Source organism: Chryseobacterium sp. 27AL, assembly GCF_057815395.1.
On record NZ_JBYRIW010000004.1, the window covers coordinates 1 to 54,879 of the forward strand.

Consider the following 54,879-nt stretch of genomic DNA (forward strand, 5'->3'; position numbering starts at 1 on the left):
CTGCCGAATCCTTCAATGCTAAAATCAAAAACTTCAGATTACAACTGCGAGGGGTAAAAGATAAATCGTTTTTTCTGTTCAGATTATCCAAACTTTTTGCATAGTCCCCAACTTTTGAAACTGATCCGAAATAGTATCCACTTGTTTTGATTTTTCCAAATATTGTGATACGAATAATGAAATTAAAGTATTGCAACTGTCTTTTTAAATTTCCAAAACCATTATAAAAACAAAAACCTCACAAATTAACTTTGCAAGGTTTTAAATATTGTTATCCTAGGATTAGTAGCCCGTAGGGGAATCGAACCCCTCTTACCAGAATGAAAATCTGAGGTCCTAACCGATAGACGAACGGGCCAGCTATCTTCCACTGTTTCCAGTGTGTTAGTTTTTTTGTTTTTATAAGTTTCAACTCTTATTAATAATCATCAGGTTAGATCATGATTATTTTGTAGCCCGTAGGGGAATCGAACCCCTCTTACCAGAATGAAAATCTGAGGTCCTAACCGATAGACGAACGGGCCAACTATACTTATTAAGCTAGTTTATTAACGTGCTTAGTTAATTTGCTTTTTAAGTTAGCAGCTTTATTTTTGTGGATAATATTTTTCTTAGCTAATTTATCCAACAAAGAGATAACTTTTGGCAATTGTTCTGCAGCAGCAGCTTTATCCTCTTCGTTTCTTAACACCTTCATTGCTGTTCTAGCAGTCTTGTGGTAGTATCTGTTACGAAGTCTTCTTACTTCGTTTTGTCTAATTCTTTTTAATGCTGATTTATGATTTGCCATATCGTTCAAATGTGAGTGCAAAAGTATAAACTTTTTTTTTATCTACCAAATTTATCTTTAAAATTTTTCAATTTTCTTCTGATAAATATTTCCGTAGTTTATCGATTGCCTGTTCTATTTTAATATTCTCTTCTTCTCTTTCTAATTTTTTGATGGTTGCCGTAAGCATGGCCATCGCGTTGTTCCATTCTCCAGTGGTATTGGTGAAGGTAAGTCCGTCAATCGTTACTGCAAAATCGACTCTTTCTCCTGTCCTGTAAAGTCTGAAACTTATTTTTTCATCACTGCCTGTAATCCCGCCTTCATTGATCTTTAAATCGTAACTTTTTGGGTTAGAGTGGATTTTTTTAAAAAGCAATTTTGCCTCTTGTATTTTTAAATCCGGCATGATAATTTGTGGCTTATCAGGAATAATCATTCCCCGTTAAAGCGGTGCAAAGATAATATTTTTTTCTTTTTAACAAAATACCTGCTTATTTTTTTGAGATATTTTTTCCGTAAACTATTCTCTGTCAGAATGAATTTTTTATTCATATCAATTATATTTCTCTAATCATAATCCATATATAATATGAATATTTTAAACAAAAATCCCTTTCAACGATGGTTAAAAGGGATTTGCTTTAAATAGTAATTGAGTAGCCTATAGGGGAATCGAACCCCTGTTGCAAGAATGAAAATCTTGAGTCCTGACCACTAGACGAATAGGCCCAATTTTGAGGTTGCAAAAGTAGCTATTAACTTTTTAACTTCAAAATTTTATCGTGTCATTTAGACACTTTTTGAATGACCGTATTCTTAATTCCTTTAGCTTCAAGATCTTTCTGAAGTTTTACCGCATCTTCCAGGGTGAAGACTTTTCCGTAGGTGTAATAGAAAACACCGTTTTCCTTGTTTCGGTCAACATCTTTCAGTGTCTGAAGAATGAATGAGTTACCGTTCAGTTTATCTCCCGTGTAGACTTCAATCGTGTAATAGCCGGTATTCAGTCTCTGATTTGGCATAAATCCAACCGCATAAGCATTCCGGAAGCCTGCATCTTTTGCTGTTTTGATATTGATATCTCTTACAGAAGCCAGGTTTGTTACTCCATAATAGTATTTATATTGTCCGTTTTCTTTAATAGGTAAAATATAATTCAGTCCTTTCAGAGCCGGGTCTCCATCGTTGTACTTTGTTGGAGAGCTTAATAATAAGATTCTGAAATCATTTTTCAGGGCAACTTCTACAGGTTTTTCCGGTTCAGGCTTTTTTGTTGAGACTGCATATCCGGATTTGCGGTCAATCGCCTTTTTATAATCGATAACCGCTTTATATATACTTTCTGCGATTTCGTCCTGACCTTTTTCTGATGCCAGATAATGACTTTCTTCCGGATGATTGATAAATCCAGTTTCTATAAGTACGGAAGGCATGGCATTCATACGAAGTACGTGCAGGTTTTTCTGCCATACGCCTCTGGATGTTCTTTTATCTTTGTTGACGAAATTTTCTTCTACCAGGCCTCCTAAAAGCAAACTGGATTCAAGATATTTACTTTGCTGAAGTTTCAGGGCAATAAGGGATTCCGGAGAACTTGGATCGTACGAACCAAAGGTCTGCTTATCCTTTTCATCTAAAAAGATTACATCATTCTCTCTCTTGGCAACTTCCAGGTTGGTGTCATTCTGATCGGGTCCCTGTACAAAAGTTTCCGTTCCATAGGCTGTTGGCTTTTTAGAAGAGTTACAGTGTATGGAAATAAAAAGATCCGCCTTGCTCCTGTTGGCCAGGTTGGTTCTGTCCGAAAGAGAAGGATATTCATCTATTTTTCTTGTATATATTACTTTAAAGTCTTTGTTCTTTTCAAGCATTGCCCCTACCTTTAGGGTAATCGCAAGGGTGATGTCTTTTTCTGCAATTCTGCCTATATCTGCATAGGTTCTGTTGGCTCCGTGGTCATTTCCCCCATGCCCTGCGTCAAGAACAATGGTGAATTTCTTCTGCGAAAAAATAAAGTTGATCGAAAGAATAAGGAGAAATGATAAAATTATTTTAAAATTTACTTTGTGCATCCTACAGTTTTAAAAATTATATTAATTTTGAGCCTTAATTATATATCATAAATATAACAAATAAATTGGCCAAAACCGTCTCCAAAAATATATTACAAATTTTAATTATCCTAATTTTTAACAATTTTTTAGCACAGGAAACTCCTGAAAAATTGACTAAAAATACGGTTAATGATACTATTCCCAAGCAAGATACGATCGTTCTGAAAAAAGAACCTCTCGAAAGTGTTCTTCAGACCAAAGCAGACTATAACCGCCGGGATTTTCAGAAAAAAATGATCTATCTCAACAAGAATGCCCAGGTAAAATACCAGGATGTGCAGATTGATGCAGACTATATCTCTATTGATGAGTCTAAGAGTCTCATGTATGCCCGTGGGAAGCAGGATTCTTTGGGAAAATACATCGAACCTGCGGTTATTACACAGGCCGGCAAAAAGTATGAAACCGACGAGTTTCAATATAATACAAAAACAAAAAAAGCCATCGCTTTTAACGCCAGAACGGAAGAAAGTGAAGGGGTAATTGTTGCTGAAAAAACAAAGAAGTATAATGATTCCGTTTTTGCGATGAGACGGGCGAATTATACCACCGATGATTATTTCATTAAAAAGAAAGATACCGCGGCAGATTATCATTTGCGTGCTTCTAATATTAAATTGGTGAAGACCAAAAATAAATCCTCCATTATCTCAGGACCTATTCAGATGTATATCGAGCAGGTTCCTACACCGCTTATCATGCCTTTTGCTATTTTACCGTTTTCGGATAAAAGATCAGCAGGTATTCTTATACCGAGTTTTGGGGAAAGACAGGACGTTGGGTTTTTCCTGAATGGACTGGGATATTATCAGCCGATCGGAGAGCATTTTGACCTTAAAATTCTTTCAGATATTTATACGAAAGGAAGCTGGAACTTACGCCCGGAAATGAATTATGTAAAAAAATACCGGTATTCGGGTAATTTTTCTGCAGATATCGGAACGGCCGTACGAGGAATTAAAGGTCTTGATGATTATGGCAAAACAAGTACTTACAGAATTGCATGGAGACATACCCAGGATACGAAAGCAAACCCTTTCCTAAATTTTTCAGCATCCGTGGATATCGTGAGTACGAAATTTTATAACAATACGCTGAATAACAATTATATTTTAAATCAAAATGTATTAAACACCCAGCAGAATTCAACGGTTACCATTACCAAAAGGTTTTTGAAACTGCCGTCAACCATTACTGCAACAGCTTCCTATTCCCAGAATTTTGCTACCGGATTATCAGATCTTCGTTTGCCGCAGATGAACGTAGCTATTAACCAGTTTTATCTTTTCGGATCAAAAACGGGAACGAGAACAGGATTATTGGAAAATATTACGGTAAACACGGGCCTTAATCTTACCAATTTCGTGCAGACTAATGAAGGAGAGCTTTTCACTGCAGCCATGTGGGATAAAATGCAAACCGGACTTAAAAATAATATTGCACTAGGGACCAACACTACGATTGCAAAATATTTTACTTTCAGTTTGGGAGCCAATATTGATAATGCGCTCACGACAAAAACCATCAAAAAATATTATGATCCTCTATTAAACAGGCCTGTTACTGAAACCAATAAAGGGATATCAGGATATTCTACATTTTCTACCACTGCAAGTCTTCAGACTACTTTATATGGGCAGGCAAACTTTAAAAAAGGTTCGGCCATTGAAGCGATCAGACATATGGTGACACCGAGCATAGGATTTACTTATTCTCCGGATTTTGGTGGTTCAGGGTTTGGATATTATAAGAATTATTATGATGCAAACGGTGCTTTAACGCCCTATTCTATATTTGAAGGAGGAATCATCGGAAGCCCGAGCAGCGGAATGGTTGGTGCATTAGGATTCAATATCGGAAACAATATTGAGATGAAAGTAAGATCTAAAAATGATTCTACAGGGGTAAAAAAACTGAAGATATTTGAATCATTAAATCTTTCCGGAAGCTACAACTTTGCTGCGAAAGACCACCCGTTTTCTATAATTACCATTAACGGGCAGTCTTCATTCTTTAATAATAAATTAAACGTCAATACAAGTTTGTCATTAGATCCTTATAAAATTGTATATCTGCCGGGTCAGGATACCGGGATGAGAACGGAAGATCTTGGAGGATTCAGTGTGCAGGGGTTCAACGTGCAGCTTTCTTATCCGTTGAGCAGCGAGATATTTGGAGAAAAAACAGATTATGCCAAAAAATATCAGGCGAAAGGTGAAGTGAGAAATGAAAATTATTATTTTGACGATGACAATTATGCCCACTTTGATCAGGCATGGACTTTAAATGTAAATGCCAATTATGCCTACACCAAAAGCTACGCTTCCAGAACTCCTACAAGACTGGCTTCGGTTGGTCTTGACGGAAGTATAAAGCTTACCCCGTACTGGAATATCAATGGTAGCACCCATTATGATATGGTAACCAAGCAACTGGCGTATACCAGAATTGGTTTCTCCAGAGATCAGCGAAGTTTTACGATCAATTTCAACTGGGTTCCTTTCGGACAGTATAAAGTATATGACTTCTTCATTGGGATCAAAGCCAATATCTTAAGTGATGCTTTAAAATATAAAGACAGAAGTTTTACACAGCCGAATGCACCATTCTAGCATTAGATTTGATATTTGATTATAGAAATAGAATATAAATTTTATATTTGCACCCAAAATAAATTCTAATGAAAAAAATAATCAACACTGTAAATGCTCCTGCAGCTATCGGACCTTACTCACAAGCCAATATGGCAAACGGGATTCTTTATATCTCTGGTCAGATTCCTGTAGATCCTACAACAGGTAAATTGATGGAAGGTATTGAAAAAGAAACGCATCAGGTAATGAAAAACCTGGAAGCAATTCTTACAGAAGCAGGAATGACTTTTAAGAATGTTGTAAAAGCTACCATCTTTCTGAAAAATATGGATGATTTTGCGGTAATGAATGATATTTATGCATCTTATCTGGATGCTGAAAGCTTCCCGGCTCGTGAAACTGTACAGGTTTCCTGCCTGCCGAAAAATGTGGATATCGAAATTTCTATGATTGCTCATCAGGATTAATGAATTTTATAAGGAATACAATTGCGGTTATTGTAGGTCTTGGGATCGCCGGGCTTATTATTACTCTTGGTATAAGGGTGTTTCCGCAATGGGTTACTTTTGACGCTTTTGCTCCGTTTGAGCATTGGGAGAGATTTCTTCAGAGTATGCAGCATGATGATGCGTTCTTTGGCTTTCTTTTATTCATTTCCGGATTAGGAACTACGGTGGGTGGTGTAGCAACAGCGATGATTGTTAAATATGCAAAGGTTGCTTATGCTATTCTTATTGGATTTATCATGCTGTTCCTGGCTATGCTGGACGTTATCATTTTTCCTTATCATCCGACATTTTATAAGATCTCTATTTTTCTTACTTTCTTTCCTTTTTCATGGATTGGAGGTAAAATAGTGGAAATCATCTATGAACGCCAAAAGAAAAAAAGGATCTCCGAAAAGGTAAATCAATCATAATTAAAATAAAAAATCGCTGCAAGACTGCAGCGATTTTTGTTGATATGAAAGTTAAGTTGATATCTTAAGGCATTTTGAATCCTCTGGTATAAATTTGGCCATATCCATCCACAAATTTTACCGATACATTTCCTGAGTATTTGTCAAGAATCTTTTCAACATCTTTTTGTGAATTAACAGGTTTACCATTAATTTCCATTATAATGTATTCGTCTACAATTCCAATCTTAGCAATCTCACCACCTTCTGAAACATTTTTAGCAGTAACCCCACTACTTAGACCGAAGTTTGTTTTAATTCTGTCACTAAGCGGTTCAAATTCTGCCCCAATTTTTTCAGTTACACTAAGATCAGCCTTTGTTCTCGTGCTGGTTCCTCCTTTTTGGTCTCTCAATGTAACGGTTGCAGTATTTTCTTTACCATTTCTCAAATAGGTTACAGCTACTTTATCTCCAGGACGTTTGCTGCCAATGGCAACTGATAAATCTGCAAAATCAGTGACTATTGTATTGTCAATTTTAGTAATGATGTCGCCAGATTTTAATCCTGCATCTTCAGCACCGCTGTTATCTCCAAAGCCAGTTACATACACTCCTGATCCTGCTTTAATATTGGTTTTTTTCTCTCTGTTATAAGCAGCTACCTGGATATCATTGGATAAATCTAAAGACTGTACCCCAAGGAATCCTCTCTGTACAATACCGAATTTTTTGATATCCTCAATAATCTTACGTGCTAAATTTGAAGGAACCGCAAATCCGTATCCCTGATAATATCCTGTTGTAGACTGGATGGCTGAGTTGATACCGATCAGATCTCCATTCGTATTCACAAGCGCACCTCCTGAGTTTCCGGGATTGATCGCCGCATCGGTTTGAATGAAGCTTTCAATAGGATTGGCAGCTTTCCCTTGTGAGCTTAAAATTCCGATACCCCTTCCTTTCGCTGAAACAATACCTGCTGTAACGGTAGAATTAAGCCCCAGCGGGTTTCCTACAGCAAGTACCCATTGGCCTACCTCAATATTGTCAGAATTAGCAAAATTTAAATAAGGAAGACCTTTTTCTTCAATTTTTAACAGTGAAATATCCGTATTTGGATCTGTACCAACCAATGTGGCGATATAAGATTTTTTGTTGCTTAAAACAACTTCCAGCTTATTGGCGCCAGCCACCACGTGATTATTTGAAATAATATAACCATCAGGAGAAATGATCACACCCGATCCCATTCCTGAAGGCATATTGTCCGGGGCCTGTTGTTGCTGTCTTTGTCTTTGCTGACCTCTCCCTCCAAACGGATCTCCGAAAAAGAAATCAAAAAGATCCTGTTCAGAAGCTCGGCTCGAAGATCTTGACTGATAGTTTTTAATAGTAACCACGGCAGGCACTGTTGTCTTAGCAGCTTTTACAAAATCATCCCCAACAGCAGCAGAATTCATCCCTGCAAAACTGACATTGGATGCCGATTTTGTAAAATATGTCTGGTCCGGACTGTTGGAATCATGGTTGAAATATTGTAGTGTTCCAACGGTAGTAGCTCCTGAAATAACCCCTACTACAGCAAATGGTAATAGTTTTTTTAAAGTACTCTTCATTGTATATCTTTTCTTTATTGTTTTATTTTACTGATGAATTTTTCGTTTTATTGAAAACAAATTTAATGCTAAATAGGTATGCACTTGGCATGTAATGTTTCAATTTTAACTAAAATTTAACAGGAATAGGAATATTTTATGTATTATGTCATAATCCTGAAATTCTCATTAACATATCTTAAAATATTATTAAAGACAAAATGTCATACTCTATGATGCATTTTAAAAATTAAAGTTAAATATATAATATTTTTATCTTCATAGAGGTTGTAATATTTGCTGATAAATAGACTCAATTGAAAATTGCTTATCTTTGCAAAAATTTTCTCAACAAGAAATGACAAAAAGCGGAAAAATAGAACTGATGTCTCCTGCCGGTGATTTTACATCCCTCCAGGCGGCTATAGATAATGGAGCAGACTCTGTATACTTCGGAGTTGAGCAGCTGAATATGCGTGCAAGAGCGACAATGAACTTCACGATTGAAGACCTGCCTGAGATCTCCAGAAGATGTGCAGAAAAGGGAGTAAGAACTTATCTTACGCTTAATACAATTATATATGACCATGACCTTTCCATTATAAAAACTCTTCTTGACAAAGCAAAAGAAGCGAACCTTACTGCTGTTATTGCAATGGATCAGGCTGTTATTGCCTATGCGAGACAAATTGGCATGGAAGTACATATTTCAACACAAATCAATATCACCAATATTGAAACAGTGAAATTTTATGCTCTTTTTGCCGATACTATGGTAATGAGCCGTGAGTTGAGTATTTCTCAAATTAAAAAAATCTGCTCACAGATAGAAAAAGAGCAGGTGAAAGGTCCTTCGGGAAATCTTGTTGAGGTTGAGATTTTTGGTCATGGAGCACTTTGTATGGCTGTCTCAGGAAAATGCTACCTAAGTCTTCATTCTGCCAACTCTTCTGCCAACAGAGGCGCATGTAAACAAAACTGCCGTAAGAAATATACCGTAATTGATCAGGAAACAGGTTTCGAGATCGAGCTTGATAACGAATATATGATGTCTCCTAAAGATCTTTGTACCATAGGATTTTTAGATGAAATTGTAGATGCCGGAGTTAAAGTTTTGAAAATCGAAGGTAGAGGAAGGGCACCCGAATATGTAGCGACGGTTACGAAATGCTATAGAGAAGCAATTGATTCTATTGCAGACGGTACTTTCTCCCAAGAAAAGGTTGCGGAATGGATGACTAAACTTGAAACGGTTTATAACAGAGGATTCTGGAGCGGTTATTATCTTGGACAGGAATTGGGAGAATGGTCTTCAAATTCTGGATCCAGTGCAACGCAGAAGAAGGTTTATATCGGAAAAGGAAGACATTTCTATCCAAAATCCAATATCGCTGAGTTTTTAATTGAAGCTTATGACCTGAATGTTGGTGACAGCGTTCTTATACAGGGACCTACAACAGGATCTCAGGAGATGGTAATTGAAACTATGATGGTAGATGAAAAAGGAGATTCCGAAAAAGCTACAAAATCTGACGTAATTACGTTCCCTACCAAGTTCCGCGTACGACCGAGTGACAAACTTTACAAAATTGTAAAAGAAGTTAATTAATGGTCATTGTTACGCTTCAGAGAGATAAATGCATAGGGTGTAATTATTGTGCAGAATTTGCACCGGAATATTTCAGGATGTCTAAAAAAGACGGAAAATCGGTATTGCTGAAAACAATAGATAAAAAAGGTTTCTATACTCTTAAAACACCGAATCCTGAAGCACTTGAACCTTGTGATAAAGCCGCAAAAGCTTGTCCGGTAAAAATTATTTCAGTAAAAATGATCTGATTATTATGCTAAAAGCTGAGCTTAGGAAAATATATATGCAAAAAAGAAAAGCCTTGTCTGATGATGAGGCTTTCTTGTTATCTGAAGCTGTTTTTAAAAATTTTGTTGAATATTTTAAACCGGTTTCAGGAGATAAGGTTCATATATTTATCCCGATTGCTAAATTTAAAGAGATTGATACGCAACGGTTTATTCATTATTTTTTCAGCCGGAATATCAGGGTTTTTGTTCCTAAAATAGTGGATGCAAAGCTGATTTCGGTAGAAATTTTTAATAATACAAAATTTGAATTTAATCAGTGGAATATTTCAGAGCCTGTTTCGAATGAAGATTCCGGGATTTTTAATTTTGATTACATTATTACGCCATTGCTTTATGCTGATAAAAATGGCAATAGAGTAGGATATGGCAAAGGTTTTTACGACGGTTTTTTTGATAGTATCTCTAAAGAATCAAAAAAAATCGGAGTTAATTATTTTAACCCCGATGAAAATATCGATGATGTCTGGGAGAATGATATTCCGCTGGACTATCTGGTAACTCCTACAGATGTACTGTCTTTCTTCAATAAAGGATTGGAATAAAAATTCAGAAAGAAAAATTTGAACTCTTTCTTCGTATTAGGCGTGGAAACAAGAATGTATTGTGCATTTTTCTCAAAAGTCCCCAATGATTTATTTTTATTGTCAAAATATTCTACATTAAATTTTGCAAAATCCAGCGTGTCCTGATTATGCAGATTTTTGTAAACTTCCAGATTATTGACTTTTACGGATTTTACCTTCAAACTGTCAAGTTCATGAAACAGGTTTTTAAAAGTAAGGCTGTCAGGCTTATGAAAATAACTTTGCATCTGCGAATAAATTACAGTATCAATCTCTGTATTTCTGTTTCCTGACAGGTAAAGTGTTGAAAGATCAAGAAGTTCCTGAACTTTTTGTTTTGTGATATAATTGATTGCCTGGGCACTGTCCATCTGTACCGCAGGATATGTTTTGGTATTATTGCTGTTTCTGAGCTTATCCAGATCACTGATTTCTGTTTTTTTATTATTACAGGAAATAAATGCAAGAAGCAATAGGGTAACAATTAAAAAGTTATTTATTTTTTTCATCTGTTGCAATTTTAAATTTGATGGAGATGATTTTTCCGTTGTTATCTTTTTTCATTTCTATTACACTTAAATTCTTCAGTGAAGTGGTGGGGGTAGTTACGAGTGTAATATATTTCTGTTTATCCAGTCTTTCGATGCCGTAGATATTATTGTCGTAGATCTGGTAAATGACAGCATTATTACTGATTAGGCTTTCGAGCTGGTTTCTTTTTCTTTTAAGTTCATCAGGATCGCCGTTGGCATCTTTAATCGAGAAATAATAAGCTGCCATTTTGTAATCATCTGGTTTAAGCTCGATAATTTCTTCATCCGGCGCATTCTCAAGACTCCGGTTAATTTCCAGGTACTCATAGAATGGCGAGCTGATCTGCATTTTCAGATTTTTATCCTTCGTGGAGTAATAAAAACATTCTCCCGGTTTTATTTTATAAAGAATAGGTGATTCATTTTCCTTGATCACTTTTATTTCTAATGTATTCACAACACCAACTCCTCTGTCTGCATCCGTAAAACAATATTTATATGTTTTTGAAAAAAGAGCATCTTTAAATCCTAAAAGGCCGGTGAGAACCACCAAAATTGACGTCACAATAGCCCAAACATTTTTTCTGACGAAATTTTTATTAGATTTTATCTGCTCCGCATTAACAATTGTTGATGTTTCGGCATTTTGGTTAAATATCTGATTGTCAGTAGTTGATTTTTGTAAATCTGTGTTTTCTGATGCTTTTGTTATCTGTTTTTGTAACGGAATGTCGTTGTCAGGGAGAGACGGTGCCAAAGAAACCGTTTTCTCAAGTTCCTGAAGATTTTCATTGCTGGCATCTTCGTCATCCTGTAGCAATTCACCGGCAAAAAGATGTTGTTTCTTAAATTCGTACCATGAATCGTAACCCGCATAAATACTCAGTAAATTGAGCATATCAATACGGGGAAGTTTGGTGACCGGTGAGTTTTTAAAGTAGGTGTAAAAAGATTTTTCGCTAATGTTTCCCTTAGCTTTTTTCCGAAGATCTTCCTGAAAATAGATGATATCAATTCCCTTCCATTTAGAAATATCATCATAGGAAGGGGTATATTCTTTCAAATATTGAGCCTGTACGTCCCTTTTCAGCTGCTCAAAATGTAATAGATCTAAATCCGTCAATTTATTTTAAAATAATTAAATTATTGATTATCAGTTATGTTTATTTGTAAAACTGTTTTACAAAGGTATTACAATTATTTTTCATAAACAAATTTTCTATCTGCTATACCTTTGTCTTGTTCAAATAACCGAACAGAGAAAAGATTTTATAAAACAATATTAACAAAATTAAATTTAATTTATTATGAAAAAGTCATTATTCGTAGCTGCTATCGCTGCAATCTCTCTAGTTGCTTGTAAAAAAACTGAAGCTAACTCTACTGAAACTGCTACTGATTCAGTAAACGCTACAGCTGATTCAGCTACTGCTGCTATCGATTCTACAGCTAACGCTACTGTAGATACAGTAAAAGCTAACGCTGATGCTGCTAAAGATTCAGTTAAAGCTGATGCTAAAGTAGCTAAAGAAGAAGTTAAAGCTGAAGCTAAGAAAGAAGATGCTGCTAAAAAATAATTAAAGCACGCTTTAAAATAAAAGAACCGCTCACCCAGTGATGCGGTTTTTTTATGCTTATAAATCATCAATGGTGGATCGTATTATGATTTTTTCTGTCTCAGCGTTTCATAACAGGTAATCGCGACCGCATTACTCAAATTAAGGGAATCTATGCTTCCGCTCATAGGGATAAGTGTATTTTTTCCTTTATTTATCCAAAATTCACTTAAGCCTGAATGTTCCGTTCCAAATACAACAGCGGATCTCTCTTTGAAATCTCTTGTGTAAAGATCCTGTGAGCTTTCATCCATAATGGTAGTATAGATCTGATATCTGTTTTTGTTAAGAAACTCCATGGTCTGCTCATTATCAGCCTGAAATACATGCATTCCAAAAAGACAGCCTACACTTGAGCGGATGACATTGGGATTGTAGAAGTCAGTTTTTCCGTCAGATACGATCAGTGCATCAATCCCGAACGCTTCACAGCTCCTTAAAATAGCCCCCAAATTGCCGGGTTTTTCTACGCCTTCTACTACAATGATGGTAGAATCTTCTTTAGGAACGAAAGAAAGCAGGTCTGATGTTTTTGTCTTGTAAATACCGATAATGCCTTCCGAACCCCCACGATAAGCTATTTTTTCATATACTTTTTCGCTTACGAAATGAATTTTCCCTTCCGGCAGTTCTTGTTGAAAAATATTTTCACAGATAAAAAATTCAACAGGTTTAAATCCGAAGGTCTGTGCACGCTCGTTTTCCTGCTGCCCTTCAACAGCAAAAACATCTGATTTTTTTCTAAACCTGTTGTCCGTAAGAAGTTTGTTGATATATTTTACTTTTTCGTTCTGAAAGCTTTCTATTAACATTCTGCAAAATTATGTAAAATTATTTTTAAGATGCTTTTAAATCAGATTTAGCACAAAAATTCAAGTTAATTCGACTGGTGACATTTGTAGCTTTACTTAATCATTTGGAAGATCGAGATAAATTCCAGAATCGTCTATTTGGCTTTGAGGGGAATTTAATTCTGAAATTTCCTCATTAGACTTTGCCCTTGTAACAAGATTTTCAGGAAGAGATTTTGTAGATTTTGCACCCATTATTTTTAACCTTTGGGCAGCAGTTACTAAGTTGCCTCTGCCGTCCACAAGCTTATTCATTGCTCCTTCATACTCAAGTTTTGCTTCTTCCATCTTTTTTCCAATTTTGAGAAGATTGGCAACAAAACCTTCAAATTTATCATATAAGGCTCCTGCTTGACGGGCTATTTCAATAGCATTATTCTGTTGTTTTTGATTTGTCCACATACTATCAATGGTTCTCAATGTTGCTAATAATGTAGATGGTGTCACAATAACGATGTTTCTTTCAAAAGCTTTATTGTATAGTTGATTGTCATCATTTAATGCAATTGCAAAAGCCGGTTCTATAGGTATAAACAATAGTACAAAATCGGGACTTTGCATTTCATACAGATTATGATAATTTTTTATACCTAATTGTTCGATATGTCTTTTTAAAGAAATAATATGTTCTTTTAGGAATTGAGTTTTTACTTCGTCATTTTCTTCATTTACATATTTTTCATACGCAACCAAGGATACTTTGGAATCGATAATCATTTTTTTTCCATCAGGAAGATTTACGATTACATCCGGCTGAACACGGTTTCCATCGTTTGTTAAATGGCTTTTTTGAATTTCATATTCACGTCCTTTTTCAAGTCCTGATTTTTCTAAAACTCTTTCTAAAACTAATTCACCCCAGTTTCCCTGCATTTTGCTATCTCCTTTTAATGCCTTAGTCAAATTTAAAGTTTCCTTACTCATTTGAACATTTAGATCTTTTAATCCAATAATTTGCTCTCGTAAAGCTGCATGATAATCAATACTCTCTTTATGAGTGGTTTCTACCCTTTTTTCAAAATTATTTATTTTTTCTTGAAGCGGATGAAGTAGGTTTTTGATATTTAATTGATTTTGCTCTGTAAACTTTTCAGCTTTTTCCTCAAGAATTTTATTTGCAAGATTCTCAAACTGTAATTTAGATTCTTCCTGAATTTTTGTGATCTCTTCTTTTTGGGTTTCAAGAGATTTCAGCAGGCTTTCATTGATGGCGGAAAGTTCTGAGTTTTTTGCAAAAAGAGATTGCTTTTCTGCCAACAGGCTTTCGATTTGGGAAGTTTGTTTTGCATGCAGTTGTTTTTGCTCCAGGAATTGAGTGTTTAATGAAGCATGTTCTGCCGAAATTTTGGCAAATTCATTTTTAAGATCATTCATTAGATCGGTCTGCTGCAGATTCAATTCTTTATCATCAATAATATTTTGATTCAGCTCCTGAATTTTGAGATTTGAATTTTCAAGATCTGCACGGGTCCTGATGTAAAGATTGTTCAGCTCGTCAAAAGAATTTCTTGAAATCATAGATGATTTCAAAGCAAAATATTGGATGGCTGCTCCGATTATTCCGCCTGCGATACAGCCTATAATTAAATAAATGATCTCCATTTTCCAAAATTACAAAAAGGAAAATTGATTTCTTTTACGGGAAACCGTAAGTTCTATTTCATTAATGATTTTTCTTGAAAATTCTTTTAAGTAATGGATTTAATTGTTTCAAGGCGTATATTTGTTTAGTTGTTTCATCAATTTAAATATTAATACATTTATGAAATTGTTAATTATTACAGCTCTTATTTTTTCATCAGTCTTATCAGCGCAGGATTTTGCCAATTATGCCAAATATGAAAAGCAGAACCAGGAAGTTTTATCTAAAAATATAGCTCCGAATACTGTATTCATGGGAGATTCTATTACCGAAGGCTGGTTTTCTACGGATCCGTCATTCTTCACTAAAAATAATTTTGTGGGCCGAGGAATCAGCGGGCAGGTGACTTCTCAAATGCTGCTTCGATTCAGGGAAGATGTTATTAATTTAAAGCCAAAACGTGTTATTATTCTCGCCGGGACGAATGATATTGCTGAAAATCAGGGGCCTATTTCTCTGGATAAGGTCTTTGGAAATATTGTTTCAATGGCAGAGCTGGCAAAGGTGAATAATATTAAAGTTGTTTTATGTTCCGTTCTTCCTGCTTATGATTTTGGCTGGAGAAAAGATATGCATCCGGCGGAAAAGGTGATTGCTCTCAATAAAATGATTGAGGGATATGCAAAAAAGCACAACATTCCTTATGTGGATTATCATTCCGAAATGAAAGATGCACGAAATGGGCTTGACAAAATTTACACGCAGGACGAAATTCATCCGACGGCTAAAGGTTATGAAAAAATGGAAGCAATCTTAATGAAAAAACTGAGTAAGAATTAAGGAATTTCTATAATCACTACTGTAACTATAAGTAAAAGAGGGTGATAAAATTAAACTCATCAATTCTTCTCGTTGTATTAGTTTTTGATTCTTAAAAATTCTTTTGCCAGTTCGATCATTTTAGGATCTCCTGTATATTTCCCATGTTCATCGGAAAGTTTTACAGTAGGGATCCATTCGTGGTTTGGTGCCTGAACGCCAATTAATTTCATTACAATATTCATTGGTCTCAAACCAACATCATTGGTCAGGTTGGTACCGATTCCGAACGATACTCCGATTTTCCCTTTGCAGTAGTTGGTGATTTCTTCTACCTTTTCGAGATTTAATCCATCAGAAAATATAATATATTTGAATAAAGGATTAATGCCATGTTTTTGGTAATGAGCGATTGTTTTGTCCGCAAATTCAAGAGGATCGCCGCTGTCATGTCGTACTCCGTCAAAAAGCTTGGCAAATTTCTTATCAAACTGCTGAAAGAAAACGTCCGTAGTGTAGGTGTCTGATAGTGCAACTCCCAAGTCACCTCTGTAGACGTCTACCCAATGTTCCAGTGCCAAATCATTGGCCATTTTAAAGCCATATTCGGCGGCATGAAACATAAACCATTCATGGGCGTGTGTTCCGATAGGTTTTACACCATATTTCATTGCAAAATGTACGTTTGAACTTCCAATGAATGTTGAATTCTTTTTCTGTGTCAGCGTTTCCATGACAAGATTTTGCACTTTATAGGAATGTCTTCTTCTGGTGCCGAATTCAGCAAAGTTTACTCCGAGTTTTGCAAGGGTTTCTGCTTTTTCAAAGGTTTTTCCGGTGACTGTTTCGTTAGAATCTCTTTCCATGTGGTTCATTTCGTAATGAAGTTCACTGATCAGGGCAAGCAAAGGAACTTCCCAAAGAATCGTTCTGTACCAAAGCCCTTCCACAATAACAGAAAGTTCACTTCCTTCCTGGTGAATTTTTACTTCAGACGGATCATAGTGGTAGCCTTCGAGAAAATCCAGATAAGGAAGATCAATGTATGGACATGTTCTTTCCATGAATTTCTTTTCGTCTTTGGTAAGTTTAAGTTCGGCCATCTTGTTAACTGCTTCTCTCAGGGCAGCATCAAAGCCCTCAGGAAACTGATGTTTTCCTCTGTTGATGAATTCATATTTTACGATAGAGCCGGGGAATAATTTTACCACAGCATTCTGCATTGTTATTTTATAGAAATCGTTGTCCAGAATGGAGGTTAATCGCACATTATGCATGATTGTGTAATTTATACGCAAATATAATTAATAAAAATAAAATCACCTAAATATAAGGTGATTTTTTATTTTACTGTTAAATTTATTACTTTCCAAGATATGAATTGTACATCCATACTTCTTTTTCCTGTTCAGTGATGTAATCGCTCATCTGGGAATTGGTTCCTTCATCTCCTGCTTTTTCTGTAATGTCTAAAAGTTCTCTTTGAAGGTCAATCACAACTTTAAAAGAATTTAAAATAATTTCCACACTTTTAGCTCCGTCGCTTACTTCCTGACTTTCTTTGATGGTAGCTACTTTAAGGTAGTCGGAATAATTGTGTGCAGGGGTAGCGCCCAACGTTAATATTCTTTCGGCAATTTCGTCGATTTTTAACACAAGATTGTTATATAACTCTTCAAACTTCGGGTGAAGGGTAAAAAACTGGTCTCCTTTAATATTCCAGTGAGAGCCTCTTGTATTCTGATAAAATACGGAATAATTTGCTAAAAGGATATTTAATTTTTCTGCGATCTGTTGGCAGTCGGCTTCCTGAAGGCCGATGATGTTAGAATTTTTCATATAATATGGTAGTTTATTTTCTTGAAACAAATTTAAGTAAATATTATGCCGAATTCTAAAAGTGCTGATTGATGATGCTTATCTTTAAAATTTTTATAATTCATTAAGAAATTAGTACTTAATAAATTGCTAGTCAGAATAAGTATTAAAAATTAACAATAATTTAATTAAACCGGAAATAATTATTATCTCCACCTATTTGCCGGTTTTGCGCTGAAATCCTCATGTTGTAATAAAATTTCTTTTTTAAGGAGTTAAAGTGTTGATTTTTATTTTCATGCAGGTGTTTGCTAATTAAAAAATTATTTATATTTTTGCACCCTAAAATAAAAAGCAATTAAATGCCTACTATTCAACAATTAGTAAGAAAAGGAAGAGCCACGCTTGCCAAGAAGAGCAAATCGGCTGCCCTTGATTCTTGTCCACAAAGACGTGGTGTATGTACGAGAGTATATACTACTACACCGAAGAAACCGAACTCTGCACTTAGAAAAGTTGCAAGGGTAAGACTTTCTAACGGTAAAGAAGTTAACGCCTACATCCCGGGCGAAGGACATAATCTTCAAGAGCACTCGATAGTATTGGTAAGAGGCGGAAGGGTGAAAGACCTACCGGGAGTACGTTACCACATCGTAAGAGGTGCATTAGACACTGCAGGTGTAAATGGAAGAACACAGAGAAGATCGAAGTATGGAGCTAAGAGACCTAAACCAGGTCAGGCAGCTGCAGCACCAGCAAAAGGAAAGAAAAAATAATCATTAAATAAGGAATAAGACAATGAGAAAGACGAAAGCGAAAAAAAGACCGTTGTTACCAGATCCGAAATTTAATGATCAGTTGGTAACTAGATTCGTAAATAATTTGATGCTTGACGGTAAGAAGTCAATCGCATTCAAAATTTTCTATGATGCGTTGGATATTGTAGAAACTAAAAAAGGTGATACTGAGAAAACAGCCCTTGAAATCTGGAAAGATGCATTAACAAACGTAATGCCTCACGTAGAAGTACGTTCCAGAAGAGTAGGTGGAGCTAACTTCCAGATCCCGATGCCAATCAGAGCTGATAGAAAAATCTCTATGGCCATGAAATGGTTAATCAAATATTCTAAAGCCAGAAATGATAAATCTATGGCTTTGAAATTAGCTAACGAAGTTGTAGCTGCTTCAAGAGAAGAAGGTGCTGCTTTCAAAAAGAAAACCGATACTCACAAAATGGCGGAAGCTAACAAAGCTTTCTCACACTTCAAATTCTAATCTGAAATGGGAAGAGATCTTAAATATACAAGAAATATTGGTATTGCCGCTCATATTGATGCCGGTAAGACGACCACTACAGAAAGAATTTTATTCTATACAGGTAAAACTCACAAGATTGGTGAGGTTCACGAAGGTGCCGCTACAATGGACTGGATGGAGCAGGAAGCAGAAAGAGGTATCACCATTACTTCTGCTGCAACTACTTGTTCTTGGAACTTCCCGACTGACCAGGGGAAAACTTTACCTGAAACTAAACCTTATCACTTCAACATCATCGATACACCGGGACACGTTGACTTCACTGTAGAAGTAAACAGATCTTTAAGAGTATTGGATGGTCTTGTATTCTTATTCTCTGCCGTAGATGGAGTAGAGCCTCAGTCTGAAACAAACTGGAGACTTGCTGACAACTACAAAGTAGCGAGAATGGGATTCGTAAACAAAATGGACAGACAGGGTGCTGACTTCTTGAACGTTGTAAAACAAGTAAAAGAAATGTTAGGATCTAATGCAGTTCCAATCGTTTTACCAATCGGTGCTGAAGAAGATTTCAAAGGGGTTGTAGACTTAATCAAAAACAGAGCGATCATCTGGGATGACGCAGGACAAGGTGCTACTTTCGAGGTAGTTCCAATTCCTGACGATATGAAAGATGAAGTTCTTGAATATAGAGAGAAATTAGTAGAAGCTGTTGCTGACTACGATGAAACTTTGATGGAGAAATTCTTCGAAGATCCGGATTCAATTTCTGAAGACGAAATCAACGAAGCTTTAAGAAAAGCGACTATCGACCTTTCTATCATTCCTATGACTTGTGGTTCTTCATTCAAGAACAAAGGCGTTCAGTTCATGTTGGATGCAGTTTGTAAGTATCTTCCTTCTCCACTGGATAAGGATAATATCAAAGGAACTGATCCTAACACAGACGCTGAAATCGAAAGAAAGCCAGATGTAAAAGAGCCTTTCTCTGCATTAGCATTCAAGATTGCTACTGACCCGTTCGTAGGTAGATTAGCATTCTTCAGAGCATATTCAGGAAGACTTGATGCTGGTTCTTACGTTTTGAACACAAGATCAGGAAACAAAGAAAGAATCTCAAGAATCTATCAGATGCACGCTAACAAGCAAAATCCGGTTGAGTTTATCGAAGCTGGAGATATCGGTGCAGCTGTAGGATTTAAAGATATCAAAACAGGAGATACCTTATCTGATGAAAAGAACCCAATCGTTCTTGAATCGATGATCTTCCCGGATCCGGTAATCGGTATCGCTGTTGAGCCTAAAACGAAAGCTGACCAGGATAAAATGGGTAACGCTTTGGCTAAATTAGCTGAAGAAGATCCAACTTTCCAGGTTAAGACTGACGAGGCTTCAGGGCAAACAATCATCTCTGGTATGGGTGAGCTTCACTTGGATATCATCGTAGACCGTATGAGAAGAGAGTTCAAAGTAGAGGTTAACCAAGGTCAGCCTCAGGTAGAGTACAAAGAAGCACTTACACAAACAGCTAACCACAGAGAAGTTTACAAAAAGCAATCTGGAGGTAGAGGTAAGTTTGCGGATATCGTATTTACTATCGGTCCTGCAGACGAAGGTAAAGTTGGTCTTGAATTCATCAATGAAATCAAAGGGGGTAACATTCCTAAAGAATTCGTTCCTTCAGTTGAAAAAGGTTTCAGAGAAGCAATGAAGAACGGTCCATTGGCCGGGTTCGAAGTTGAGGCAATGAAAGTTGTTTTAAAAGACGGATCTTTCCACGCCGTTGACTCTGACCAGTTATCATTCGAATTGGCTGCTAAATTAGGTTTCAAAGAATCTGGTAGAGCTGCTAAAGCGGTTATCATGGAACCAATCATGAAGCTTGAAGTGGTAACTCCTGAAGAATACATGGGTGATATCGTAGGTGACCTTAACAGAAGAAGAGGTACTGTAAACGGTATGGATGACAGAAATAACGCTAAAGTTATCAAAGCTTTCGTTCCGCTATCTGAAATGTTCGGTTATGTAACTTCATTAAGAACATTATCTTCTGGTAGAGCAACATCTTCTATGGAATTCGAAAGATATGAAGCTGCTCCGCAGAACATTGCTGAAGAAGTAATCGCTAAAGCAAAAGGTTAATTTAAATTAGATTAAAATGTCACAAAGAATCAGAATAAAACTTAAGTCTTACGATTACAATTTGGTAGATAAATCTGCTGAGAAAATCGTAAAAACGGTAAAGGCTACCGGTGCTGTTGTAAACGGTCCGATTCCATTGCCAACAAACAAGAGAATCTTCACTGTGTTGAGATCTCCACACGTAAACAAGAAAGCAAGAGAACAGTTCCAACTTTCTGCTCACAAGAGATTGATGGATATCTACTCTTCTTCTTCTAAAACGGTTGATGCTCTAATGAAATTAGAACTTCCTTCTGGTGTAGACGTAGAAATTAAAGTGTGATAATTGCCTGAAGGCCAAAAGTCTTTAATGCAAATCAAACTTTGCTATGATAATAAATCCCTTTTCGAAAGAAGAGGGATTTTTTTATTTAATAAAATGTTAAAATTAGTATTATGTATTGCAAGGTTCTGTTTTATATGTATATTTGCTAAAAATGTTACTATGAAAAAATTTCTACTTGTAATGATATTGTTAAGCTTATCATTTAATGCACAAACCCATCGATTTATTTATGAATATCATTTTAAGATGGATTCTGCTTCTCCGGAAAAAAGAAAAGTAAGTATGGTCCTTGATGTAAATCCGGATCGGGTAAAATTTTACAATTATGATTTTGTAGTCACCGATTCAATTAACAAAACAAGAGGTGAGAATAATGTGATATGGGATGATACTCCTGCGCTTACGAGAAAGAAAAATTCTACGGTCAATTCCAATTATATTATGGTTCAGAATATGTTTGTGGTAGAAACAAATGACAAAATGAATTGGAAGCTCGATAACGAGACAAGAATCATCGGCGGGTACAAAGTTCAGAAAGCAACTACAAAATATGGAGGCAGAAATTGGACTGCCTGGTTTACGAAAGACATCAATCTAAGTGAAGGACCGTATAAATTTCAAGGTTTACCGGGAATGATCTTTGAAATTTATGATGATAAAGATAATTTTAAGTTTTCTTTGGTAAAAAGTTATAAAATCCCTGAAACATACGAAACATTTGGAATTCTTGAGAACTTTGGCGGTCAGAAGCCGGTTAAAATTCCTGAATCCAGGCTTAAAAAACTGATGCTTGATTATTATAATGATCCGCTTCATACGTTTAAAGAGCATTATAAAAATAATACCAATCCTGATGCACATTTTATGGTCATGGGAATTGAGGTAAAACGACCTGAACAGCTCAAAGAGCTCTCTGAAATGATGCAGGAAAATATTAAGAAAAATAATAATCCTATAGAAATTGATAAAGCAATAAAATACAATTAACCTTATCATCAATTATTTAATCTAAAACTCTGCTGTTTCGGCGGAGTTTTTGCTGCCTCTTTATTGAAAAATTAATATTATGTCTAAATCAGATCAAAGCATATTTGAAAGATTTTCAAATTGGGCAACAAAGTTTACGGGAAGTTCGTATGCTTTTATAGGGGCGACTATTATCGTTATTGCCTGGGCAATTTCCGGGCCTATCTTCAATTACTCTGAGACATGGCAGCTTGTCATTAATACCGGAACGACAATTATTACCTTTCTGATGGTATTCTTAATTCAAAAGGCTCAGAATAAAGATTCAAAAGCAATTCAGATAAAATTGAATGAGCTGATCGCAGCCAACGAGAAAGCCAGTAACAGAATTGTTGATATAGAAGATTTAACAGAAAAAGAGCTCGATCAACTCCACTGCTATTACGAAAAGCTGGCCGATTTTGCAGAGGAAGACAATGACATTCATTCTTCCCATTCCATTGATGCAGCACAGCGAAATCAGGATTATAAAGATAAGCTATTCAGAAAAAAACATGAAGAATGGCTAAGAGAGCAGGAACAAAAAAAGGAATCTATCTGATTCCTTTTTTTGTATTAATGCATGAAATAATTAAAATACGTACAACTTCCCAACAGATCTTTGGCCGTTTCCGTATCGGCATACTGTGATTTAAGCAGCGCAAAATAAGTTCTGTATTTTTGGTTTTTAATCTGATCAAGCTGTTTCTGGTAAGCATCGCTTTTCTGGCTGTATTGAGGGTCAGAATAATCAACTTTTGAAGGATTTTTAGCTTCGTACTGATAATACTTCCCTTGTTCTGCACTTGCCATCTGGAAGAGAATTCTTGCCTTCTGTTCTTTATCGGATGAAATGTCTAATGCTTTTTTATAATAACCAATAGCCAGATCAAAATTATCCGGTTCGATATAAGTTCTGTCCAGGAAATTTTTATAATAATATTGGTAAGGATTTTTTCGGTCTGAAGTTTGGAAATCGTATTTTCCGCCGTTTGTGTTATCTATATCCATCACAAAAAGCTGTCTGTAATATCCAAGAATAGAAGTGTTGTACAAAAGATTTCCTATTAGCTGATTGGCTGCAGCTGCTTCTTGGTTTTTACCTGCTCCAATCTTTTTAAGCTGAATTAAAGCATCAGTCAGTTCCAATTTGTTCATTATCGGTTTTATAAACGGAAATGCTGAATAATCTTCTTTCTTCATACTTTCTTCAGGAGAGCTCTGGTAGCTTTCCCAGACATTATGCCCGAAAACTAGATCAGAAATATTACTGAATCCGTTGTAAGCTCCCGTTGCATATTTTAAAGAAGTGACTTTTTTCTCATCATAATTCCATTCTGATCTTGGAATTCCGGAAAAATTCTGTGCTTTTGTATAGTAGGATCTGGCTTTTTCAAAATCTGCCTGTCTCATCGCTCTGTCGCCATAAATCACAGCGAAAAATGCGTCGATATTTCCTACGTCATTAATATTTTTAGCAATGATCTGCTGTTCAAATTGTGTCTTATTGGGCTTTCTGTAAAAATCTTCAACACTTTTCACCAAGCTGGAGTTCGGATTGTACTGCAGATCCGAAAGCTTGTTATTCATGAGGAAAGACTTTCCGTCTTCACCCTGAAGGAAATAGCGGTTTGCAAGAACATCTTTCAGAAAATCTGCTGTTGAAGGAACTTCACCATAATAATCATATTCATCTGTTTCCGTACTGTCTTTTTTTACTTCAGACTTTTCGGTAAAGTATTCTGAATAGTCTTTCATTAAATGATCTTCGTAATCCGCATCAATCTTCGGCTGGGAAACGATATCATTAAGTACTTTCATTCTTTTGATCTCTTCAAGATATTCTGGATTGGTGGTTTTTATATTTTCAAGAATTTCCGTACTTTCTTTATAATCTTTTTTCAGGAATTTCAGATAAGCGTCAGCAATTTGCCAGTATTCATCCTTGGATTTTTCTTTTGTTTTTGAGGTAAATTTTTCAAGATCATCCAAAAAATCCTTCGTCTTATCATCATACCAATAGTTGTTTCTTGAGAATACCGGAATTCTGTCCGGATTGTCAAGAAGTTCGTCATCACTTTGGTCGGCTTTACTTTCATCCGATCCTTTATCTTTTTTACTGCTGAAAAGATTTTTAAAGAATCTTATAATTTTCTGCCAGAAGGAAAGCTCTTCTTTTTTTGGTTCGGCGCTATTTGAATTATTTTTTACACTGCTGTTATCTGCAGTGTTTTTCTGAGAAGTAACATTATCGTCATTCGAATAATAGTAAATAGGAAGGTAACTCCTCTCTAATTCGTTAATGCTCCGTACTGCCATGACTTTCAGGATTTCTGAATCAGGATTAATTTCAAACATCTTTTCCATCACAGGAATCGGATTGTTGAAATCTTCATAACCCAACAGAAAATAAGCCATATTTTTATCTTCATTTGTATTGGCCCGTTTTAAAATGTTGTTGAAAGATGCTGTATCAGAAAGTTTCATTGAAACAAAAGCAGATTCTTTACGGCTCTTGCTGTCTCTGAACACCTGAAAGAAATTCCAGTTGGCTTCACTGTTCATTCCCAAACCTCTCTGGGCACCGGCAAGCTGGTCAAGTGCCATAATATAAGGAGCGCCTTTCAATCTTAAAGGTTCTACATAAGCCTTAAAAGCTTTTACGGCAGCATCATAATTTCTTGTATAATGGTTAAACCGCACAAGCTGATAACCATATCTTTGTTTGATTTCCGGATTTTTTGCAGCATTATACAATGAAGTCAATGCAGCGATGGTTTTATTATAATCAAGATTGGTTGCATTTTTCCCTGTTCCGGGTTCCCGGTAGTAAAATGAATCAGCACCTTCGATATAATTAATCTTCATATAAGGCTCGAGGTATTTGGCTTCAATGAGATAATCGATCCCTTCATGATATTTCTGGTAGAATCCCGGACCTAGTGTGATCAGAAGCTGATTGGTGGGAGAACCTTTCTTTAAAGCATTAAGATCATTAATGTTCATTTTGTTGACAAGATATTCCGTTTGAGCATAGCTCATCTGATTGTTGAAATATCTTTTCCATGCATCGATATTTTCATCGGGAATCAATGACGATTTGAAATCGGTATAAAATCTGGTCGAATAGCTATGTAAAAAAGGAAGATAAGATTTATCTTTAATAATACTTTGGGTAAAAAGATTAAAGTATTCATAATCCGGATCAGACCAGGCACAGGCAGCAGACTCCGTATAAAAAAGCGAAACAACGGCGAGTGATAGAAGATACTTTTTCATTTATTGAAGTGTTTGGTTATCGTATGATTTTGAAAGTTAAATGTTAAAGGTCAAATTTCTTATCATTAACAAATTTACGATCCAGTTGGTAATATATAATATTGTACTGAGGTATTTTTTTGTCAAGAAAACTTACAACTTCCCTGAGCTGGTTTTCTGAAATGGATTCAATTTTGACTCTGAAGCCTTTATTCATATAGTTTCCGAAATAAAAACCATCTTTAAGGATTTCAATTTCATTAGCAGAAATTTTTTTAAAATTCGGATTTTCAAGATCTTTTTCTGATAAAGCATTGATCAGTTTATGTTTTCCTAAATAATTGGTTACAATTCCCCAGGAATAAATGGGCAGCGCAACTTCTATTTTTTTTAAAGGATAATTATTAAGATCTGCGAGATAACTTTTTAATATGTTGACATCCAGTATAGAATTTTTATCAGAATTCTCAAGAGGTGAAGAAGTGGAATAGCACATCAGGTACACTTTCTCTACGGGCGGAATTCCTGTCCGGGATTTATCTTTTACCTGATGGAGCCGAAGGGTACAGGTAATCTCTTTGCCGGAGATCTTTTTCAGTTCTTTCAGAAAATTAAAATAATCATTTTTGGTACCGGCAGTCCAGTCGCAGTCAATTTGTATTTCTTGTGTAGTATTTAAGTTATATTCAGATATTTTTTTCTGTATGAGGTCGTTGACATTTTGAGCGAGAAAAATAATTTCTTCTTTTTGTATATAAAGGAAAGTTCGGTTTGTAATAAAAACCACAGGTACAATTTTCTGACGCAGCTCAAAACCTTTGTCTTTGGTTATGATGCCTACAGGCTGAAACTTTCCTCCGGATTTATCCACATCAAAAAAGCGGGTATAGAGATAAGGAACAGTAGTTTTATCCAAAGCCCTCTTTTCGTCAGTGTTGAGAATAAGTTTGGTTTTCCAGTAATAAAAAGCGTACGGATGTTCCTGTTTTTTACTGCAGGAAAATAGAAAGAGCAGAATACATAAGAATTTGAGTACTCTCATCACTGATAAAAGTCGATATCATCAAAAGTGAAAGCAGCATTGATAGCTCCTACAGCATTACTTAAGTTCTTTTCAAAAAATTGAAAAGGCGTATTGAATGCTGTCTTCAGTTTTGGTAATAGGTTAAATGTATTTTTCATTGATCTGGCAGGTTATAAAATAATTTTAACCTAACAAAAATCAAACCGTAATTTCAGAAATTCTGCGATGTCTGTTATCAAAAGATTTTAAGATTCACAAATTATTATTCTGAATTTTTCTTTCGATTTTTCCCAAAACGTTCTAATTGATTAAAAATCAAAATATTTTGCATGAAATATTTGTCAGTTATAAAATTATTCATAAATTTGCACACTCATTTTAGGGGCGTAGTATGCCTATATCAAACGTAGAAATTACTTCAGACTTCCTGAAAATGATGATAAATAAAGGATAAATTTTATTATTATATAAACAATGTCAGGTATTATTGGTAAAAAAATCGGTATGACATCTTTGTTTAACGAAGAAGGAAAAAACATTCCTTGTACAGTTATTCAAGCTGGTCCGTGCTCGGTTTTACAGGTCAGAACCTTAGAAAAAGACGGTTATAAAGCTGTGCAATTAGGTTTCGATGACAAGAGTGAGAAGAACGTTGGTAAAGCGTTAGCTGGTCATTTTAAAAAGGCTGGTTCTGCTCCTAAAGCTAAATTGGTAGAGTTCTACAGAGAATTCGTTGATGAAGTGAAAGTAGGAGAAGAAGTAACTGTAGACTTATTCGCTGAAGGTGAATTCGTTGACGTAACAGGTACTTCTAAAGGTAAAGGATTCCAAGGGGTTGTTAAAAGACACGGCTTTGGAGGTGTAATGCAGGCAACTCATGGTCAGCACAACAGACTTAGAGCTCCAGGTTCTATCGGTGCTGGATCTGACCCTTCAAGAGTATTCAAAGGGATGAGAATGGCTGGTAGAATGGGAGGTAAGCAGGTAACTGTACAAAACCTTCAGGTATTAAAAGTGGATCAAGATCAGAATCTTTTAGTAGTAAAAGGTGCTGTTCCGGGAGCTAAAAATTCTTATGTAATTATCAGAAAATGGAACTAGTAGTATTAAATACATCAGGAAAAGAGACCGGAAGAAAAGTAACTCTGGACGAAACAGTATTCGGAATCGAGCCAAATCAGCACGCGGTTTACTTAGAAGTTAAACAGTACCTTGCTGCACAAAGACAAGGAACTCATAAAGCAAAAGAAAGAAGCGAAATCACTGCTTCTACTAAAAAACTTAAGAAGCAAAAAGGATCTGGTTCTGCAAGATACGGGGATATCAAATCTCCTGTGTTCAGAGGTGGAGGTAGAGTATTCGGACCAAAACCAAGAGACTACAGATTCAAATTGAACAAAGCGCTTAAGAGATTAGCTAAAAAATCTGTTTTATCTCAGAAAATGAGAGACAACAGCATCAGAGTTTTAGAAGATTTGAGCTTAAACGCTCCTAAGACTAAAGATTTCATCAATGTATTAAATGCATTGGAACTTAACGGTAAAAAATCTTTATTCGTTCTTCCTGAAGCTAACAAGAATGTATATTTATCTTCAAGAAACTTACCTAAAACTAAAGTAATGAACTTCAACGAAATCAGTTCTTACGATTTAGTAAATGCAGGTGAGATTGTATTCTTCGAAGGTGCAGTTGAAAAATTCCAGGAAAATTTAAAGAAATAAATCATGTCAGTTATTATTAAACCAGTTATTTCAGAAAAGGCTAATTACCTTACGGATTTAAGAGGTACTTATTCTTTCTTGGTAGATACCAAAGCGAATAAGATCCAGATTAAAAAAGCTGTTGAGGCGGCTTACGGTGTAAAAGTAGCAGACGTAAATACAATGATTTATGCTCCTAGAGTATCTGCGAAATATACTAAAAAAGGTCTTCAGGTTGGAAAGACGAATAAATTGAAAAAAGCGGTAATCAAACTTGCTGAAGGTGAGGTTATCGATATTTTTGCTGTAAATTAATTATAATTATAAATAATAGTAATGTCTGTTAGAAAATTAAAACCTATCACCCCGGGACAGAGATTCAGAATTGTAAACAATTTTGAGGAAATTACTACCAACAAACCAGAGAAATCTCTAACCGTTGGTATTAAAAAGTCAGGTGGACGTAACCAAACAGGTAAAATGACCATGCGTTACACCGGAGGTGGACACAAAAAGAAATACAGAATTATTGACTTCAAAAGAAACAAAGCAAACGTTGAAGCAACTGTAAAATCTGTAGAATACGATCCAAACAGAACTGCATTTATCGCTTTATTAGAGTACGCAGACGGAGAGAAGAGATATATCATCGCTCCAAACGGTATCAAAGTAGATCAGAAAGTAGTTTCAGGTGAGAACGTAGAACCAAACGTAGGAAACGCAATGAAATTGAAAAATATTCCATTGGGTACTGTAATTTCTTGTGTTGAAATGAAGCCTGGTCAAGGTGCTATTTTAGCAAGAAGTGCTGGTTCTTCAGCTCAATTAACTTCAAGAGACGGAAAATATGCAATCATCAAATTGCCTTCAGGAGAATCTAGAATGATCCTTACTGAATGTATGGCAATGATCGGTTCAGTTTCCAACTCTGATCACCAATTAACTGTATCAGGTAAAGCTGGTAGAAGCAGATGGTTAGGTAGAAGACCAAGAACAAGAGCGGTTGTAATGAACCCAGTAGATCACCCAATGGGTGGTGGTGAAGGACGTTCTTCTGGAGGTCACCCAAGATCTAGAAACGGTAAACCGGCTAAAGGTTACAAAACTAGAAAGAAAAACAAAGTGTCTAACCGTTACATCGTATCTAAAAGAAAATAATTATGGCAAGATCACTTAAAAAAGGACCGTTCATTCATCATACTTTAGATAAGAAGGTTCAGGCAAATATAGAGTCTGGTAAGAAGACAGTTATCAAAACTTGGTCTAGAGCATCGATGATCTCTCCGGACTTCGTAGGACAAACTATTGCTGTACACAACGGGAAATCTTTTATCCCTGTATATGTTACAGAAAACATGGTAGGTCACAAGTTAGGCGAATTTTCTCCAACAAGATCTTTCAGAGGTCATGGTGGTAACAAAAACAAAGGAAGCAGATAATCATGGGATCAAGAAAACAAGATAGTTCAATCGCAAGAAAAGAAGCTAACAAAGACGTTGTTAAAGCTTCATTAAATAACTGCCCATCTTCTCCGAGAAAAATGAGATTAGTTGCTGATATCATTAGAGGAGAGCAAGTAGATAAAGCTCTTTATATCCTTAAATATTCTAAGAAAGAAGCTTCTAACAAATTAGAAAAATTACTTCTTTCTGCAATTGCCAACTGGCAGGTAAAAAACGAAGGTGCTGACATCGAGGAAGCAAACCTTATCGTTAAAGAAATATTCGTGGATAGTGCAAGACAATTGAAGAGACTAAGACCAGCTCCACAAGGTAGAGGGTATAGAATCAGAAAAAGATCTAACCACGTTACATTAATCTTAGGTAATAAAGAAAATTAATCAAGGTATGGGACAGAAGACAAATCCAATTGGTAACAGATTAGGTATCATCAGAGGATGGGATTCTAACTGGTTTGGCGGAAACGATTATGGAGACAGAATCGCGGAAGACTACAAAATCAGAAGATACCTTGAAGCTAGATTATCTAAAGGTGGGATTTCAAGAATTTATATTGAAAGAACATTAAAATTAGTAACAGTTACAATTACTACCGCCAGACCGGGACTTATTATCGGTAAAGGAGGTCAGGAAGTTGATAAACTGAAAGAAGAGTTGAAAAAATTGACTAAAAAGGATATTCAGATCAACATCTTCGAAATCAAAAGACCTGAGCTGGATGCAGTATTAGTTGCTGACAGCATTGCTAAGCAAATCGAAAACAGAATTTCTTACAGAAGAGCTGTTAAGATGGCGATGGCAGGTACAATGAGAATGGGTGCAGAAGGTATCAAAGTTCAAATCTCTGGTAGATTGAACGGAGCTGAAATGGCAAGATCAGAATCTTTCAAAGAAGGAAGAATTCCATTGTCTACTTTCAGAGCAGATATCGATTACCACATCGGTGAAGCATTGACTCAGTACGGAAAACTAGGTGTAAAAGTATGGATCATGAAAGGTGAAGTTTACGGTAAAAGAGAACTTTCTCCACTAGTGGGACAACAGAAAAAAGGTGGTCAGTCTGACAGAAGAGATAACAGAGGAGGAGACAGAGACAACAGAAGACCTAGAAAAAACAACAATAATAATAACAATAATAATTAAAAATTTTAGATTAGAACATTTTGAATTTTAAATTACCGTTACTTTTTTAAAATAAAAAAAATCTAAAATCTAAAATCTAAAATCTAAAATTTAGAAATTATGTTACAACCAAAAAGAACCAAGTTCCGTAGAGTACATAAGATGAAAATGAAGGGGAATGCCCAGAGAGGTAATCAACTTGCTTATGGGACTTTCGGAATCAAGGCGACAGAAGGTGCTTGGATCACTGCAAGACAAATTGAAGCTGCTCGTATCGCTGCGACAAGATATATGAAGAGAGAAGGTCAGCTATGGATCAAAATCTTCCCGGATAAGCCGATTACTAAAAAACCAGCCGAAGTAAGGATGGGTAAAGGTAAAGGTGCCGTGGAATATTGGGTAGCTGTAGTAAAACCAGGTAAAATTATGTTCGAAGTAGGAGGTGTTCCTTACGAAGTAGCGAAAGAAGCTCTTAGACTTGCGGCACAAAAATTACCAGTTGTTACTAAATTTATAGTTGCTAACGATTTTGTTAAACCTCTTTAATCTTTGAATACAATGAAAAAAGCTGATATTAAAAATTTAAGCGCGGGTGATATTCAAAACCAATTAACTGAAGCAAAAGCTCAATATTCAAAACTGAAATTGGCTCACGCAATCAGCCCAATTGAAAACCCGATCCAAATCAGAGATTTGAGAAAAACAATCGCTAGACTAAACACTGAGTTAACTAACAAACAATAATTTCATTTTACAATGGATAGAAATTTAAGAAAAGAAAGAATCGGAGTGGTTTCCAGCAATAAAATGGAAAAAACTATTGTTGTTAGTGAAACTACAAGAGTAAAGCACCCGATGTACGGTAAATTCGTATTGAAAACGAAAAAATATACTGCACACGACGAGAACAACGAATGCACAGAAGGTGATACAGTTCTGATCCAGGAAACTAGACCTATGAGCAAAAACAAGAGATGGAGATTAGTAAGAATCATTGAAAAAGCTAAGTAATAATGTTACAAACAGAATCAAGATTAAAAGTTGCTGATAACACAGGTGCTAAAGAAGTATTGGTTATCAGAGTTCTGGGAGGAACCAGAAGAAGATATGCTTCAGTTGGTGATAAAATCGTTGTTACTATCAAAGATTCTACACCATCAGGAAACGCTAAGAAAGGTCAGGTATCTAAAGCTGTAGTAGTAAGAACTAAAAAAGCAGTACGAAGAAAAGATGGTTCATACATCAAATTCGAAGACAATGCTTGTGTATTGCTAAACGCAGCGGGAGAAATGAGAGGAACACGTGTTTTCGGACCAGTTGCTCGTGAGTTGAGAGACAAAGAATATATGAAAATCATTTCATTAGCTCCTGAAGTACTTTAATATTTAAAATTTTTAAAAAATGTCAAAGTTAAAAATAAAAAGAGGAGATAACGTAATCATTACTACTGGTAAGAAAGATATCAAAGGTAAGACTGGTGAAGTTATTGAAGTGATCAAAAAAGAAGGAAGAGACCCTAGAGTAGTTGTTGCAGGCCTTAATATCGTTAAAAAACACGTTAAGCCTTCAGCTTCAAATCCTCAAGGAGGAATCGTTGAAAGAGAAGCTTCTATTCATATCTCAAACGTAGCTTTAGTTGGTAAAGACGGAAAAGCTATCAAAGTAGGTTACAAAATCGAAGGAGATAAGAAGGTAAGAATCAACAAAAAAACGGGTGAAACTTTATAATTTTAAATAACACATGGAATATATAGCAAGACCCAAAAAAGCATATAAAGAAACGATTGTTCCAGCAATGATGGAAGAATTCGGATACAAATCTGTAATGCAGGTGCCAAGACTTGAGAAAATTGTTTTATCTCAAGGTTTAGGAGATGCTACAGCAGACAAGAAAATCATCGATTATGCTGTTGAAGAATTATCGAATATCACTGGTCAAAAGGCTGTTGGTACGATCTCTAAGAAAGACGAAGCTGCTTTCAAATTGAGAAAAGGAATGCCTGTAGGTGCTAAAGTTACTCTTAGAGCTGATAAAATGTATGAGTTCTTAGACAGATTAACTTCTTCTGCATTGCCACGTATCAGAGATTTCTCTGGAATCAAAGCGGATGGTTTCGACGGTAGAGGTAACTATAACTTAGGGATCACTGAGCAGATCATTTTCCCTGAGATCGTAATCGACAAAGTGAAAAAAATCCAGGGGATGGACATCACTTTCGTTACTACTGCGAAAACAGATAAAGAAGCTAAAGCATTATTAACTCACTTCGGTTTACCATTCAAAAAGAACTAAGAAATGGCTAAAGAATCAATGAAAGCGCGTGAGCGCAAAAGAGAAGCGTTAGTTGCTAAATACGCTGATAAAAGAAAAGCTTTAAAAGAAGCAGGTGATTATGAAGCACTTCAGAAATTACCAAAAAATGCATCTCCTGTAAGATTACACAACAGATGTAAACTGACAGGAAGACCAAGAGGATACATGAGAACGTTTGGTATTTCCAGAGTAACTTTCAGAGAAATGGCAAACAACGGTCTTATCCCTGGAGTTAAAAAAGCTAGTTGGTAATAATTACTAATTAAAAATCGGGACAATTAAGTTGTCTGGATACTAAAGAATAAATAATATCAGACTGAAGATTTCTGAGGTCTGATATTTTTACGCTTCAAGTCCTTGCAATACTGATTGTTCTTTAACCAATAATTTATAAAGAAAAATGGTAACAGATCCAATTTCAGATTTCCTAACAAGAGTAAGGAACGCACAAAGCGCAGGCCACAAAGTGGTGGAAATTCCTGCATCGAAAATCAAAAAGGAGATTACTAAGATCTTATTTGATCAAGGGTATATCTTAAACTACAAGTTTGAAGATAGCGCTGTTCAAGGAACGATCAAAATCGCTTTAAAGTACGACAAGCAAACCAACAAACCAGCTATTAAGTCTATCCAAAGAGCTTCTAGACCAGGTTTGAGACAGTACAAAGGTTCAACTGAACTTCCAAGAGTACTAAACGGTTTGGGTATTTCTATCATCTCTACTTCTAAAGGAGTAATGACTGACAAGAAAGCTAGAGAAGAGAAAGTAGGCGGTGAAGTAATCTGCTATGTTTATTAATTTTTAATCACAGGAAAATGTCAAGAATTGGTAAAGCAATTATAACAGTTCCAGCAGGAGTTACAATCACTGAAAACAATGGTGTGGTAACTGTAAAAGGTCCTAAAGGAGAACTTTCTCAGGAGCTTACAGGCGGAATTACTATAGAACAGAAAGATGGAGAGCTGAACGTAAACAGACCATCTGATGCTAAACAACACAAAGCGCTTCACGGTTTATACAGAGCGTTAATCAACAACATGATTGTTGGTGTTTCAAATGGTTTCGAAAAGAAACTGGAATTAGTAGGGGTAGGATACAGAGCTTCACACGCAGGTCAAAAACTTGAGTTGGCTTTAGGATTCTCTCACGGTATCGTATTGGAACTTCCAAGCGAAGTAAAAGTTGATACATTGACTGAAAAAGGTAAAAACCCAATTATTACTTTAACGTCTCACGACAACCAACTTCTAGGGATGGTAGCTGCAAAGATCCGTTCTTTCAGAAAGCCTGAGCCATACAAAGGAAAAGGTGTAAGATTCGTAGGAGAAATTGTTAGACGTAAAGCTGGTAAATCTGCTTAATAAATTATAAGTATTATGGCATTAAGTAAAGTAGAAAAAAGAATAAGAATCAAAAGAAGAGTAAGAGGAAAAATCTCTGGATCTTCTGAATTGCCAAGATTATCTGTATACAAAAGTAATAAGGAAATTTACGCTCAGTTAATCGACGATAACAGTGGAAAAACTTTAGCTTCTGCTTCTTCAAGAGAGAAGGGTGTTGAAGCTAACGGAACTAAGACTGAAGTTTCTGCTGCTGTAGGTAAAGCTATCGCTGCTAAAGCTATCGCTGCAGGAATCGAAAATATTGTATTTGATAGAAACGGATTCGTATATCACGGGAGAATTAAAGCTCTAGCTGATGGTGCGAGAGAAGGTGGACTTAAATTCTAATCATTAAATTTCGGAAATATGTTAGGACTAGATAATATAGAAAGAGTAAAACCGGGAGGATTAGAACTTAAAGATCGTCTCGTAGCTGTTAACAGAGTAACAAAAGTAACTAAAGGAGGTAGAGCTTTCGGATTTTCTGCAATCGTAGTTGTAGGAAATGAAGAAGGAGTAATCGGTTACGGACTAGGAAAATCTAAAGAGGTTGCTTCTGCAATTGCTAAAGCAGTTGAAGATGCTAAGAAAAACCTTGTGAAAGTTCCTGTAATGAACCACACAATCCCTCACCAGACTACTGCCAGATACGGTGGTGCAGATATCTTCTTAAGACCTGCTTCTCACGGTACAGGGCTTATCGCCGGTGGTGCGGTAAGAGCGGTATTGGAATCTGCTGGTATTCACGATATCCTTTCAAAATCAAAAGGATCTTCTAACCCTCACAACGTGGTGAAAGCTACTTTCAAAGCGTTATTGGATATCAGAAGACCTGAAGAAATCGCTAGAATGAGAGGAGTTTCTCTAAGTAAAGTGTTTAACGGTTAATATATAAACAATGGCAACAATCAAAGTAAAACAAGTAAGAAGCGCTATTGGAAGAACAAAAACCCAAAAGAGAACGCTTGAAGCATTAGGATTTAAGAAACTTCACCAAGTTGTAGAACACGAAGCTACTCCTTCTATCTTAGGAATGATAGCTGCAGTTAGTCACTTACTTGAAGTTCAAAAATAATTTTTAAAATAATTTTAAAATGAATTTAAACAACATAAAGCCAGCTGCAGGATCTACTTTCAATTCAAAAAGAATTGGTAGAGGACAAGGTAGCGGAAAAGGTGGTACTTCTACAAAAGGTCACAAAGGACAGAAATCAAGAGCGGGTTATTCTCAGAAGATCGGTTTTGAAGGAGGTCAGATGCCTTTACAAAGAAGATTACCTAAATTCGGATTCAAAAACGTAAACAGAAAAGAGTTTAGAGGAATTAACCTGGATACAATCCAGACTTTAATCGAGAATAAATCTATCACAGGAGATATTACAAGAGAAGTTCTAATTGAAAACGGTTTAATTACTAAAAACGAATTAGTGAAAATTATGGGTAGAGGAGAATTGAAATCTGCGGTTTCAATCTCAGCTGACAAGTTCACTAAATCTGCTGAAGAGCTTATCGCTAAAGCAGGTGGAAAAGCAATTACCTTATAATAATTACTAATGAAAGAATTTATACAAACCCTCAAAAATATTTGGAGCCTTAAAGAATTACGAGATAAGATTATCTTTACTTTAGGGATTATCCTTGTGTATAGATTCGCATCTTATATCTCTTTACCTGCGATTAACCTTGCAGAAGTAGGAGATCTCTTAGAGCATTATAAAAATCAAGGCGGTAACAAGCAAGGAGCAGGTCTCCTTGGCTTGCTTTCGTCGTTTACGGGGGGGGCTTTCAGCCACGCTTCCGTAATGGCGTTAGGTATCATGCCTTATATTTCTGCTTCTATTATTGTTCAGTTGATGGGGATGGCTATTCCTTATCTTCAGAAGCTTCAGAAAGATGGAGAGTCAGGTAGAAATACATTGAACCAGATTACTAGATGGTTAACGATCGGAGTTTGTCTTGTGCAGGCACCTTCCTATTTAACTTCTATTACTCAATTATTCTTACCGTATGCTCAGTTCTCATCTGCATATTATGTAGAGCCAAATTCTATCATGTTCTGGTTGCCAAGTATCGTTATTTTGGTTGCTGGTTCAGTATTCGCAATGTGGTTGGGTGAAAAAATCACCGACAAAGGAATCGGAAACGGTATCTCTATCCTTATTATGGTGGGGATTCTTTCAAGATTACCTGAAGCATTCGTACAGGAAATGGCAGTTCAGAACGGAAAAGGAGGAATGGGATCAATCATGATCCTTATTGAAGTAATTTTCTGGATGTTGGTTGTACTTTTAGCGGTGGTATTATCCGTTGCTGTTAGAAAAATCCCTATCCAGTATGTAAGCAGAGCTCAGGCAAGAGGAGGTGTAAACAGAAATCTTATGCAAGGAGCAAGACAGTGGATTCCATTGAAAGTAAATGCTGCCGGTGTAATGCCGATCATCTTCGCACAGGCGCTGATGTTCGTACCGGGGTTATTAACAAAAGTAGATGAGTCAAACACTTTTCTTGCAGGTTTCAAGAATGTTTTTAGCTGGCAGTACAATGTATTGTTTGCGCTATTGATTATTATTTTCTCATTCTTCTATACTGCGATCACAATTCCGGTAAACCAAATGGCTGATGATTTGAAGAGAAACGGAGGTTTAGTACCGAAAGTGAGACCAGGAAAAGAGACCGCTGATTATTTAGATGATATTTTATCAAAAATTACCTTGCCAGGTGCAATTTTTTTATCTATCTTTGCAGTCCTTCCGGCAATTGTACACGGAAGCTTTGTTCAGACAGATGCGTTCGCCTTATTTTTCGGGGGAACGTCACTATTGATTATGGTGGGAGTAATTTTAGATACTGTTCAACAGATTAATACCTATCTGCTGAACCATCATTATGATGGCTTAATGCAGTCTAAATTATCAAGAACGACTGGATATTAATTTATGGCAAAACAAAAACATATTGAACAAGATGGCGTTATAACGGAAGCACTTTCGAACGCTCAGTTCCGTGTTGAGCTGGAAAATGGGCATGTCCTTATTGCTCATATCTCTGGTAAAATGCGTATGCATTATATTAAGTTATTACCTGGTGATAAGGTAAAATTAGAAATGTCTCCTTACGATTTGTCGAAGGGGAGAATTACATTTAGATATTAATACAATCTGCCAAGTGGAGCACTCGTTCCATTTGGCTGTTGTTAAAAAATAAATATTTTCAAATGAAAGTAAGAGCATCAATTAAAAAAAGAAGCGCTGATTGCAAGATCGTACGCAGAAAAGGTGTACTATTCGTAATCAACAAGAAGAACCCAAAATTTAAACAAAGACAAGGCTAACATTAAATTATGGCGAGAATTTCAGGTATTGATTTACCAAAAAACAAAAGAGGTGTTATCGGTTTAACTTACATCTACGGAATTGGAAGAAGTACTTCTTCAGAAATCCTTAAAGCTGCCGGTATCAGCGAAGACAAGAAAGTCAACGAATGGAATGACGATGAATTGGCTGCAATCAGAAACTATATCTCTGAAAACGTAAAAGTAGAAGGAGAGCTAAGATCTGAAGTGCAATTGAACATCAAGAGATTGATGGACATAGGATGCCAACGAGGAATACGTCACAGACTTGGATTACCTTTAAGAGGCCAGAGAACGAAAAACAACTCTAGAACCCGAAAAGGAAAGAGAAAAACTGTTGCTAACAAGAAAAAAGCTAGTAAATAATCGTTAGGAATTATGGCAAAACAAACTAAAGTAGTTAAGAAAAGAAAAGTAAAAGTTGAGGCTATTGGTGAAGCTCATATTCAGGCTTCTTTCAATAACATCATCATTTCTTTAACAAATAAAAACGGAGAGGTTATCTCTTGGGCTTCTGCCGGTAAAATGGGATTCAGAGGTTCTAAAAAGAATACTCCATTTGCTGCTCAGATGGCAGCTGAAAATTGCTCTGCTGTAGCTCACGAAGCTGGATTAAGAAGAGTAAAGGTGTTTGTAAAAGGTCCTGGTGCAGGTAGAGAATCTGCGATCAGATCTATTCACAATTCAGGAATTGAAGTTAGCGAAATCATTGATGTGACTCCTATGCCGCACAATGGATGTAGACCACCAAAAAGAAGAAGAGTTTAATTTTTAGAATTTACCCATTATGGCAAGATATATTGGACCTAAAACTAAGATTGCTAGAAAGTTTGGTGCTGCAATCTACGGAGATGACAAAAACTTCGAGAAAAGAAAAAACCAACCGCCAGGACAACACGGTCCTAACAAAAGAAGAGGTGCTAAAAAATCTGAATACGCAGTTCAGTTGGCTGAAAAACAAAAAGCTAAATATACTTACGGTATCTTAGAAAGACAGTTTGCTAACTTATTCGACAAAGCACACAGAAGTAAAGGTGTAACAGGTGAGGTTCTATTACAACTTTGCGAATCTAGATTGGATAATGTAGTTTACAGATTAGGTTTTGCTAAAACAAGATCTGCTGCTAGACAGCTTGTTTCTCACAGACACATTACTGTGAACGGAGAGCTGGTAAATATTCCATCTTATTTGCTAAAAGCAGGTGATGTAATCGCTGTAAGAGAAAAATCTAAGTCTCTTGAAGTTGTTACAAACGCATTAGCTTCTAAAGCAAATTATGAGTGGTTACAATTCAACGATGAGAAGAAAGAAGGTACTTTCGTTTCTGCTCCTGAGAGAATCCAAATTCCGGAAGACATCAAGGAACAGCTGATCGTCGAACTTTACTCTAAATAATTTTTTAATCAAATTTTTGCTCAACCCAATAATATGGCAATTTTACAATTCATAAAACCCGATAAAGTAATTTTACTTAACTCTGATGAATTTAGAGGTCAATTTGAATTCAGACCACTAGAACCAGGTTTCGGGCTTACAATCGGTAATGCTTTGAGAAGAGTGTTGCTTTCTTCTCTGGAAGGTTATGCTATTTCATCTATCAAAATAGAAGGTGTAGAGCACGAATTTTCAACTATTCCAGGAGTAATCGAAGATGTTACCGAAATTATTCTTAACCTTAAGCAGGTAAGATTAAAAGCTACGGCAGAAAACCAGTCTAATGAGCAGGTTGTTGCCAAAGTTTCAGGACAGACGGTTATTACTGCTGGTGATTTAGGAAAATCAATCAACGGATTTGAGGTGTTAAACCCGGATTTGGTGATCTGTAACCTAAACAGTGATGTAACTTTCGAAATTACTTTCAATATTGAAAAAGGTAGAGGATATGTTCCTTCTGAACAAAATAAGTCAAACAATGCACCTGTAGGTACTATTGCAATCGACTCTATTTTCACGCCAATCAAGAAAGTACAGTATAGCATTGAAAATTATCGTGTAGAGCAAAAAACAGACTACGAAAAACTTGTATTAGATATAGAAACTGACGGATCTATCAGTCCGCAGAATGCTTTAACAGAAGCTTCAAAGATATTAATCTATCACTTCATGCTGTTCTCTGATGAGAGAATCACGCTTGAAACAGAAGCCGTAAAAGCATCTATCCAATATGATGAGGAAACGCTTCATACAAGACAACTCCTTAAGTCTAAATTAGCAGATATGGATCTTTCCGTAAGAGCCCTTAACTGTCTGAAGGCGGCTGAAGTAGAAACTCTTGGAGAATTGGTTTCTTACAGTAAGTCTGATTTGATGAAATTCAGAAATTTTGGTAAAAAATCTTTGACAGAACTAGAAGAATTAGTGCATTCAAAAGGTCTTAACTTCGGTTTCGACGTTGCAAAATATAAGTTAGACGCTGATAAATAATTAATAATGAGACACGGTAAAAAATTCAATCACTTAGGAAGAACAGCTTCTCACAGAAGTGCTTTACTTTCTAATATGGCTTGTTCTCTAATTGAGCATAAAAGAATCAACACTACTGTAGCTAAAGCAAAAGCTTTGAGAGTATATGTTGAGCCTCTATTAACAAAAGCAAAAGAAGATACTACACATAACAGAAGAGTTGTTTTCTCTTATCTTCAAAATAAAGAAGCTGTTGCTGAATTGTTCAGAACAGTAGCTCCTAAAATCGCTGAGAGAAACGGTGGTTATACAAGAATCATTAAAACAGGTTTCAGACCAGGTGATGCTGCTGATACTGCTCTTATCGAATTAGTAGACTTTAATGAGCTTTACAATCCGAATGCTGAAGAGAAAAAAGCTACAAGAAGAAGCAGAAGATCTACAACAGCTAAAAAAGAAGCTGTAGTTGCTGAAGCGCCTGTAGTAGAAGAAAAAGCTGCTGAACCAACGGCTGAAGCTGCTGATTCTACAGAGGAAAAAACTGAAGAATAATATTCATTCAGATATAAATAAAAAACCGCCCAGATTGCTGAGCGGTTTTTTTATGCTTAAATTTTCGTTTTTACCAGCTGAATAATATTATTCCCCTGATCAAGAATTAGGCTGTCACCTTTCACGGTGGCTTTCATATCCATTTTTTCATAAGTAGTTTCGTTACCTTTAGATTCAACTTTTTTCAATATAAAAGTCTTATTGTTGCTTCTGACGCTCATTGTTTTTTCATCATAGTTAAAAACTACTTTTGCTAGGCTGCCATCAGTTGCTTTATAAACATAATCTGTTTTTATATACTTTTTCCCATTAATATCAGTTTCGTACTGAATGGTGGAGTCTACTTTACCATTATCAGCCAATACTACCCCTGAACTGTCTGATTTTATTACGTTTTTATTCCCGCTTTCACTTTTTTTACAGCTTGTTAACGATAGCATAATCATTCCCAGTGCAATAAGAATCCCCTTTTTCATGATGTTAATTTTTTTTAATGTTTTGATATTAAATAATTTAGAAATGAAATAAAATTTTCACTAAATTTAATAAAAACAAAAACTAAACCAATAAATGAGACTTAAAACTTTTAAAATTACCCGAAAGAGTAATTGACTTTCCTTTATTTTCTGATGAAATTTGTAATAAACAATCAAGGACATGAGTATCTCTATAGCAATCGTAGAAGACGAAAAAAACTACAATAATGCGTTGAAGAAAGTCATCAATTATCAGCATGACATGAAAGTTGTTGCGCAGTTTTTCAACGGAAATGAGGCTCTAGAAAATCTCTTTGATATTTCTCCTAACGTAGTAATGATGGATATTCAACTGCAGGATATGCTAGGAATTGAAATCATCAAAAAACTTAAAAACAAACTTCCGGACACTTATTTTATCATGTGTACCAGTTTTGAAGATGATGAAAAAGTTTTTAATTCTTTAAAAGCAGGCGCAATGGGATATCTGGTAAAAGGCGAAAGCATGGACAAAATTCTCTCCTCGATTCGCGATGTCTGCAACGGTGGCGCTCCCATGAGTTTTTCAATAGCCAGAAAAGTATTAGGCCATTTTGAAAGAAAGTTGCCAGAAATTAAAGGTTTTGATGAATTAACGGAAAGGGAAAAAGAAATTCTGGAACTCCTGTCACAAGGTTTATTGTATAAAGAAATTGCTGATAAGAAATTCATCAGTATTGATACGGTAAAAAAACATGTCGGTAATATTTACAGAAAACTCCACGTCAGTAACAAAGTGGAGGCTATTAATAAACTTAACCATTTTAAAAACTAAGAATTATGAGAACAACAATTAATTTTTTTAGATTTATTCCTGCAATAATATTTCTGCTATTTTTAATAACCTGTAAGAAAGATAATAAAACCATTGGTACTGAAACTGTAAATCCAACATATATAGAAGATAGTATTATAACTAAAAATATTACTTTAAGTAATATAAAACAATTGTTATCTGGAATTCCAGACTCTACAGCAGATAATTACTATCAAAAGTATCTAGGAGAATTTAAACCGAGCCTGACGAACAAGGGACAATACCCTTTTTTATTTAGAATACAAGATAAGGTTGTAGATGAAATAAAGGCGCTTGCTAACAGTAATAAAGATACATATGTTCATTTTATCCTAACTAATAATAACAATAAATTAGGATTATTATTTGAGTCAGGCAAAAAGAAATATTTTGTTACAGAAGTATCAAAACTTACAGAAATTGATAGTTTAAAATTTTCCACAATGGATAGTAATTTTAGAACTGCAATATATCCAAGGATGAATGAAATTAAATCAAAATTAATAGCATCAGATCCGAAAAAAGAGGGAGATAATTCTTATGGTAACTCTACTGATGTAATGATCCCATATAAAACTTTTGATGAATATCAAACAAATACGGCGGATTCCGTTTTAACTTTACTTCCAGGAATTGTTACTGAAAATAAAGCTAACAGTAATAGTAAGAGTAAAAAACATCATTTTACGTTAATTTTAGCAATATTTCCTATAGATGCAAATAAAGCATTTTTACCACCAACAGTTTATTATGATGACTTTTGCTTGAAACCTCCTGGTTGTTAATGTTTTATGTGTATATAATAATAGTTTTTCTTTGTTTTGTATGTTCATCAATAAATAAATATGCAAGACAAAGATTTTTATATGTTTATTTTCTATTAGTTTTTACTTCAGAACTATTGGTATTTAATCAAATCTTTTCATCAGATTTGTATAAGATTACAAAAATAGCTTATATCTTCTTTTTTATTTTTTACTTTAAGAAAGAAGCGAATAATAAAGTATTTTTAAATCTTTTATTAATTTTCAGTTTTCTTTTAATAATAATGATTCTTGTTAAGAGTAGATTTTATGGCTTAGATTTAAGCCTCTTGCAAAGTTTTATTTATTTACTAATTAGTTTAAATTGGCTTGTCAACCAGATAAGAAATCCAAATGAAATAAAAATATATGAAAAAACGAGTTTTTGGATAAGCATTGGAATTAAACTTTGGGCTGTAACATATTTATTAAGGATAATTCCGGCTAATTATTTTGTGGAAAATGATGAAAAGTTCTTTCTAATGACAAATAGTGTTTATCAATATTCTACAATAATAAGTTATATAATCTTTTTAAGAGGACTTTTTTGTAAAGTATGAAACAGATTCCAGAAGATATTAAACTAACATATATTGTTATTGCTTTAATAATGATTTCTTTTGTTGCATTTATAATTTTTGTTGTGCTCATGTACAACCGAAAACAACTTCTCTATCTCAAAGAAAAACAGCTCAAAGAATCCGAATACCAAAACCAGCTCCTCCAAAAAGAACTCGAAAAACAAAGACTCATCGAAAAAGAACGGGAAAGGATTTCCCATGACATGCATGATGATCTCGGTGCCGGAATTTCTGCATTAAAACTTCAGGCAGAGTTTTTAAAACAACGGGCAGAAGATGACAATCTGAAAAACGATATCGACGAACTTCTTAAAACTTCCGAAGAAATGAATATTTCTATGCGCGAAATGCTTTGGAGCCTGAATGCCGGAAATGATACCTTAGGGAGTTTTATAGATTATTCTAAAATGTACGCACAAAATTTTTTGAAGAAAACGAAAATCCTTGTCATTACAGAAAGTGAAAATATTATTGAAGAAACAGCTATCTCAACGGAACAAAGGCGGAATTTATTTTTATGCTTAAAAGAAGCTTTGAATAATGCTTATAAACACAGCCAATCTAATCAGATAACGCTTTCTTTTATTCAAAACGATCATGAATTTATAATGAAGATTTCAGACAATGGAATCGGAATTAACAAGGAAAGATCCGAAGGAAACGGGCTCCGGAATATGAAACGCAGGATGCAGGAACAAAACGGTCACTGTGATATTACCACTGAAAACGGAACGCATCTGTTTTTCAGAATAGATTTGTAAAAGCGAATTTACTATTAGAATACTTTTTAATTGTACTTTTTAAAATTATCTGTTTGTGTAATTGATAGAAGTCGATTTTTTAAATAACTTTGAATGTATATTAAATAACTTAGTCGTGAAAAATATTCATTATTTAAAAAATAGATCATGAAAACAATTGTAGATTATTTATTAGAATGGAATATAACTTCAAAAAAAGGTAAAGTTATATTAAAGCTTAAAGATACGGATCCTGAAATTATAGACGATTTGGACTTTCAAGAGTTTTCAGCATTAGCAATAGTGCTTGAAAAAGGAAATGCAAGATTTAGTGAAAAAGAAAACTCAATTTATAACGTAATGCCATGAAAATAGTTTTTTACCTACTCGTTATTTTGTCATTTATGTCATGTAATATAAGACATAAAGCTACGTTGAAAGAACTGCAAAATAAGGGTTCAAATTACCAGATGTCATATGATGCCACACGTAGAGGAGCAGTCGTAAGCCTTGATAATAACGGTAAAATTGATAAAATTTTATCAGAAGTTCAACCGGATGCAGCAATTGCAACCACGACAGATATTACCAGTCAGCTGACGGCCAAATTGAAATCAGGCGCTGATGTATCTGCTGAACAAATCACAAAGATAGCAGAAACGTTATCGAAATTAGGGGAAAGAACGGCGCCGGTAAATATGCTTAGAGACGCACTATACAGACTTGAGGAACATTGTGTGAATTTCCCTGAACAGTGCAAGGATGATAAATACTTTAATAGTTTTAATAATGTTGTTAATTTAATAGTCGAGCTGCAGGGAAAAATTTCTGAAACAGCCGCTAGTGATGCTAAGGCAGAAGAAGCAAAGACATTACGAGTACTTACGCCTGAAGAAAGGGAGAAATATAATTTAAAATAAAAAGATTTCGATAACTTCAGAACTGAGATATTTAATTTTTATTTATGATTAAATAATAAAAGTGCCATTTTTTTAAATTTCGATCAATTATTAATTGAGATATTAACTAAAATTTAACTCTGAATAAACGTATAAATTCCCATTCATTTGCGTTAAAAAGTCAAAAATTGATTAAATTTGTCTGAACTATAAAAAAACGAACAATGAGTTACATTTCTTACATAGAAGCGAGACAAATTTTAGATTCAAGAGGAAATCCTACAGTTGAAGTAGATGTATTCACAGAAAGCGGCGCAATGGGCCGTGCTGCTGTACCTTCAGGAGCATCTACAGGAGAACATGAAGCAGTGGAATTGCGTGATGGCGGTTCAGAATATATGGGGAAAGGTGTTCTTAAAGCTGTTGAAAATGTAAGAGAGGTAATTGCACCTGAATTGGTGGGACTTCCTGTGTATGATCAAAATCTTATCGATCAGATTATGATTGACCTTGACGGGACAAACAATAAAGGAAATCTTGGAGCCAATGCAATTCTTGGTGTTTCTTTAGCTGCTGCCAAAGCAGCTGCTGCTGAGCTGAAAATGCCTTTATACAAATATGTGGGTGGTGTAAATGCCAACACGCTTCCTGTCCCGATGATGAACGTGATCAACGGAGGTTCGCACTCAGATGCGCCGATCGCATTCCAGGAATTTATGATCATGCCGGTAAAAGCAGATTCTTTCTCTCATGCTTTAAGAAAAGGAACTGAAATTTTCCATAATCTTAAGTCAATTCTTCATTCAAGAGGTCTTTCTACAGCAGTAGGAGACGAAGGTGGTTTTGCACCGACTTTCTCGGGAACTGAAGACGCATTGGATACCTTACTTCAGGCAATCGAAAAGGCAGGTTACAAACCTGGTGACGACATCATGTTGGCCCTTGACTGTGCTGCTTCTGAGTTCTACAAAGACGGAATTTATGACTACAGAAAATTCCAGACTCCGGATGCTGCGCAATTTACGAGCAGCGAGCAGGTTTCTTACCTGGCAGAACTGGCCGCAAAATATCCGATCATCTCTATCGAAGACGGAATGCAGGAAAACGACTGGGAAGGATGGAAAATGTTAACCGATAAAATCGGAGACAGAGTACAGTTGGTAGGAGACGATTTATTTGTAACAAACGTAGAAAGACTTTCCAGAGGAGTAAAAGAAGGAATTGCCAACTCAATCCTGGTAAAAGTAAACCAGATCGGTTCACTTTCTGAAACAATGGCAGCGGTACAAATGGCTCAGAATAACAGATTCACTTCCGTAATGTCTCACAGATCCGGAGAAACAGAAGATTCTACAATTGCTGATTTAGCGGTAGCCATGAACTGCGGACAGATCAAAACAGGATCTGCTTCAAGATCAGACAGAATGGCAAAATACAACCAGCTGTTGAGAATTGAAGAAGCTCTTGGCGAAACTGCAGTTTTCCCAGGCCTGGATGCCTTTAAGATCAAAAGATAATTAATTGAATTTATAAATTACGGCAAGCGAATTTTTAGTTTGCCGTATTTTGTAATAAGTAGTATATTTAGAAAAAAAATAAATAATGTCAGACAACAAAGTAATATTGAATTACGACGGTAATTCGTATGAATATCCAATTGTGGATAGTACTATCGGAGACAGAGGGATCGATATTTCAAAATTAAGAGACCAAACAGGTTTAATTACTCTTGATTTAGGCTACAAAAACACCGGAGCTACACTTAGCGAAATCACTTACTTAGACGGAGATAAAGGAGAATTATTCTACAGAGGATACCCGATCGAGCAGATTGCTGATAAATCCAACTTCACAGAAGTAATGTATCTTTTATTGAACGGTGAATTACCTACTCAGAATCAGTACAATTCTTTCGAATCAAACATTAAAAAATATAATTTCGTAGCAGAGGAGATGAAAAAAATCATCGATGCTTTTCCTCGTTCTGCTCACCCAATGGGGGTTCTGTCTTCTTTGACTTCCGCTTTAACGGCTTTCAATCCTAAAGCAGTTAACGTAAACTCTAAAGAGGAAATGGACCTTGCTGCAGAGTTGATGATCGCTAAATTCTCTCATCTTTGTGCATGGACATACAGAAAAACTCAGGGATTACCGCTTAACCACGGAGACAACAGTCTGAATTATGTAGAGAACTTCTACAAAATGACCTTCAGAATGCCAAACCAGGAATTCGAAATTGATCCTGTAGTAGTTCAGGCGTTGGATAAATTATTAATCCTTCACGCAGATCACGAACAAAACTGTTCTACTTCTACCGTAAGAATGGTAGGATCGGCGCACACAGGTCTTTTCGCTTCGATCTCAGCTGGGGTTTCAGCTCTTTGGGGGCCACTTCACGGTGGTGCCAACCAGGCAGTAATCGAAATGCTTGAGCTTATCGAAAAAGATGGTGGTGATGTAAACAAATGGGTGGCTAAAGCTAAAGATAAAAACGACAGTTTCCGTTTAATGGGCTTCGGACACAGAGTATACAAAAACTTTGACCCAAGAGCCAAGATCATTAAAAAAGCGGCAGATGATATCCTTAATGCATTAGGTATTCATGATAAAGCATTGGATATCGCAATGCAATTAGAAAAAGTTGCTCTTGAAGATGAATATTTCGTAGAAAGAAAACTATATCCGAATGTAGACTTCTATTCAGGAATTATCTACAGAGCATTAGGAATTCCTACAGAAATGTTCACGGTAATGTTTGCTTTAGGAAGACTTCCGGGATGGATTTCTCAGTGGAAAGAAATGAGAATGAAAGGAGACCCTATCGGAAGACCAAGACAGGTATATCAAGGTGCTCAGAAGAGAGATTACATCGATATGGTAAACAGATAATATTTTATATTATAATAGATCAATCCCAAAGTTCGCTTTGGGATTTTTTATTTCGTGGAATTTTTTTAATTTAAAGTATGGAAAATGAGAAATTACATCCATTAAAAAAGACAATGAAGATTAATATTTTTCTATACATTGTCTACGGACTTTTCGTAATGATTGAAACGTTCGATTTTCTTGAGATGCTGCATACAAAACCGGCTGATTATTCTCCGACATATAGTTTGGTAAATGTTATCTTTTATCAGATGGAAATGTTTATCTGTTTCCTGTGCGCTTTTAGTTTGATTATCTTAGTCTCAACGAAGCAATCTTTAAAAATTCTTTTTTATATCAGTCTCATGCTGCTGATTTTTAGAATCGGAACGGTCTACTATTTATATTTCTACGAAACTGAAGAAAGATGGATTCCGTTTATCTATAAAAGAGCAAATGATTTCAGCATCCTGTTCAGAAGAACCTTCGTTCCCGCACAGATAATTGTCGGCATTATTACACTTTGGTATGTCTTTAAAGCATTAAAAAACAATTCCAACATGCAGAATTTGCCGGATTCCGGTGATAATTAGGCCATTTAACAGAAATTTCAGATAATAAAATATCTGCAAAAAAACCTTATCTGAGCAATTAACTGTTTAAGTCTACTAACCTACTTGAATAAAAAACTGTAATAGAAATATTTTCAGAATTATATTGCAGTGACTGCCTAAAAAAGCTGTAAAAGTTTTCCAGATAACGTCCTTTACTTATATTTGTAGCATTGCATAAATCTTATGAAACTGAATATAAAAAACGAAACAGGTAGGCTGAAATCAGTGGTTTTGGGACAACCCAATTCAATGGGAGGCGTTCCCACACTTGAAGAAAGCTATGATGCCAAATCATATTATTCCATACAACAAAATATATATCCTAAAGAAGCAGAAATCATCAGTGAAATGAATGCTTTTGAAAATGTATTGAAAAAATATGATGTCGAAGTTCTGCGTCCAAGCATTATTGAAGATTACAATCAGGTTTTTGCAAGAGACGTAGCATTCGTTATTGATGACAAAATGATCATTTCCAATGTCATTGCAGACCGGGCAGATGAACAGGATGCTTACCGAAATATTTTTGAAAAAGTAGAGTGGAGGAAGATTATTAACCTTCCGGAAACAGCTCATATCGAAGGAGGTGATGTAATCGTATGGGACGATTTCCTATTTATCGGAACCTGTTTCAGTGAAGATTACAGAAGCTATAAAACAGCCCGAACGAATGAATATGCCATTGAAATTCTTAAAGAATACTTTCCTAAAAAAAGAATTATTGATCTTGAATTAAAGAAAAACGACAAAATTCCTTATGAAGGTATTTTACACCTCGACTGCACATTTAATCCGATTGGTAAAGATAAATGCATCATTTATAAGGATGGTTTTGTGGATGAAAGCGATTATCGACTGATTATCGATATTTTCGGAGAAGAAAACTGCTTTCACGTAACAGCGGAAGAAATGTTTGAAATGTTCCCGAATATTTTCTCAATCTCTCCTGAAGTTGTGGTTTCAGACAAAACTTTCACAAGAATGAATAACCACCTGAGAAACGAATGGGGAATGACCGTAGAAGAAATTCCTTATCGTGAAATTTCAAAAATGGGAGGATTGCTGAGATGTTCTACCATGCCGCTTGTGAGAGAGTAGGAGCATTTGAGAGTCTGAGAGTTTTAGAGTATGAGTGTCTTTTTGTTTCTTTAAAAAGTTTATATTTTTAAACGTAAATACAAATGATTATGCCAACTATAAAATTAAAAGTTTATCAGAAATCTATTGATGCCGCAATGGAAATCTACGAGATTTCAAAAAAATTCCTAAAGAAGAACTTTATTCCCTTACTGATCATATAAGAAGAACTTCACGTTCGGTTTCGGCCAACATTAGTGAAGCTTGGGGTAAAAGGAGATATGAAAATCTTTTATTTCAAAACTTACAGATTCGGAAGGCGAGGCAAGAGAAACCCAAACATGGCTGCAATTTGCAAGAAGTTGTGAGTATATTAATGAAGAACAATTTAAAATTTTAAACAATCAATACAACCAGATAATCGGGATGTTGGTAAATATGATGAGTCAATCAAAAAGCTGGTGTACATTTTCTACAATAAATGAATAGAAAATAAATTTAGGCTAAAACACTAAAACTCTCAAACCCAACAAACCCTCAAACACAAACTATGCAGACAACAGATACCGTATTAATGATAGAGCCGATTGCATTTGGCTTCAACGAAGAAACAGCAAAGAACAATTACTTCCAGAGCGAGCAGAAAGGTTTTGATATTCAGTTTAAAGCATTATCAGAATTTAAAATGTTCGTTGAAAAGCTGAGAAGCAAAGGAATTAATGTGATTACCATAAAAGATACACTGGATCCTCATACTCCGGATTCTATTTTCCCTAACAACTGGGTAAGTTTCCATAATGATGGAAAAGTGGTTTTGTATCCAATGTTTGCCTCCAACAGAAGAGTAGAACGACGTGATGATATTATTGAAACCATCAAAGAGCAGGGATTTGAAGTCGATGAAATCGATGACTGGTCTTTCCCGGAAACACAGGGGCATTATCTGGAAGGAACAGGAAGCATGATTTTCGATCACGATAACAAGATCGCTTACGGTTCGGTATCATTAAGACTGGATGAAAATCTGTTCAGGGAATTCTGTGAAAAATACGAATTTACGCCGGTGGTTTTCCATTCTTTTCAGACCGTAGGGGACGAAAGGCTTCCTATTTACCACACCAATGTCATGATGTGTGTAGCCGATAAATTTGTAGTCATCTGCCTTGACTGTATCGATGACGAACTGGAAAGAAGTAAGGTCATTGAAACCATTAAAAATTCAGGAAAAGAAATCATAGAGATTTCCGAAGACCAGATGCATCAGTTTGCCGGAAACATGCTTCAGGTTCAGAATAAAATTGGAGAGAAGTTTCTTGTAATGAGCGAAACAGCCTACAAATCTTTAAACACTGACCAGGTTTCCGCCATAGAAAAATACTGCGAGATCATTTATTCAGATCTCAATACCATTGAGATGAATGGTGGTGGAAGCGCACGCTGCATGCTTGCGGAAGTCTTTTTACCGAAAAAATAATTATTCTGATTCATTAGTGATCAACATTAATAAAAATCTGACCTCAGAAATGGAGTCAGATTTTTTTGAATCAGATAGTGGCAATATTCAAAAAGCTGAAGGTAAGTATGGTATTACCCGAGGTAAGTAGACCGTTACCATAGTGAAGTAGACCATTACCGAAGTGAAGTAGAGCGTTACCGTAGTGAAGTAGACCGTTACCATAGTGAAGTAGAGTGTTACCATAGGGAAGTAGACTATTACCATAGTGTAGTAGACCGTTACCGTAGTGAAGTAGACCGTTACCGTAGTGAAGTAGACCGTTACCGTTGGTAAGTAGACCGTTACCATAGGGAAGTAGACTGTTACCAAGGTGAAGTAGACCGTTACCGTAGTGTAGTAGAGCAATACCCAAAGGAGTACGTCAATACCGGACAGCAGGAAGAATTCCCTTTGACTAAATTAAGCAGTTCGGATAAGAAATAGGAGCATATCAATAGGAATGGGCTTTAGCCCATTTTTGTGAGAATAATGATCATAGGCTTCAGCTAAAATTTAACCATTGAGCCGAAATATAATGGATATTAATTTACATTTGATTACACAAGTCTTTATCCGAATTGAGGTTAAATTATCATCTGAGGGTGAAAAAAATCAAAAAAACTTTTACAGGATTATCAAAAAAAAGATATATTTACCCAGTTTTTAATTTAAAAAAAACACATATGAGATTACAACAAGAAGAATACGTTCCGATGGCGGACGTACTATTAAAAAGCTTCAGTAGGGATTTGTCTATTTTCGAAGCAGAAAATCATTTATTCAATTCCGAATATCTGCAGGCTATGCAGAGCAAAACAGATGAGGTGCGTGCCAAAGAAGCGGCTGACCTGGTGCTTGTGCAGCAAAAGCAGTCTACTGAAGATCTTTACATCCTGGGAGATCAGCTCAACAGGCCTCTGAAAATTCTTAACATGGTCATCAAAAAGGCGAATATAAAAACGTCTTTGGCGACCGACATCCTGAATAAAATTAAGAAAAGAAATTTTGAGGGTGCATTAATGTCACTGAATTCCCTGAAGCAGATTGTTTCTGCACAATCAGCTTTATTACAGGCCAATGGGATGAAAGCCGACATGCTGGCAACACTGGAAGATGCCTTTACTGCAATTACCACGAAAAGTAATGAACAGACCGCCTTTCAGCAACAGCGTAAAGCTTTCACATCAACAAACAAGCACTTGTATAAAGAACTCTACAAGTACATCAGTGAAGTGGCCAAGCTGGGAAAAATTATTTTCAGCGGCGAGCAGAAAGCCTCGGAATACACGATTGACCACATCCTCGCGATGCTTCATGCATCAAAAAGAACAGCTAGCACAGATTCTTCTCCGAAAGAAGAATCTTAAACGGGAGATGGAGATGTAGCATTTGATTTTTTTAACATAGGCTTACAGATATCTGAAATGAATCTGCTAGGCTTATGTTTTTAAAGACCATTTCGTGTTTAATACGACAGGTTTTGTCGCGGTACAACAATACCTTTGCTTTAGAAACCAATGAAAATTACATTTAAAATAACCCACCGTTATTTTGCAAAATTTTAGTATTGCTTTCGTCAATTCGAGTATTTTTTCGTAACAAAGTGAAGAAAAAATGTATCGGGAATTTTTGAGTATGATCGGCTAGTAGTGTAACTTCTCGATACGCTTTTTCAAAGCTACTCGAAGTGACGTGTGCGTTAATTGTACAATACAAATGCCTTCCGTCTGTTCGAGTAAAATTCTGCAAGAATTTATATCGAGAACTTGTGGGTAAGGCTGACCGGTAATCCAACTTCTCGATACGCTTTTTCAAAGCTACTCGAAGTGACGTGTACGTTAATTGTACAATACAAATGCTTTCCGTCTGTTCGAGTAAAATTCTGCAAGAATTTGTATCGAGAACTTGTGGGTAAGGCTGACCGGTAATCCAACTTCTCGATACACTTTTTCAAAGCTACTCGAAGTGACGATAACAACTCAAAATGCATCACAGTAATAGTATGATAATATTCACAAAAAATTGACACTCTATATCTTTTCGGCGTGAAATAAAAAGAATATTTTTGCAACGATTTAAAAATTAAAAATTAATAACAACTCAAAATAGACACTAAGTATGAATAAAATCTACTCAGGAGCATTATTCTTATGCTCAGTCCTTGGCGTTTCCGCCCAGGAAGTCATCTGGCAGAAAGACATCGAATCCTCAACACAGGATTTTTTAAGCCAGATTACCCCGACTATCGATCAGCAGTATTTGGTAACCGGAAGCTCTATTAGGGCTGGAAGCGGGATGATGGATGCAGGAAGCAAAAGCCAGACGCCAACAGCCAACAGCCAGCAGCAGAACAATGGTTACGATTTCCATTTGGTTAAATTGAACCAACAAGGTGAAGAAGTCTGGGAAAAATATTTCTCGGGACAGAACCATGATTTTCTATCCGCTACGGTGAATACCCAGGAAGGTGGGTTTCTTCTTGCAGGAACGACTTTCAGTGGGAAAGGTCTGGATAAAAAGGAAGATTCCAGAGGAGGTTCTGATATCTGGCTGATCCGGATCAATGAATTCGGAGATGAATTGTGGCAGAAAACCATTGGAGGCGCTTCAGATGAAGAAGCCAGAGCGGTGATCCAGACGACGGATATGGGATTTTTTGTGGCGGGGAATGTTGCCTTCGGCTCCGCTCAGGCAACGGGCCAATCAACGGATCAGCGTTCCCTGAGCGGAGTCGAAGGGAAGAGCTCTGGCGGTTACGGATCAAAGGATATTCTGGTGGTACGGCTGGATAAAAACGGAAAGGAATTATCACAACTGGTTTTGGGTGGAAAAGGATTGGATGAGGTGGAGAAGATGATTCCAACGAAAGATGGCGGGGCTTTGTTGGGCGTTTATTCCAGAAGTAGCGCTGTGGAAGGAAGCGGGATGATGGAAGCAGGAAGCAATAGAGCCATCAGCCAAAAGCCAAAAGCCACCGGCAACTATGGTGAGGGCGATTACTGGATCATCAAACTTTCAAAAGACGGAAAGGTAGAATGGGAAAAGAATTTCGGAGGTAAAGGAGACGATCATTTGAGAACCCTGGCGTTGACTTCTACCGGATACTTAATCGGTGGAGAATCAAGATCGGAAAGATCAGGAAATAAAACCGTCGGCATTGAAGAAGGAACGGATCTTTGGCTGATTTCACTCGATGAAAGAGGCGAAGAAGTCTGGCAGAAGTCGTACAATTTCAAAAACCGGGATGTGCTGATGGGAATGAGTGTGATCAGCGGGAAGATGGAAGATGGAAGCGGGAAGTCTAAAGGCATTTTGCTGGGCGGTTATACGCAGGCAGAAGGAAGAATTGAGAATGATGATGAGACGTTTTGGATGCTGTACCTAGATCAGAACGGAAATGAGCAGTGGAGAAAGCATGTGAAGGGAGATTCAAAGAAAAAAGAGGAAAGACTTTCGGATATTAAGCTGAATAGAGATGGTTCAATTGTGTTAGCCGGAACGAGCGCAGAAGAATTAGGAAAAGAGAACTGGAAGATTGTAAAGCTGGGAGACAAT

68 protein-coding genes, 3 tRNA genes and 2 pseudogenes (1 of these 73 only partly in view) are annotated in these 54,879 nt (G+C 35.9%); 56 read left to right on the forward strand and 17 right to left on the reverse strand.

What is annotated here, in order from left to right:
* Window positions 1-104: pseudogene (locus AC3WV0_RS08980) on the forward strand (ISAon1 family transposase); the annotation flags it as partial.
* Window positions 105-286: 182 nt separating this feature from the next.
* Here the strand turns inward: AC3WV0_RS08980 and AC3WV0_RS08985 are convergent.
* The 6 genes from AC3WV0_RS08985 to AC3WV0_RS09010 form a co-directional block, all read right to left on the reverse strand.
* Window positions 287-358, reverse strand: a tRNA-Glu gene (locus tag AC3WV0_RS08985).
* 94 nt (window positions 359-452) lie between these two features.
* Window positions 453-524: transfer RNA gene (locus tag AC3WV0_RS08990), tRNA-Glu, on the reverse strand.
* Window positions 525-535: 11 nt separating this feature from the next.
* On the reverse strand, window positions 536-790 hold the full coding sequence (gene rpsT / locus AC3WV0_RS08995; protein WP_042721082.1) for a 30S ribosomal protein S20: 255 nt from the start codon (window positions 788-790) through the stop codon (window positions 536-538).
* 67 nt (window positions 791-857) lie between these two features.
* The gene (locus tag AC3WV0_RS09000; RefSeq protein WP_089856295.1) at window positions 858-1,178 is read right to left on the reverse strand and encodes a hypothetical protein; all 321 of its coding nucleotides are present in this window, start codon (window positions 1,176-1,178) and stop codon (window positions 858-860) included.
* A 251-nt stretch (window positions 1,179-1,429) separates the two neighbouring features.
* A tRNA-Glu gene (locus AC3WV0_RS09005) sits at window positions 1,430-1,501 on the reverse strand.
* A 56-nt stretch (window positions 1,502-1,557) separates the two neighbouring features.
* Complete coding sequence (locus AC3WV0_RS09010) at window positions 1,558-2,844, reverse strand: N-acetylmuramoyl-L-alanine amidase family protein (RefSeq protein ID WP_488845797.1); 1,287 nt, start codon at window positions 2,842-2,844, stop codon at window positions 1,558-1,560.
* 65 nt (window positions 2,845-2,909) lie between these two features.
* Here AC3WV0_RS09010 and AC3WV0_RS09015 point away from each other — a divergent pair, with 65 nt between their 5' ends.
* The 3 genes from AC3WV0_RS09015 (at window position 2,910) to AC3WV0_RS09025 (ending at window position 6,399) form a co-directional block, all read left to right on the forward strand.
* Window positions 2,910-5,498: a putative LPS assembly protein LptD gene (locus tag AC3WV0_RS09015; protein ID WP_488845798.1), complete on the forward strand. Its 2,589-nt coding sequence runs from the start codon at window positions 2,910-2,912 to the stop codon at window positions 5,496-5,498.
* Between the two features lie 68 nt (window positions 5,499-5,566).
* Complete coding sequence (locus AC3WV0_RS09020; protein WP_488845799.1) at window positions 5,567-5,947, forward strand: RidA family protein; 381 nt, start codon at window positions 5,567-5,569, stop codon at window positions 5,945-5,947.
* Window positions 5,947-6,399, forward strand: a complete 453-nt coding sequence (locus AC3WV0_RS09025) for a hypothetical protein (protein ID WP_488845800.1) — start codon at window positions 5,947-5,949, stop codon at window positions 6,397-6,399. The genes AC3WV0_RS09020 and AC3WV0_RS09025 overlap by 1 nt, the downstream gene beginning before the upstream one ends.
* Before the next feature lie 64 nt (window positions 6,400-6,463).
* Here AC3WV0_RS09025 and AC3WV0_RS09030 read toward each other — a convergent pair whose 3' ends face one another.
* Window positions 6,464-7,996, reverse strand: a complete 1,533-nt coding sequence (locus tag AC3WV0_RS09030; protein WP_488845801.1) for a trypsin-like peptidase domain-containing protein — start codon at window positions 7,994-7,996, stop codon at window positions 6,464-6,466.
* Window positions 7,997-8,333: 337 nt separating this feature from the next.
* Between AC3WV0_RS09030 and AC3WV0_RS09035 the strand changes: the two genes are divergently transcribed.
* From AC3WV0_RS09035 to AC3WV0_RS09045, 3 genes are read left to right on the forward strand one after another with little or no spacing between them, the layout of a single operon-like run.
* Entirely contained in the window at window positions 8,334-9,584 is a 1,251-nt protein-coding gene (locus AC3WV0_RS09035) for a peptidase U32 family protein (protein ID WP_488845802.1), read from the forward strand.
* Window positions 9,584-9,814 carry a ferredoxin gene (locus AC3WV0_RS09040; RefSeq protein ID WP_488845803.1) on the forward strand — a complete coding sequence of 77 codons (231 nt, stop codon included), beginning with the start codon at window positions 9,584-9,586 and terminating at the stop codon, window positions 9,812-9,814. The genes AC3WV0_RS09035 and AC3WV0_RS09040 overlap by 1 nt, the downstream gene beginning before the upstream one ends.
* A 5-nt stretch (window positions 9,815-9,819) precedes the next feature.
* Window positions 9,820-10,398, forward strand: coding sequence for a 5-formyltetrahydrofolate cyclo-ligase (locus tag AC3WV0_RS09045; protein ID WP_488845804.1), 579 nt, complete (start codon window positions 9,820-9,822; stop codon window positions 10,396-10,398).
* Here the strand turns inward: AC3WV0_RS09045 and AC3WV0_RS09050 are convergent.
* Together AC3WV0_RS09050 and AC3WV0_RS09055 are read right to left on the reverse strand one after the other, a co-directional pair.
* Window positions 10,344-10,928: a hypothetical protein gene (locus AC3WV0_RS09050; protein WP_488845805.1), complete on the reverse strand. Its 585-nt coding sequence runs from the start codon at window positions 10,926-10,928 to the stop codon at window positions 10,344-10,346. The genes AC3WV0_RS09045 and AC3WV0_RS09050 overlap by 55 nt on opposite strands.
* Window positions 10,912-12,075, reverse strand: a complete 1,164-nt coding sequence (locus AC3WV0_RS09055) for a hypothetical protein (RefSeq protein ID WP_488845806.1) — start codon at window positions 12,073-12,075, stop codon at window positions 10,912-10,914. The genes AC3WV0_RS09050 and AC3WV0_RS09055 overlap by 17 nt, the downstream gene beginning before the upstream one ends.
* A gap of 184 nt (window positions 12,076-12,259) precedes the next feature.
* Between AC3WV0_RS09055 and AC3WV0_RS09060 the strand changes: the two genes are divergently transcribed.
* On the forward strand, window positions 12,260-12,529 hold the full coding sequence (locus AC3WV0_RS09060) for a hypothetical protein (RefSeq protein WP_488845807.1): 270 nt from the start codon (window positions 12,260-12,262) through the stop codon (window positions 12,527-12,529).
* An 83-nt stretch (window positions 12,530-12,612) separates the two neighbouring features.
* Here the strand turns inward: AC3WV0_RS09060 and AC3WV0_RS09065 are convergent, their stop codons facing one another.
* Window positions 12,613-13,380 (reverse strand): TrmH family RNA methyltransferase, encoded by a 768-nt coding sequence (locus tag AC3WV0_RS09065; protein ID WP_488845808.1) that lies wholly within the window; start codon window positions 13,378-13,380, stop codon window positions 12,613-12,615.
* Between the two features lie 96 nt (window positions 13,381-13,476).
* On the reverse strand, window positions 13,477-14,793 hold the full coding sequence (locus AC3WV0_RS09070; protein ID WP_488845809.1) for a DNA recombination protein RmuC: 1,317 nt from the start codon (window positions 14,791-14,793) through the stop codon (window positions 13,477-13,479).
* Window positions 14,794-15,181: 388 nt separating this feature from the next.
* On the opposite strand from AC3WV0_RS09070, the gene AC3WV0_RS09075 reads away from it, so the two are divergent.
* Window positions 15,182-15,841, forward strand: coding sequence for an SGNH/GDSL hydrolase family protein (locus AC3WV0_RS09075; protein ID WP_488845810.1), 660 nt, complete (start codon window positions 15,182-15,184; stop codon window positions 15,839-15,841).
* Between the two features lie 77 nt (window positions 15,842-15,918).
* Here the strand turns inward: AC3WV0_RS09075 and pncB are convergent, their stop codons facing one another.
* Window positions 15,919-17,097 carry a nicotinate phosphoribosyltransferase gene (pncB, locus tag AC3WV0_RS09080; protein WP_488845811.1) on the reverse strand — a complete coding sequence of 393 codons (1,179 nt, stop codon included), beginning with the start codon at window positions 17,095-17,097 and terminating at the stop codon, window positions 15,919-15,921.
* An 85-nt stretch (window positions 17,098-17,182) separates the two neighbouring features.
* Window positions 17,183-17,659, reverse strand: coding sequence for a Dps family protein (locus tag AC3WV0_RS09085; RefSeq protein WP_488845812.1), 477 nt, complete (start codon window positions 17,657-17,659; stop codon window positions 17,183-17,185).
* 341 nt (window positions 17,660-18,000) lie between these two features.
* Between AC3WV0_RS09085 and rpsL the strand changes: the two genes are divergently transcribed.
* From rpsL to AC3WV0_RS09115, 6 genes are all read left to right on the forward strand, one after another.
* A complete protein-coding gene (gene rpsL, locus AC3WV0_RS09090) occupies window positions 18,001-18,414 on the forward strand; it encodes a 30S ribosomal protein S12 (RefSeq protein ID WP_002983146.1) in 414 nt (137 codons plus the stop codon).
* A 22-nt stretch (window positions 18,415-18,436) separates the two neighbouring features.
* On the forward strand, window positions 18,437-18,913 hold the full coding sequence (rpsG, locus tag AC3WV0_RS09095) for a 30S ribosomal protein S7 (RefSeq protein ID WP_072883914.1): 477 nt from the start codon (window positions 18,437-18,439) through the stop codon (window positions 18,911-18,913).
* Window positions 18,914-18,919: 6 nt separating this feature from the next.
* Window positions 18,920-21,037, forward strand: coding sequence for an elongation factor G (gene fusA / locus AC3WV0_RS09100; protein ID WP_488845813.1), 2,118 nt, complete (start codon window positions 18,920-18,922; stop codon window positions 21,035-21,037).
* A 16-nt stretch (window positions 21,038-21,053) separates the two neighbouring features.
* Window positions 21,054-21,359, forward strand: a complete 306-nt coding sequence (gene rpsJ, locus AC3WV0_RS09105; protein ID WP_002661363.1) for a 30S ribosomal protein S10 — start codon at window positions 21,054-21,056, stop codon at window positions 21,357-21,359.
* A gap of 162 nt (window positions 21,360-21,521) precedes the next feature.
* Window positions 21,522-22,349 (forward strand): GLPGLI family protein, encoded by an 828-nt coding sequence (locus AC3WV0_RS09110; protein WP_488845814.1) that lies wholly within the window; start codon window positions 21,522-21,524, stop codon window positions 22,347-22,349.
* 79 nt (window positions 22,350-22,428) lie between these two features.
* On the forward strand, window positions 22,429-22,929 hold the full coding sequence (locus AC3WV0_RS09115) for a low affinity iron permease family protein (protein WP_488845815.1): 501 nt from the start codon (window positions 22,429-22,431) through the stop codon (window positions 22,927-22,929).
* A gap of 14 nt (window positions 22,930-22,943) precedes the next feature.
* Here AC3WV0_RS09115 and AC3WV0_RS09120 read toward each other — a convergent pair whose 3' ends face one another.
* Genes AC3WV0_RS09120 through AC3WV0_RS09130 form a run of 3 tightly spaced genes read right to left on the reverse strand, consistent with a single transcriptional unit; the run spans window position 22,944 to window position 26,807 of the window.
* On the reverse strand, window positions 22,944-25,646 hold the full coding sequence (locus tag AC3WV0_RS09120) for a hypothetical protein (RefSeq protein ID WP_488845816.1): 2,703 nt from the start codon (window positions 25,644-25,646) through the stop codon (window positions 22,944-22,946).
* Window positions 25,647-25,689: 43 nt separating this feature from the next.
* The gene (locus tag AC3WV0_RS09125; protein WP_488845817.1) at window positions 25,690-26,667 is read right to left on the reverse strand and encodes a hypothetical protein; all 978 of its coding nucleotides are present in this window, start codon (window positions 26,665-26,667) and stop codon (window positions 25,690-25,692) included.
* On the reverse strand, window positions 26,667-26,807 hold the full coding sequence (locus AC3WV0_RS09130) for a hypothetical protein (protein WP_488845818.1): 141 nt from the start codon (window positions 26,805-26,807) through the stop codon (window positions 26,667-26,669). The genes AC3WV0_RS09125 and AC3WV0_RS09130 overlap by 1 nt, the downstream gene beginning before the upstream one ends.
* Before the next feature lie 316 nt (window positions 26,808-27,123).
* Here AC3WV0_RS09130 and rplC point away from each other — a divergent pair, with 316 nt between their 5' ends.
* The 28 genes from rplC to rplQ all read left to right on the forward strand — a co-directional run bounded on the left by rplC (window position 27,124) and on the right by rplQ (window position 40,936).
* Window positions 27,124-27,750, forward strand: coding sequence for a 50S ribosomal protein L3 (gene rplC, locus AC3WV0_RS09135; protein ID WP_488845819.1), 627 nt, complete (start codon window positions 27,124-27,126; stop codon window positions 27,748-27,750).
* Window positions 27,741-28,370: a 50S ribosomal protein L4 gene (gene rplD / locus AC3WV0_RS09140; RefSeq protein ID WP_089999871.1), complete on the forward strand. Its 630-nt coding sequence runs from the start codon at window positions 27,741-27,743 to the stop codon at window positions 28,368-28,370. Before rplC ends, rplD begins: the two co-directional genes overlap by 10 nt.
* A gap of 3 nt (window positions 28,371-28,373) precedes the next feature.
* The gene (gene rplW / locus AC3WV0_RS09145) at window positions 28,374-28,664 is read left to right on the forward strand and encodes a 50S ribosomal protein L23 (RefSeq protein WP_029297784.1); all 291 of its coding nucleotides are present in this window, start codon (window positions 28,374-28,376) and stop codon (window positions 28,662-28,664) included.
* Window positions 28,665-28,685: 21 nt separating this feature from the next.
* On the forward strand, window positions 28,686-29,507 hold the full coding sequence (gene rplB, locus AC3WV0_RS09150; RefSeq protein ID WP_072883924.1) for a 50S ribosomal protein L2: 822 nt from the start codon (window positions 28,686-28,688) through the stop codon (window positions 29,505-29,507).
* A 2-nt stretch (window positions 29,508-29,509) separates the two neighbouring features.
* Complete coding sequence (gene rpsS / locus AC3WV0_RS09155) at window positions 29,510-29,788, forward strand: 30S ribosomal protein S19 (protein ID WP_002983209.1); 279 nt, start codon at window positions 29,510-29,512, stop codon at window positions 29,786-29,788.
* A gap of 2 nt (window positions 29,789-29,790) precedes the next feature.
* Complete coding sequence (gene rplV / locus AC3WV0_RS09160; protein WP_029297778.1) at window positions 29,791-30,189, forward strand: 50S ribosomal protein L22; 399 nt, start codon at window positions 29,791-29,793, stop codon at window positions 30,187-30,189.
* Window positions 30,190-30,196: 7 nt separating this feature from the next.
* Complete coding sequence (gene rpsC, locus AC3WV0_RS09165; protein WP_072883925.1) at window positions 30,197-30,952, forward strand: 30S ribosomal protein S3; 756 nt, start codon at window positions 30,197-30,199, stop codon at window positions 30,950-30,952.
* 99 nt (window positions 30,953-31,051) lie between these two features.
* A complete protein-coding gene (gene rplP, locus AC3WV0_RS09170; RefSeq protein WP_089999870.1) occupies window positions 31,052-31,477 on the forward strand; it encodes a 50S ribosomal protein L16 in 426 nt (141 codons plus the stop codon).
* Window positions 31,478-31,489: 12 nt separating this feature from the next.
* The gene (gene rpmC / locus AC3WV0_RS09175; protein WP_089999869.1) at window positions 31,490-31,675 is read left to right on the forward strand and encodes a 50S ribosomal protein L29; all 186 of its coding nucleotides are present in this window, start codon (window positions 31,490-31,492) and stop codon (window positions 31,673-31,675) included.
* Between the two features lie 12 nt (window positions 31,676-31,687).
* On the forward strand, window positions 31,688-31,942 hold the full coding sequence (gene rpsQ, locus AC3WV0_RS09180; RefSeq protein WP_076391860.1) for a 30S ribosomal protein S17: 255 nt from the start codon (window positions 31,688-31,690) through the stop codon (window positions 31,940-31,942).
* Window positions 31,943-31,944: 2 nt separating this feature from the next.
* Entirely contained in the window at window positions 31,945-32,313 is a 369-nt protein-coding gene (rplN, locus tag AC3WV0_RS09185) for a 50S ribosomal protein L14 (protein ID WP_007839504.1), read from the forward strand.
* A 19-nt stretch (window positions 32,314-32,332) separates the two neighbouring features.
* Window positions 32,333-32,659, forward strand: coding sequence for a 50S ribosomal protein L24 (gene rplX, locus AC3WV0_RS09190; RefSeq protein ID WP_072883927.1), 327 nt, complete (start codon window positions 32,333-32,335; stop codon window positions 32,657-32,659).
* 13 nt (window positions 32,660-32,672) lie between these two features.
* Window positions 32,673-33,224 (forward strand): 50S ribosomal protein L5, encoded by a 552-nt coding sequence (rplE, locus tag AC3WV0_RS09195; protein WP_089999867.1) that lies wholly within the window; start codon window positions 32,673-32,675, stop codon window positions 33,222-33,224.
* A 3-nt stretch (window positions 33,225-33,227) separates the two neighbouring features.
* Window positions 33,228-33,497 carry a 30S ribosomal protein S14 gene (gene rpsN, locus AC3WV0_RS09200; RefSeq protein ID WP_007839501.1) on the forward strand — a complete coding sequence of 90 codons (270 nt, stop codon included), beginning with the start codon at window positions 33,228-33,230 and terminating at the stop codon, window positions 33,495-33,497.
* Window positions 33,498-33,645: 148 nt separating this feature from the next.
* Window positions 33,646-34,044, forward strand: coding sequence for a 30S ribosomal protein S8 (gene rpsH / locus AC3WV0_RS09205; protein WP_029297768.1), 399 nt, complete (start codon window positions 33,646-33,648; stop codon window positions 34,042-34,044).
* Between the two features lie 17 nt (window positions 34,045-34,061).
* On the forward strand, window positions 34,062-34,607 hold the full coding sequence (gene rplF, locus AC3WV0_RS09210; RefSeq protein ID WP_488845820.1) for a 50S ribosomal protein L6: 546 nt from the start codon (window positions 34,062-34,064) through the stop codon (window positions 34,605-34,607).
* A 15-nt stretch (window positions 34,608-34,622) separates the two neighbouring features.
* Entirely contained in the window at window positions 34,623-34,976 is a 354-nt protein-coding gene (gene rplR / locus AC3WV0_RS09215) for a 50S ribosomal protein L18 (RefSeq protein ID WP_089999865.1), read from the forward strand.
* Between the two features lie 18 nt (window positions 34,977-34,994).
* Entirely contained in the window at window positions 34,995-35,516 is a 522-nt protein-coding gene (gene rpsE, locus AC3WV0_RS09220; RefSeq protein ID WP_034712988.1) for a 30S ribosomal protein S5, read from the forward strand.
* Window positions 35,517-35,526: 10 nt separating this feature from the next.
* Entirely contained in the window at window positions 35,527-35,703 is a 177-nt protein-coding gene (gene rpmD / locus AC3WV0_RS09225; RefSeq protein ID WP_007839493.1) for a 50S ribosomal protein L30, read from the forward strand.
* Between the two features lie 19 nt (window positions 35,704-35,722).
* Window positions 35,723-36,172 (forward strand): 50S ribosomal protein L15, encoded by a 450-nt coding sequence (rplO, locus tag AC3WV0_RS09230; RefSeq protein WP_089999864.1) that lies wholly within the window; start codon window positions 35,723-35,725, stop codon window positions 36,170-36,172.
* A gap of 9 nt (window positions 36,173-36,181) precedes the next feature.
* Window positions 36,182-37,561 carry a preprotein translocase subunit SecY gene (gene secY / locus AC3WV0_RS09235; protein ID WP_066434454.1) on the forward strand — a complete coding sequence of 460 codons (1,380 nt, stop codon included), beginning with the start codon at window positions 36,182-36,184 and terminating at the stop codon, window positions 37,559-37,561.
* Window positions 37,562-37,564: 3 nt separating this feature from the next.
* The gene (gene infA / locus AC3WV0_RS09240; RefSeq protein ID WP_029297754.1) at window positions 37,565-37,780 is read left to right on the forward strand and encodes a translation initiation factor IF-1; all 216 of its coding nucleotides are present in this window, start codon (window positions 37,565-37,567) and stop codon (window positions 37,778-37,780) included.
* Between the two features lie 62 nt (window positions 37,781-37,842).
* Entirely contained in the window at window positions 37,843-37,959 is a 117-nt protein-coding gene (gene rpmJ / locus AC3WV0_RS09245; RefSeq protein ID WP_007839480.1) for a 50S ribosomal protein L36, read from the forward strand.
* 9 nt (window positions 37,960-37,968) lie between these two features.
* On the forward strand, window positions 37,969-38,346 hold the full coding sequence (gene rpsM, locus AC3WV0_RS09250; protein ID WP_042720400.1) for a 30S ribosomal protein S13: 378 nt from the start codon (window positions 37,969-37,971) through the stop codon (window positions 38,344-38,346).
* A gap of 12 nt (window positions 38,347-38,358) precedes the next feature.
* Window positions 38,359-38,748: a 30S ribosomal protein S11 gene (gene rpsK / locus AC3WV0_RS09255; RefSeq protein WP_002983263.1), complete on the forward strand. Its 390-nt coding sequence runs from the start codon at window positions 38,359-38,361 to the stop codon at window positions 38,746-38,748.
* 19 nt (window positions 38,749-38,767) lie between these two features.
* Window positions 38,768-39,376, forward strand: a complete 609-nt coding sequence (rpsD, locus tag AC3WV0_RS09260) for a 30S ribosomal protein S4 (protein WP_029297746.1) — start codon at window positions 38,768-38,770, stop codon at window positions 39,374-39,376.
* Window positions 39,377-39,409: 33 nt separating this feature from the next.
* The gene (locus AC3WV0_RS09265; RefSeq protein WP_029297744.1) at window positions 39,410-40,405 is read left to right on the forward strand and encodes a DNA-directed RNA polymerase subunit alpha; all 996 of its coding nucleotides are present in this window, start codon (window positions 39,410-39,412) and stop codon (window positions 40,403-40,405) included.
* Between the two features lie 6 nt (window positions 40,406-40,411).
* Window positions 40,412-40,936, forward strand: a complete 525-nt coding sequence (gene rplQ, locus AC3WV0_RS09270; RefSeq protein ID WP_027381321.1) for a 50S ribosomal protein L17 — start codon at window positions 40,412-40,414, stop codon at window positions 40,934-40,936.
* A 56-nt stretch (window positions 40,937-40,992) separates the two neighbouring features.
* Here rplQ and AC3WV0_RS09275 read toward each other — a convergent pair whose 3' ends face one another.
* On the reverse strand, window positions 40,993-41,412 hold the full coding sequence (locus AC3WV0_RS09275; RefSeq protein WP_488845821.1) for a hypothetical protein: 420 nt from the start codon (window positions 41,410-41,412) through the stop codon (window positions 40,993-40,995).
* 181 nt (window positions 41,413-41,593) lie between these two features.
* Here AC3WV0_RS09275 and AC3WV0_RS09280 point away from each other — a divergent pair, with 181 nt between their 5' ends.
* From AC3WV0_RS09280 to AC3WV0_RS09340, 13 genes and pseudogenes are all read left to right on the forward strand, one after another.
* Window positions 41,594-42,226, forward strand: a complete 633-nt coding sequence (locus tag AC3WV0_RS09280; RefSeq protein ID WP_488845822.1) for a response regulator — start codon at window positions 41,594-41,596, stop codon at window positions 42,224-42,226.
* Window positions 42,227-42,231: 5 nt separating this feature from the next.
* On the forward strand, window positions 42,232-43,032 hold the full coding sequence (locus tag AC3WV0_RS09285) for a hypothetical protein (protein ID WP_488845823.1): 801 nt from the start codon (window positions 42,232-42,234) through the stop codon (window positions 43,030-43,032).
* Between the two features lie 574 nt (window positions 43,033-43,606).
* Window positions 43,607-44,392 carry a sensor histidine kinase gene (locus tag AC3WV0_RS09290; RefSeq protein WP_488845824.1) on the forward strand — a complete coding sequence of 262 codons (786 nt, stop codon included), beginning with the start codon at window positions 43,607-43,609 and terminating at the stop codon, window positions 44,390-44,392.
* A 147-nt stretch (window positions 44,393-44,539) separates the two neighbouring features.
* Window positions 44,540-44,740 carry a hypothetical protein gene (locus AC3WV0_RS09295; protein ID WP_488845825.1) on the forward strand — a complete coding sequence of 67 codons (201 nt, stop codon included), beginning with the start codon at window positions 44,540-44,542 and terminating at the stop codon, window positions 44,738-44,740.
* Complete coding sequence (locus AC3WV0_RS09300) at window positions 44,737-45,291, forward strand: hypothetical protein (RefSeq protein WP_488845826.1); 555 nt, start codon at window positions 44,737-44,739, stop codon at window positions 45,289-45,291. The genes AC3WV0_RS09295 and AC3WV0_RS09300 overlap by 4 nt, the downstream gene beginning before the upstream one ends.
* Before the next feature lie 203 nt (window positions 45,292-45,494).
* The gene (eno, locus tag AC3WV0_RS09305; protein ID WP_488845827.1) at window positions 45,495-46,787 is read left to right on the forward strand and encodes a phosphopyruvate hydratase; all 1,293 of its coding nucleotides are present in this window, start codon (window positions 45,495-45,497) and stop codon (window positions 46,785-46,787) included.
* An 85-nt stretch (window positions 46,788-46,872) separates the two neighbouring features.
* Window positions 46,873-48,159, forward strand: coding sequence for a citrate synthase (locus tag AC3WV0_RS09310; RefSeq protein WP_488845828.1), 1,287 nt, complete (start codon window positions 46,873-46,875; stop codon window positions 48,157-48,159).
* 113 nt (window positions 48,160-48,272) lie between these two features.
* Window positions 48,273-48,731 (forward strand): hypothetical protein, encoded by a 459-nt coding sequence (locus AC3WV0_RS09315; protein WP_488845829.1) that lies wholly within the window; start codon window positions 48,273-48,275, stop codon window positions 48,729-48,731.
* A 204-nt stretch (window positions 48,732-48,935) separates the two neighbouring features.
* A complete protein-coding gene (locus AC3WV0_RS09320; protein WP_488845830.1) occupies window positions 48,936-49,850 on the forward strand; it encodes a dimethylarginine dimethylaminohydrolase family protein in 915 nt (304 codons plus the stop codon).
* A 199-nt stretch (window positions 49,851-50,049) separates the two neighbouring features.
* Window positions 50,050-50,318, forward strand: a pseudogene (locus AC3WV0_RS09325) (four helix bundle protein).
* Window positions 50,319-50,379: 61 nt separating this feature from the next.
* Entirely contained in the window at window positions 50,380-51,303 is a 924-nt protein-coding gene (gene ctlX / locus AC3WV0_RS09330) for a citrulline utilization hydrolase CtlX (protein ID WP_488845831.1), read from the forward strand.
* Window positions 51,304-52,007: 704 nt separating this feature from the next.
* Window positions 52,008-52,691: a hypothetical protein gene (locus AC3WV0_RS09335; protein ID WP_488845832.1), complete on the forward strand. Its 684-nt coding sequence runs from the start codon at window positions 52,008-52,010 to the stop codon at window positions 52,689-52,691.
* Window positions 52,692-53,442: 751 nt separating this feature from the next.
* A protein-coding gene (locus AC3WV0_RS09340; RefSeq protein WP_488845833.1) for a T9SS type A sorting domain-containing protein crosses the window boundary here: on the forward strand, window positions 53,443-54,879 show its 5' portion. The gene runs 261 nt beyond the window's last position; the window shows 1,437 of its 1,698 coding nt (coding positions 1-1,437); it begins with the start codon at window positions 53,443-53,445; its stop codon lies beyond the right edge, outside the window.

Excerpts from the sequence above, each read along its gene's own strand:
- rpsM (WP_042720400.1), top strand. The coding sequence starts at position 37,969 with ATGGCGAGAATTTCAGGTATTGATTTACCAAAAAACAAAAGAGGTGTT.
- rpmD (WP_007839493.1), top strand. The coding sequence starts at position 35,527 with ATGGCAACAATCAAAGTAAAACAAGTAAGAAGCGCTATTGGAAGAACA.
- AC3WV0_RS09310 (WP_488845828.1), top strand. The coding sequence starts at position 46,873 with ATGTCAGACAACAAAGTAATATTGAATTACGACGGTAATTCGTATGAA.
- rplQ (WP_027381321.1), top strand. The coding sequence starts at position 40,412 with ATGAGACACGGTAAAAAATTCAATCACTTAGGAAGAACAGCTTCTCAC.
- AC3WV0_RS09030 (WP_488845801.1), bottom strand. The coding sequence starts at position 7,996 with ATGAAGAGTACTTTAAAAAAACTATTACCATTTGCTGTAGTAGGGGTT.
- AC3WV0_RS09120 (WP_488845816.1), bottom strand. The coding sequence starts at position 25,646 with ATGAAAAAGTATCTTCTATCACTCGCCGTTGTTTCGCTTTTTTATACG.
- AC3WV0_RS09040 (WP_488845803.1), top strand. The coding sequence starts at position 9,584 with ATGGTCATTGTTACGCTTCAGAGAGATAAATGCATAGGGTGTAATTAT.
- AC3WV0_RS09010 (WP_488845797.1), bottom strand. The coding sequence starts at position 2,844 with ATGCACAAAGTAAATTTTAAAATAATTTTATCATTTCTCCTTATTCTT.
- AC3WV0_RS09000 (WP_089856295.1), bottom strand. The coding sequence starts at position 1,178 with ATGCCGGATTTAAAAATACAAGAGGCAAAATTGCTTTTTAAAAAAATC.
- secY (WP_066434454.1), top strand. The coding sequence starts at position 36,182 with ATGAAAGAATTTATACAAACCCTCAAAAATATTTGGAGCCTTAAAGAA.
- AC3WV0_RS09065 (WP_488845808.1), bottom strand. The coding sequence starts at position 13,380 with ATGTTAATAGAAAGCTTTCAGAACGAAAAAGTAAAATATATCAACAAA.
- AC3WV0_RS09035 (WP_488845802.1), top strand. The coding sequence starts at position 8,334 with ATGACAAAAAGCGGAAAAATAGAACTGATGTCTCCTGCCGGTGATTTT.
- AC3WV0_RS09115 (WP_488845815.1), top strand. The coding sequence starts at position 22,429 with ATGTCTAAATCAGATCAAAGCATATTTGAAAGATTTTCAAATTGGGCA.
- rpsG (WP_072883914.1), top strand. The coding sequence starts at position 18,437 with ATGAGAAAGACGAAAGCGAAAAAAAGACCGTTGTTACCAGATCCGAAA.
- AC3WV0_RS09275 (WP_488845821.1), bottom strand. The coding sequence starts at position 41,412 with ATGAAAAAGGGGATTCTTATTGCACTGGGAATGATTATGCTATCGTTA.
- ctlX (WP_488845831.1), top strand. The coding sequence starts at position 50,380 with ATGCAGACAACAGATACCGTATTAATGATAGAGCCGATTGCATTTGGC.
- rpsC (WP_072883925.1), top strand. The coding sequence starts at position 30,197 with ATGGGACAGAAGACAAATCCAATTGGTAACAGATTAGGTATCATCAGA.
- AC3WV0_RS09110 (WP_488845814.1), top strand. The coding sequence starts at position 21,522 with ATGAAAAAATTTCTACTTGTAATGATATTGTTAAGCTTATCATTTAAT.
- AC3WV0_RS09335 (WP_488845832.1), top strand. The coding sequence starts at position 52,008 with ATGAGATTACAACAAGAAGAATACGTTCCGATGGCGGACGTACTATTA.
- AC3WV0_RS09050 (WP_488845805.1), bottom strand. The coding sequence starts at position 10,928 with ATGAAAAAAATAAATAACTTTTTAATTGTTACCCTATTGCTTCTTGCA.
- AC3WV0_RS09085 (WP_488845812.1), bottom strand. The coding sequence starts at position 17,659 with ATGAAAAATTCTAACATCATCGGCCTTCAGGAAGCCGACTGCCAACAG.
- rplC (WP_488845819.1), top strand. The coding sequence starts at position 27,124 with ATGTCAGGTATTATTGGTAAAAAAATCGGTATGACATCTTTGTTTAAC.
- eno (WP_488845827.1), top strand. The coding sequence starts at position 45,495 with ATGAGTTACATTTCTTACATAGAAGCGAGACAAATTTTAGATTCAAGA.
- rpsH (WP_029297768.1), top strand. The coding sequence starts at position 33,646 with ATGGTAACAGATCCAATTTCAGATTTCCTAACAAGAGTAAGGAACGCA.
- rplF (WP_488845820.1), top strand. The coding sequence starts at position 34,062 with ATGTCAAGAATTGGTAAAGCAATTATAACAGTTCCAGCAGGAGTTACA.
- rplE (WP_089999867.1), top strand. The coding sequence starts at position 32,673 with ATGGAATATATAGCAAGACCCAAAAAAGCATATAAAGAAACGATTGTT.
- AC3WV0_RS09125 (WP_488845817.1), bottom strand. The coding sequence starts at position 26,667 with ATGAGAGTACTCAAATTCTTATGTATTCTGCTCTTTCTATTTTCCTGC.
- AC3WV0_RS09075 (WP_488845810.1), top strand. The coding sequence starts at position 15,182 with ATGAAATTGTTAATTATTACAGCTCTTATTTTTTCATCAGTCTTATCA.
- AC3WV0_RS09265 (WP_029297744.1), top strand. The coding sequence starts at position 39,410 with ATGGCAATTTTACAATTCATAAAACCCGATAAAGTAATTTTACTTAAC.
- AC3WV0_RS09060 (WP_488845807.1), top strand. The coding sequence starts at position 12,260 with ATGAAAAAGTCATTATTCGTAGCTGCTATCGCTGCAATCTCTCTAGTT.
- AC3WV0_RS09025 (WP_488845800.1), top strand. The coding sequence starts at position 5,947 with ATGAATTTTATAAGGAATACAATTGCGGTTATTGTAGGTCTTGGGATC.
- rpmJ (WP_007839480.1), top strand. The coding sequence starts at position 37,843 with ATGAAAGTAAGAGCATCAATTAAAAAAAGAAGCGCTGATTGCAAGATC.
- AC3WV0_RS09285 (WP_488845823.1), top strand. The coding sequence starts at position 42,232 with ATGAGAACAACAATTAATTTTTTTAGATTTATTCCTGCAATAATATTT.
- rplX (WP_072883927.1), top strand. The coding sequence starts at position 32,333 with ATGTCAAAGTTAAAAATAAAAAGAGGAGATAACGTAATCATTACTACT.
- infA (WP_029297754.1), top strand. The coding sequence starts at position 37,565 with ATGGCAAAACAAAAACATATTGAACAAGATGGCGTTATAACGGAAGCA.
- AC3WV0_RS09045 (WP_488845804.1), top strand. The coding sequence starts at position 9,820 with ATGCTAAAAGCTGAGCTTAGGAAAATATATATGCAAAAAAGAAAAGCC.
- rpsS (WP_002983209.1), top strand. The coding sequence starts at position 29,510 with ATGGCAAGATCACTTAAAAAAGGACCGTTCATTCATCATACTTTAGAT.
- rpsL (WP_002983146.1), top strand. The coding sequence starts at position 18,001 with ATGCCTACTATTCAACAATTAGTAAGAAAAGGAAGAGCCACGCTTGCC.
- AC3WV0_RS09320 (WP_488845830.1), top strand. The coding sequence starts at position 48,936 with ATGAAACTGAATATAAAAAACGAAACAGGTAGGCTGAAATCAGTGGTT.
- rplN (WP_007839504.1), top strand. The coding sequence starts at position 31,945 with ATGTTACAAACAGAATCAAGATTAAAAGTTGCTGATAACACAGGTGCT.
- AC3WV0_RS09020 (WP_488845799.1), top strand. The coding sequence starts at position 5,567 with ATGAAAAAAATAATCAACACTGTAAATGCTCCTGCAGCTATCGGACCT.
- rpsD (WP_029297746.1), top strand. The coding sequence starts at position 38,768 with ATGGCAAGATATATTGGACCTAAAACTAAGATTGCTAGAAAGTTTGGT.
- rplV (WP_029297778.1), top strand. The coding sequence starts at position 29,791 with ATGGGATCAAGAAAACAAGATAGTTCAATCGCAAGAAAAGAAGCTAAC.
- rpsN (WP_007839501.1), top strand. The coding sequence starts at position 33,228 with ATGGCTAAAGAATCAATGAAAGCGCGTGAGCGCAAAAGAGAAGCGTTA.
- rpsK (WP_002983263.1), top strand. The coding sequence starts at position 38,359 with ATGGCAAAACAAACTAAAGTAGTTAAGAAAAGAAAAGTAAAAGTTGAG.
- AC3WV0_RS09070 (WP_488845809.1), bottom strand. The coding sequence starts at position 14,793 with ATGAATGATCTTAAAAATGAATTTGCCAAAATTTCGGCAGAACATGCT.
- rplR (WP_089999865.1), top strand. The coding sequence starts at position 34,623 with ATGGCATTAAGTAAAGTAGAAAAAAGAATAAGAATCAAAAGAAGAGTA.
- AC3WV0_RS09290 (WP_488845824.1), top strand. The coding sequence starts at position 43,607 with ATGAAACAGATTCCAGAAGATATTAAACTAACATATATTGTTATTGCT.
- AC3WV0_RS09295 (WP_488845825.1), top strand. The coding sequence starts at position 44,540 with ATGAAAACAATTGTAGATTATTTATTAGAATGGAATATAACTTCAAAA.
- pncB (WP_488845811.1), bottom strand. The coding sequence starts at position 17,097 with ATGCATAATGTGCGATTAACCTCCATTCTGGACAACGATTTCTATAAA.
- fusA (WP_488845813.1), top strand. The coding sequence starts at position 18,920 with ATGGGAAGAGATCTTAAATATACAAGAAATATTGGTATTGCCGCTCAT.
- rplB (WP_072883924.1), top strand. The coding sequence starts at position 28,686 with ATGTCTGTTAGAAAATTAAAACCTATCACCCCGGGACAGAGATTCAGA.
- AC3WV0_RS09300 (WP_488845826.1), top strand. The coding sequence starts at position 44,737 with ATGAAAATAGTTTTTTACCTACTCGTTATTTTGTCATTTATGTCATGT.
- rplD (WP_089999871.1), top strand. The coding sequence starts at position 27,741 with ATGGAACTAGTAGTATTAAATACATCAGGAAAAGAGACCGGAAGAAAA.
- rpsE (WP_034712988.1), top strand. The coding sequence starts at position 34,995 with ATGTTAGGACTAGATAATATAGAAAGAGTAAAACCGGGAGGATTAGAA.
- rplW (WP_029297784.1), top strand. The coding sequence starts at position 28,374 with ATGTCAGTTATTATTAAACCAGTTATTTCAGAAAAGGCTAATTACCTT.
- AC3WV0_RS09315 (WP_488845829.1), top strand. The coding sequence starts at position 48,273 with ATGAAGATTAATATTTTTCTATACATTGTCTACGGACTTTTCGTAATG.
- rplO (WP_089999864.1), top strand. The coding sequence starts at position 35,723 with ATGAATTTAAACAACATAAAGCCAGCTGCAGGATCTACTTTCAATTCA.
- rpmC (WP_089999869.1), top strand. The coding sequence starts at position 31,490 with ATGAAAAAAGCTGATATTAAAAATTTAAGCGCGGGTGATATTCAAAAC.
- AC3WV0_RS09130 (WP_488845818.1), bottom strand. The coding sequence starts at position 26,807 with ATGAAAAATACATTTAACCTATTACCAAAACTGAAGACAGCATTCAAT.
- rplP (WP_089999870.1), top strand. The coding sequence starts at position 31,052 with ATGTTACAACCAAAAAGAACCAAGTTCCGTAGAGTACATAAGATGAAA.
- AC3WV0_RS09280 (WP_488845822.1), top strand. The coding sequence starts at position 41,594 with ATGAGTATCTCTATAGCAATCGTAGAAGACGAAAAAAACTACAATAAT.
- rpsT (WP_042721082.1), bottom strand. The coding sequence starts at position 790 with ATGGCAAATCATAAATCAGCATTAAAAAGAATTAGACAAAACGAAGTA.
- rpsJ (WP_002661363.1), top strand. The coding sequence starts at position 21,054 with ATGTCACAAAGAATCAGAATAAAACTTAAGTCTTACGATTACAATTTG.
- rpsQ (WP_076391860.1), top strand. The coding sequence starts at position 31,688 with ATGGATAGAAATTTAAGAAAAGAAAGAATCGGAGTGGTTTCCAGCAAT.